Genomic DNA, 57,671 nt, shown 5'->3' with positions numbered 1-57,671 from the left:
GCCGATGCACGTCAAAAAAATCCGTAAATCACACGCCGTCGAACAGGCGATGGTGATGCTGTCCAAGGTGGGGCTGACCGGTAAGGCCAATGCCTATCCCCGTACGCTCTCCGGCGGCCAGCAGCAGCGCGTCGCCATTGCCCGCGCGCTGGCGATGAAGCCCAAATTGATGCTGTTTGACGAGCCGACCAGCGCCCTCGATCCCGAACTGGTCGGCGAAGTGCTGAGCGTCATGCGCGAACTGGCCGACGAGGGCATGACCATGATCGTCGTGACCCATGAGCTTGGTTTCGCCCGCGAAGTTTCCGACCAGGTGGTCTTCATGGACAACGGCGTGGTGGTAGAGCAAGGCAACCCGACTGAATTTTTCAGCCATACCAAAAATGAACGCGCCAAAGCCTTTCTTGGCAAAGTGCTATAACATCCCTTCTGGAGTGCATATGATTGCTTTACCTGACACTGTACGGACCCGCGCTTTTATCAACGGCGAATATGTCGACGCTGAACACCAGCGGGTCTTCGATAACTTTAATCCCGCGACCGGTAAACTGCTCAACCAGATTGCCGCCTGCTCCGCCGCCGACGTTGATAAAGCGGTTAAGGCCGCCCGCGCCGCCTTTGAGCGCGGTGAATGGAGCCGCATGGAGCCGCGCGAGCGTAAGCGCATCCTGCATACTTTTGCCAATCTTATCGAACAACATGCCGCCGAGTTAGCCCTGCTGGATTCGCTGGATGCCGGCAAGCCGTTGGCGGATTGCGAAAATTTCGACCTACCCGATGTGGTCAACAACATTCGCTGGTATGCCGAAGCCATCGATAAGGTCTTCGGCAAGATATCGCCCACCGGCGCGGGCAACCTTGGCCTGATTATTCGTGAACCGGTGGGCGTGGTCGGCATGGTATTGCCGTGGAACTTCCCTGCCGCCACCTTGTCATGGAAAATTTCGCCGGCGCTGGCGGCTGGCAACTCGCTGGTGATCAAGCCGGCGGAACTGGCCTCGCTGTCGACGATACGTATCGCCGGGCTGGCGCGGGAAGCGGGCATCCCCGCAGGCGTATTCAACGTGGTGCCCGGCTTAGGCCATATCGCCGGTAAAGCCTTAGGGCTGCATAACGATGTCGATGCGCTGACCTTCACCGGCTCAACAGAAATCGGCCGGCAGTTCCTGCGCTACGCCGCCGACAGCAACCTGAAGAAAGTGGTGCTGGAATGCGGCGGCAAAAGCCCGCAGATCGTCATGGCGGATATGGCGGAAGACCTGGACGCCATCGCCGAAAACCTGGCCAATGCGGCATTCTGGAATATGGGGCAAAACTGCACCTGCGGTTCGCGCATCCTGGTGCACTCCGCCATTAAAGAACCCTTTATGAAGGCTTTTATCCGGGCCGCGCAGGTATGGAAAACCGGCGACCCCACCGACCGCGCCACCAGGCTGGGGCCACTGATCGAGCCTGACGCGCTGGCGCGGGTATTGAGCGCCATCGCGCAGGCCCAACAGCAAGGCGCCACTGTGCTGCACGGCGGTAGCCAGGTGCGGCAGGATAGCGGCGGCTGGTTTGTCGAAGCCACGATTATTGATGGCGTCACGCCGGATATGGCCTTGGCCCGGGACGAAATCTTCGGTCCGGTGGTGGCGATCCTCACTTTCGACAGCGAGGAACAGGCGGTAAAAATCGCCAATGACTCCGCTTATGGCCTGGCGGCTACGGTATTTTCCAATGACATCAACATCGCCGTGCGCATGGCGCGTCAAATACAGGCCGGCACCGTGGCGGTTAACGGTTACGGTGAAGGCGATATCACCACGCCGTTTGGCGGCCTCAAAACCTCGGGATTCGGCGGCTATGACAAAGGATTCGAAGCCTTTGATCAATACACCCAAATGAAAACCATCTGGGTAACCCTCAGTTGACGCTGAACGCGGCACCGTCCGCCGGCGCTGATCTTATTTTCAACACGTATCAAGGTTCCGCTATGCAAATTCTGGGTGAAAACTTTATCCGCGGTGAACGCAGCCGGCAAAATAGCGTCACGCTGGCCAGTTATGATGCATTTACCGGCGAGGCGCTGCCCTACACTTTTTATCAAGCCACGGAGCAGGAAGCCGTCCAGGCCTGCCTGGCCGCCGAGCAGGCTTTTCCAGCCTATCACAGCGCGCCTGCGCGTGACCGCGCCCTTTTTCTCGATGCCATTGCCGATAGGCTGGATGCGCTGGGCGATGAGTTTATCCAGCTGGCGATGCGGGAAACAGCGCTGCCTGAAGGCCGTATCCGCGGGGAGCGCGCGCGTACCAGCGGGCAAATGCGGCTGTTTGCTTCCGTGCTGCGGCGCGGGGATTGCTTTGGCGCCCGTATCGATACCGCGCTACCGCAGCGCGCCCCGCTGCCGCGCCCCGATGTGCGTCAGATAAAACGGGGCATCGGGCCGGTGGCGGTGTTCGGCGCCAGTAACTTTCCCCTCGCCTTCTCCACCGCCGGCGGCGATACCGCCTCCGCCCTGGCGGCGGGCTGTCCGGTAGTCATGAAAGCGCATAATGGCCATATGGGCACCGCCGATTGCGTGGCTAACGCCATCGTGCTCGCCGCCCGGCAAACCGGCATGCCTGCCGGAGTGTTCAATATGATTTATGGCGGCGATATCGGACAAGTCCTGGTGCGGCATCCGGCTATTCAGGCGGTGGGGTTTACCGGTTCGCTGAAAGGCGGCCGCGCGTTATATGATCTGGCCGCCGCGCGCCCCGATCCGATCCCCGTGTTTGCCGAAATGAGCAGCATTAACCCGATGATCCTGCTGCCCGGCGCGCTGGCGGCGCGCGGCGAGGGGATCGCCCGTGAGCTGACGGCTTCCGTGGTCGCCGGCTGCGGGCAATTTTGCACCAATCCAGGGTTGATAATCGGTATATCTTCGCCTGACTTCAGCGCTTTTTTGCAGATGATGCGGCAAAATATCCGGCGCAGCCCGCCGCAAACCATGCTCAACCGCGGCGTACTCGCCAGCTATGAACACGGACTCGCGCAATTACATCAACACCAGGGCATCACCCATCTCGCCGGGGAGCCGCAGCAGGGTATGCAGGCGGTGCCCCAGCTGTTCCAGGCGCAATCCGGTTTGTTGACCACAGGCGATCCACTGTTGCAGGAAGAGGTTTTCGGGCCGGTGACCATCGCCGTCGCCGTGGCGGACCAGGCCGAGCTGACGCGGGCCCTGACGGGGCTGCGGGGGCAGTTGACCGCGACGCTGGTGGCGGAAACGGAAGATTTGCGCCATTTTGCCCATCTGGTTCCTTTACTGGAACGCAAAGCCGGCCGCCTGCTGTTAAATGCTTATCCCACCGGCGTCGAAGTCTGTGACGCCATGGTACACGGCGGCCCCTGGCCGGCGACCTCCGATGCCCGCGGTACCTCGGTGGGCACGCTGGCAATCGATCGTTTCCTGCGCCCGGTCTGCTATCAGGATTATCCGCAGGAATTACTGCCCGATGCGCTAAAAGATGACAACCCGCTGAATCTTTCGCGTTTGGTCAACGGCGTTTACACGCGCGAAAAAATCCGTGCGTAATCAGGTGGCGACGTAAGAAAAGATAACGCTTATCACGGTGCGCTGCGCCCCGAAGGCCAAATGATCTTCGGGGCGTTTTTTTTGATAACCGATACGCTTTGGCGTAACAGGCGCTGGCATGGGTGCGTTTGCCGCGTGGCAGGGCACCGCTATTCCTGTACATCCATTCCTAGGCGGTCCGGTTTGCCGGCGGCAACGCATCGCTGCCGTAGCCGACGCCGAAACCCTCGGCAAAAGGGTCTTCGGGATCAAGCAGGAAGGTCGATTGCGCAATAATATGGGCGCGGCCGCGTATTTTCGGGATAATGGCTTCGACATGGGGAGTCAGCTTCGTCGTCTCCTCGAAAGTACCCTCAAAGACTGAACCGATAATGCTTTCGTGCCGGAACCTGTCGCCTAGCCCCTGCTGGCGGCGATAAAAGCGCTGGGCCATGCGCGCCGACGTTCCCGTGCCGCCGGGAGATCGGTCAACGCCTGCTTCGCCGAAAAACACCAGGTTACGGTAGCTGCCGGCGCTGTTTTGCTCTTCGGTGAATATCACCATCGGCACGTGGCAAGCCTTGCCGGTGGCGGGATCGATGATATGCAGATCGCGATTGACGCTATCGCGAATGGCGCGACCCGCGCTCACCAGTTGCTCCGCATACGCCGGTTGCACCGCCAGCCCCAAACTTGATGCGGCGACCAGCGCATAGTAATTCCCGCCGAAGACGATATCCAGGGTAACGGGACCGCGCGCCGGCAAGTCCACCACCTGGTCTGGGGCCACCATATAAGAGGCGACGTTTTGGATGGTGACCCCTTTCACCACGCCATTAGCAACCTCGACTTCCGCGGTGACCAGGCCGGCGGGGGTATCAAAAGAGATGCGCGAAAGGGGTTCGGTCACCTCGACATACCCGTTTTCCACCATCACCGTTGCGGCGCCGATGGTTCCCGCGCCGCACATTAACGGCCACCCGCCGGTTTCGATAAAGACGATGCCAATGTCGGCCCGTGGATCGCAGGGCTGCATCAAGATGCTGCCGCACATTTCCGAACTCCCGCGCGGTTCATACATGAGTAGCTTCCTGATGGCGTCGTGATGCTCCATCAGATAGGCGCGCTTTTCGCTGATACGCGCGCCGGGAACGGGCGCGACGCCGCCGATAACCACCCGTGCGGGCGCGCCGGCGCTATGGGCATCAATCACGGAATACTGGACGCTTGACTTCATATGTGATCCTTACCGTCTGAAAAAACGGGACGCTTCGCATCCGCCGCATAGCCGACCCCAAATCCCTCCTGGAACGGATCCTCCGGATCGACAAAAAAGTTGCGCAGGCCAATAACAAACGCCCGCCCTGTGATAAGAGGTAGCACCATTTCTTTTCCAGCCACGATGTGTACGCCGGTCAGCTTGCCGGTGAAACGGGAGCCGATAATGCTTTCATGGACAAAGGTTTCATCCAATGCCAACGCACCCCGCGCATACAGCTGCGCCATGCGCGCCGATGTCCCCGTCCCGCCGGGAGAACGATCGACACCGGCTTCACCAAACAACACCAGATTTCGATGGGTGCCGGGATGCGAGCCAGGCCCGGTGAAAATCACGTTGGGGATCGGCGTCGCCCCCGTTTCCAATGGATGCCTGACGGCGAGTGTGGCGTTAGTGCTTTCCCGTACTTGCCGGCCAATCAACACCAGCCGTTCCGCACAGGCCGGGACCAACGCCAGATCGAAGCGGTCAGCGGGGACAATGACGTAAAAATTGCCGCCATAGGCAATATCGACATCGACACGACCCTGTCCGGGCACATCGATCTGGTGGTCCTTGACCGCGAGGTATGACGGCACATTAGAGAGCGAGACGCCCTGGACCGCGCCGTCTTTAAGAGCAATATGCGCCGTCACCAGACCGGCCGGCGTGTCAAATACGATCTGCGCGCGTGCGCCGGCCGCTTTAAACATGCCGGTCTCGATCAACGCGGTCGCCGCGCCGATGGTGCCTGCGCCGCACATGGTCAGCCAGCCGCCGCTTTCGATAAACACAATACCCACATCGGCGCGCGGATCGCAGGGCGCCATAATCAGGCTTCCGCTCATCTGTGAACCGCCGCGGGGTTCATACATCAGCAGCTTGCGCACATGATCATAGTGAGCAGCCAAGTACAGCCGCTTTTCATTCATGGTATTGCCCTTGGCTTGCGGGACGCCGCCGATCACAACCCGCGCTTGCGCTCCGGCGGCGTGCATATCAACAACAGAATAGTGAGATCTTGAATGCATCAGGTCTCCTGGGGAATAAAAGAAGCGATAATATCTACCTATCAGAGCGTTGGATAACCTTTACTCGATGGTATAAGCCGGCAGGGCGTCGCCTTGTTTATAGATAGTGGGATCAGTGATCATGCCGTAATCCGTGCCCCACCGCTTATGGATTTGCGCATATTTTCCCGACGCGATCAGGTGCACATAGGCGGCCTGCAGGGCTTGCAGCAACCCCGCGCTTGACTCATTGCGCGCCACGGCCGTGGCGCAGGGACCACCGCCCACACGGCCTGTAGGCACAAAAGGCTGTCCCGACGCCACCAGGGTTAACCCCACTTCGCGGCCGGTCAGCACCGCCTCGACGCGTTTGCTGGCGAGCGCAAGCACGGCATCCGCCATTTGCGGAAAGACGCTGACCTGAGGCGCCGGTTTGCCTTCATCCGCACAGCGCGCCTTGCCGGTTTCCATGGCGGGAACGCCGGAAGACCCCCCCAGGATCGCTATCTTATGCCCGCAGACATCCGCGATGCTTTCAGGCATATATTTGCTGCCTTTATTCACCACGAACGCATCGAAATTACTCCATTCGGTGACAAAGTCGGCAACTTCGACACGGTCTTTGCGCACGAAAAACTCGCCCATGCCGATATCGTATTTCTGTGCCTGCAGCCCTAACAGAATCGCGGGGAAATCCATACCCTGGATCTCCGCTTTCAGCCCCATCGTTTGGGCGACAGCGCTAACCATCTCCGGGATCATGCCGACAGTTTTCCCGTTGGCGACAAAAGAAAAAGGCTGGTATTTTGTCATGGTGGCGACGCGGAGCACCCCGCGTTTTTTTATCGCCTCGGGCACCAGCGCGACAATCTCGGGCACAGCCGCAATGCCGCCCTCCTCACCGGTGGGCATGCTGTTGGCGGGCGCCGCATATGCATATGTTGAGGCGGCACACAGCATCAGCGCGGAACCGACCCATGCCACGCCGATAGTTTTTCGAAAGCGCATTACCCTTCTCCTCAGTCAGTTGTTATCTGTAAGGTGTTATATATTACCGATAGACGATAGCATGTTACGATTTTGTGTCAATCCCTTTCCCCGTCGCCATGATCGGCGCCAGGATTATCCGCTTTGCTGCGGCCTGGCTAAGTGGCCTTTTGCCGGCACACCCCGCCTCCCCTCCCCTTATTAACCTGTGATGAAACACACAGAAATTATCCCCTGCGCTGTCTATAGTTGTTCTATTAGATGATATCTAGTTCTATCAGACAGAACACGAGGCAATATTATGGCGCGAACAGAGGGGACAAATCCCCAACCCCTGGGCGTAACCCCCAGCGGCGTCGATGTGATCGATCGGGCGATGGCGCTGCTGTTCGCCTTCAGGCAAGAAGATCGGTCGTTAACCCTGACCGAACTCGCCAGGCGCACCGGCTTGTATAAAAGCACGGTGCTCAGGCTGGCGGCGGCGCTTTGCCATCACCGGATGATGATCCGCCTGGAGGATGGCCGTTACGGCCTCGGCTCCGCCACCTTCAGCCTGGGAAACCATTACTTAGCCCACCTGAATCTCAGCGATGTGCTGCTGCCGTTAATGCGTGAGCTTAATGAACAACTTGGCGAAACCGTGTCTTTTCATATCCGGGAAGGGGATCACCGCTTGTGCCTGTTTCGGATTAATTCGCAATTTGCCGTGCGCGTAAACGTACAGCAGGGCGATGTGCAATCCCTGGAGCGCGGTGCCGGCGGCAGGATCCTGCTGGCCTTTTCCGGGGAGCCCGGCGACATCTACGAACAGGTGCGCCGGGCCCATACCTACGCGTCGCACGGCGAGCGCGACGAGGAAACCGCCGGGATTTCCGCGCCGGTATTCGGCCCCGGCCAGCGGCTTATCGGCGCGCTGGGCATCGTGGCGCCCATCAGCCGGCTGGACATGGCGTTGATGGCGCGGTATCGCCCCATCCTGCTGGAGATTGCCGCCCGCGCGACGGAACGGCTGGGCGGCGACGCGCGACCGCTGCTGCATGCAAAAGAGATAGCTGTTTAATACGTGCTCATCGTTTGGAGTTCGGCGCAAAACGAATCCCATGCTGTCGATAAGTGAAACGATATTGCCTGTAAAAGCCCTTTCAATACCGGGGAGACGGTTTATAACGCCGGTGGCGAAGGCATAAAGGGGACATGATGATGTTTCAATGGTTCACATCGCTTAACAAAATCGAAAAACGCACCTTCTGGGCCTGCTTCAGCGGCTGGGGGCTGGACGCCATGGATACGCAGATGTATGCCCTGTCCATCCCGACGCTTATCGCCCTGTGGGGCATGACCAAAGGACAGGCGGGCATCCTGGGCACCACCGTGCTGATCATGGCGGCGCTGGGCGGCTGGATTGCCGGTATTTTATCCGATCGCTATGGCCGGGTGCGGATCCTGCAGGTGACCATCGCCTGGTTTTCCCTCTTTACGTTCCTGTCGGCATTTACCGATTCCTTCTGGCAGCTGATGATCACCCGCGGCCTGCAGGGCATCGGTTTTGGCGGCGAGTGGGCGGTCGGGGCGGTGCTTATCAGCGAGACCATCAACGCCCGGGTGCGCGGGCGCGTGGTCGGCGCGCTGCAGGCGGGCTGGGCCATCGGCTACGGTATTACCGTTATTATTTCGACCATTATCTTTAATTCTTTTCCCGCCGATACCGCCTGGCGCATCCTGTTTGCCCTGGGACTGCTGCCCGCGCTGCTGGTATTGTGGATCCGGCGCAATATCCAGGAAGCGCCGCTGTATAAAAAAGAACATGCCGACGTCCAGGATCAGTCCAACAGTATTTGGGATGTTTTTTCCTCCCCTTATCGCGCCACCACCCTGAAGGCCATTCTGCTGACCTTTGGTATTTACGGCGGCAATTACGTGATGATTACCTGGCTGCCGGCTTACCTGAAATTGGTGCTGCATCTGTCGATTAACAACGTCGGCGGCTATCTGGCCATCAATATCCTCGGGTCGTTCGCCGGCGCCTTCCTTAATGGCTGGATGGCCGATGCGTTCGGCAGGCGTAAAACCTTTATGATCATCGCCTGCTGCCAGGCCGTGGCGGTAGGGGTCTATACGCTGGCGCCGATCAACCTGACCATCACCCTGCTGCTGGGATTTGTGCTCGGCACGCTGCAATCGGGCACCGCCGCAGGCACCGGCGCCTTTATCGCCGAACTGTTCCCCACCCGGGTGCGCGGTTCGGCGCAGGGCCTGTGCGGTAACGCCGGCCGCGCCCTGGGCGCGGTGATGCCGACCATGGTGGGATTACTGAGCATCAATATGGATTTGGGACCGGCCATGGGCATATGCGCCTGCGCGTCCTATGTCATCGTGGTGCTTGCCGCCATGATGCTGCCGGAAACCCGGGGGCGCGATCTGGGTCATATCGTCATGGCTGAAAACCACACCGCCGAGAGGGCAAAAATGCAATGATTATCGATATCCACGGGCACTACACTACCGCGCCGGATGCCCTTGAGGACTGGCGCAAGCGCCAGGTGGCCGCCCTGACCGACCCCGCTTCCGGCATCAGCGCCGCCGATTTGCGTATCACCGATGAGCAAATCAGGGCAAGCATCGAGCAGAACCAACTGCAAAAAATGCGCGAGCGCGGTATCGACGTAACCCTTTTTTCGCCGCGCGCCAGCTTTATGGCCCACCATATCGGCAACGCCGCCACCAGCGCGGCGTGGGCCGGGATCTGCAATGAATTATGCTATCGGGTCAGCGCGCTGTATCCGGCCTTTTTCGCCGGCGCCGCCATGCTGCCGCAGTCGCCGGGCGTCGACACCCGCTCATGCCTGGCGGAAATGGATCGCTGCGTGCGGGAGTACGGTTTCGTCGCCATCAATCTTAATCCGGACCCCTCCGGCGGCCACTGGACGTCGCCGCCCTTGTCCGATCGATATTGGTATCCGATTTACGAAAAAATGCAGGAATATGATCTGCCGGCGATGATCCACGTCAGCACCAGTTGCAACCCGGCGTTTCACACCACCGGCGCCCATTACCTGAACGCCGACACCACGGCCTTTATGCAGTGCCTGGCCTCGGATCTGTTTACCGATTTCCCCCGGCTGCGCTTTATTATTCCCCACGGCGGCGGCGCCGTGCCCTACCACTGGGGCCGCTACCGTGGACTGGCGCAGGCGATGCGCATCGACGATATCGAGGAAAAGCTGCTGAACAATATTTTCTTCGATACCTGCGTCTACCATCAGCCGGGCATCGACCTGCTTACCAGCGTGATCCCCGTCAGGAATGTGCTGTTCGCCTCGGAAATGATCGGCGCGGTCAGGGGTATCGACCCGCAAACCGGGTTCGCGTTTGACGATACCCGCCGTTATATTGAATGCGCCCGGCTTGACGACGCTGAACGCCAACTGATATTCGAGGGCAATGCACGCCGCGTCTATCCTCTTCTCGATCAACGACTTAAGGCCCAGGGCCGTTAAGGAGGCAGTATGCATACCCGAATCAATGCATTAGGTATAGTCAAACGCAACATCGAGCGGACCGATCCGGCCCTGGTCAGACGGCTGGGGGATTTTGGCGTGGCCACGCTGCATGAGGCCATGGGCCGCACCGGCCTTATGCGACCCCACATCCGCCCGGCCTTTGCCGGCGCCCGGTTATGCGGCAACGCGGTGACCGTGCTGGCCCAGCCCGGCGATAACCTGATGCTGCATGTCGCCGCAGAGCAGATCCGGCAAGGCGATATCGTGGTGGTGGCCTGTACCGTGGAAAACGGCGACGGCATGTTCGGCGAACTGCTGGCCACCTCTTACCGCGCCCGCGGCGCCGCCGGCCTGGTGAGCGAGGCGGGGGTACGCGATGTCGGCGCCCTGCGCGACATGGGGTTCCCGGTATTCTCCCGCGTCATCAGCGCCAAAGGCACCGCCCGCGCCACCCTGGGCTCAGTCAATGTGCCGGTGATTTGCGCCGGCGCGCTGGTCAATCCCGGCGATGTGATCGTCGCCGATGACGACGGCGTGGTGGTGGTGCCGCGCGACCTCGCCCGGCAAACGGCCGACGCGGCGCAGCAACGCGAAGATAACGAACAGGCGAAGCGCGAGCGTTTCGCTAAGGGCGAGCTGGGCCTGGATATGTATCATATGCGCGATATGCTGGAGCAGGCCGGGTTAAAGTATATCGATTAACGCCCATAGGGATGGCCGGAAAGCGTATGAACCCTCTCAGCGTCCCCCCGGCAGCATCAGCATGGCCGTTAAGACCATAAGCGCGGCCGTAGGCAGATGGATGCCGAAGGCGCTTTTGGCGGAGCCTTTCGCGGCGAGAATAAGCAGCATGTCGCCGACCGGAATAAGGGCGCCCACCAACAGGATAAGGCCGACGCCGCGCGGGGTATCCCACGCCATGAACGCCAGTACCATGAATCCCGTCGTCAGGTCGCGCACGCCCTTCAGGCGCAGCCACCATGGAATGTTGACGCCGCTTTCCGGCAGCGGCAGGCCGAAACTGCGGGTCGCGGCGGTGGGGTTCACCATATAGAGGCTGCCAATCGCGATAATCGCGAGTGCCAGGAACAGCGCCAGTCCGAACGTTAGCCAATGCATTTGAGTGTCCCAGGGTGATAATATAGCAATAGAATATAATCTATCATTGCTAGATTATCAAGCCATCGTATAATAACCGGCAATGACGGCTAGGGTGGTCCGGGAGATAAAAGCATGAGTATCGCCGAGCGGAAAGGCAGGCAGCGGGCGGAACGCGAATCCCGCATTATTGCGGCAGCGCGCGCGATCGCAGAGCGCGAAGGATGGAATGCGGTGACCATCCGCCGCCTGGCACAAGAGATAGAATACAGCCAGCCCGTGCTTTATTCACATTTCGAGAACCGGGATGCGATTGTTGCCGCTGTGGCGATCGAGGGTTTCCAAGAGATCACCGCGGCGCTTCGTGCCGCGGCGCGTGAATCGGACGGACAGCGGAACGCCCTGGAGAATGTCGCCATGGCTTATCTCGGCTTTGCCTTCCGCTGGCCCGCGCTCTACGAGGCCATGTTTGTCCTCCCGACCCCTCTGCGGTTCGCCGAGGCGGATACCAGGCCGGAACTGCGGGCTGCTTTCGACGCCATCGCGACGGTGGTCACGCCGTTTTGCGCCGACGCAGAGGTCATGACCGAGACGTTTTGGGCGACCCTGCATGGCCTCGCCGAACTCGAGCGTTCAGGTCGAATCAGGCCCGGCGCGCGGGTTGAACGCATCCTGCTCGCCGTGCGGGCGCTGCTCGCGTCCCGCAACGATGCTCCCGACCCCGGCGAACAGCCGGGACCCGCATAATCCCGCCGCCTGTCAGTGGGAAGCAGAGGTACTGCGCTCGGCACGAACGGCGGTGCCCAGCGCGCTTAGCATCACATCGCGGGTATGGTTCAGATGTTCAGACAAAATAGACACGGCACGGTCCGCGTTGCCGTCTAATATTGCCTGCAACAGTTCATTGTGATCGCTGTTGCGTTCCCCCTGCTCTGTTGAAACCGGTAAAAGCACCCGCTGATAAATTGAAAACGCCTCGGCAAGCTGTTTGACCATCAAAAATAGCCATTTGCTGCCGCAGTTTTCCATCATGATAAAATTGAACACCTCATGGCGCGTATGCCATTCAGGATTAAATTTGTCCGGCGACTCAGGTAAGGTCTGGGGAGTATGGACCAGGCGGTGATTAGCGGCGATAAGGCGCGCCTGCCACTCAATATCCCCGCTGGCGATCGACTTGCGCAAGGCAATCCCTTCCAACGTAATCCGCTGTTCCGTTAAATCGATAAGCTCGCCCGCATTCAGCCCACGCACGCTGAATCCTTGCTGCGGCGCAACGTCCACCAGCAATTCGCCCGCCAGGCGGCTCAGGGCCTCGCGTATGACATTCATGCTCACATCAAACCGCTGGGCAAGTTCGGAAATCTTAAGTTTATTCCCCGGCAGAAGCTGCCCGGTAAGAATCAAGCCCCGGACATGAGAATAAATCGTCTCATTTAGCGACCTTCCCTCTTTGAGAACCTTCATTTTCCTTCTCCAGTGGATTCTTATTTTTCAAATAGTTAAAAGCTTGCTCTGCTAATTAATTCCCATAATAACATAGCCAAAATTAAAAGGATATTCATACATAAAACTTATAATATGCCAAAAAATCCATTTTTTGCTTTAAAAAAGTTTTTTGCCGCGTATTATCAATTTCACCCCCACCGGTGTCAGCCAGGAGTCAGCATGAATGTTCCACTGAATAAGGCGTCCATTGAATTTGAAGGCATGCAGGCAGGCTATTATCACGCAGGGAAAGGCAAGCCGCTGATGCTGATTCATGGTTCCGGCCCTGGCGCCTCCAGTTTAGGCAACTGGAGCCGCGTGCTGGAGCCGCTGGGCCATGACTATCACATCTTCGCCATGGATCTTATCGGTTTTGGCATCAGCGATCGCAAGGCGGAACCACCCTACTTCGATTTCCCCCTGTGGATTCGCCAGGCTAAAGCGATGCTGGATTACATCGGCTCGGCCGAGATCGGCATCATCGGCCATTCGCTGTCCGCTGCCATCGCACTGTCACTGGCGTCTTCCGACAAGCGGGTGTCGGCAGTGCTGACCACCGGCGCTATCGGCGCGCCCTTCCTTGCCACGGCCGCGACTCAGCGCATCTGGCGGTGTCCGCAAAACCGGGACGAACTGATCGCCACTCTGGGTACGCTTATTCATGATCAATCGATCATTGATGACAACTATATCAAGGCAAGAGAGCCGGTCGTGTTTGCGCCCGGTTATGCCGAATATTTCAATGCCATGTTTACCGGCGAACCGCAGCGTTATGTCGAAATGACCACCCTGGGTGATGAGGTGTTGTCCGCGATTAACTGCCCGGTCGTCATGCTGCACGGGCGCGATGATATTCCTTTTCCCAAAAGTACCTCTGAATATTTATCAGCAAAGATTAAATATGCCGATTTACACATCCTGAGTGAATGCTCTCACTCTGTGGCATTTGAAAGAACCAGAGCCTTTATGGCGGCAGCGCATCAACTGTTTCAGTAATTCCATCGCTGCGCCCGAGATGACAAGAATAAAGCGATGTGCGTGGCGATAACGCATCGCCGCAATGCTTAATGACGGTCCGATAATAAGTCGGCTTTTCACTACAAAACACCCTTTCACAGGGAATGATGTTTTCTGTCCTGTCGCGGTATTACAACGAGGAAATTATAATGAATTGGCTTTCTCACTTTAAAAAACGCACGTCCCCTTTATTCTTTTCCTATATTCTGGCATCAACGGCGCTATCAGCCTTTATGACTACCCCGGTAAAAGCAGAGGAAGACAGATTAGTCGGGTTGATTCCCGCGCTTAAAGCGGAAAAGCCGTTCAAGCTGGGGGTGACCGTAGTCCATCTGAACGATGATTTTTATAAAGGCATTATTTACGGCATTACCGATGAAGCCAAACGCTCCGGCGTGGACGTGGTCCAGGTGTCGGTGGCCGGCGCATACGGCAATGTGCGTGAACAGTTTGCCCAGTTGGAGGCGTTGAAAAGCATCGGCGCCGACGTGGCGGTGTTGGCCCCGGCCGCCTTCAACGGTTTTGACCCCATCATTAAATCCCTCAAAGCGGGCGGCATGAAGGTCGCATCGGTCGGCATCCCCGTGGACAGTAAAAATATCGACTTCGGCGTTCTGCAGGATGATACCTATATCGGCAAACTTATGGCGGACGCCGTCTGTAAATCCCCGGTCACGCCGAAAAATGTCGCAATGATCCCAGGACCCGCCGGGGCCGAATGGGTACGCCTTCGTTATGAAGGTTTCAAGGCGCAGGCAGGTAAATGCGCAACGCCCGTTTCCGTGGTTGAAACGGGATTTGGCGGCGGCATCGATCTGCAGGAAGGTCTGGCCAAGGCCTCCGACCTGATGCTACGCAACCCTGAGGTCAATTTTATCTATACCCCGCAGATTACGCTGGGCATGGGGGCGGTCCAGGCTATCCGCCAGCAGCACCGGCAGGCGTCCGTCGTGAGCTCGGCCATGGTTAAAAGGGCCGTGCCGATGATAGAAGACGGGAAAATGCTGGCCGTGGTATCCGAGCCGGGCATCATCATGGGTCGCCTGATTGTTCAGTACGCCATCCGCGCCATGGCGGGAAAACCGCTGCCTAACCTGGCGCCGGCAGGTACCGATGGACTGAATTACGCCCATTACAATGTGCCGAATAAGGTGCTGGACAAGAGCAACGTGGCGACACATCCCTTTGAAACCTATGAAATCGCGCCGGCTGAATGGAAAGTGCCTGCAATGCAGTAAGCCTGGTACGAGGTAACAACGATGTCGACAGAACAGGTAACGGGTAAGGCGCTAAGTCAGGGAAGCTCGCCGCTGCTGCGGATCAGCGGCTTGTCCAAGCGGTTTGGCGCCACGCAGGCGCTGAACCAGGTTTCCATCCAATTCCAGGCCGGGGAGATCCACTGCGTGCTGGGCGAGAACGGGGCCGGCAAGTCAACTATCGGCAAGATCATCAGCGGATTATATCCAGCAGACGAAGGCGCGATCTGGTATGGCGAACGGCAAGTCTCGTTCAGCAGTTCCCGTGAAGCGCGCCATGCCGGCATAGTGATGGTGTATCAGGAACTGTCCCTGGCGCCGAGCCTGTCGGTCCGCGCCAACCTGTGGCTGGGCGCGGAGAAAGGCAAAACGGTGTTTTCGTTTATCCGCAAAGCCCGGGAAGTCGCCCGGGTGCAGGAAGTCCTGGCCCAGCTTGGGCTGGCCGACATTGATATGGAACGGTCGGTAAGCGCTTTCCCGGTAGCCATACAGCAGCTTATCGAAATCGGGAAATCGTTACTGTCCCAGCCGCGGGTGATTATCTTCGACGAGCCGACGGCCATGCTGGGCGCCGTCGAGAAGGAACGCTTTTTCCGGGTGCTGGAAAAACTGCGGGCAGCGGGTCTGGCCTCGGTTTTAGTGACTCATCATATTGATGATGTGATCGCGGTCAGTGACAGGGTCACTATTATGCGCAATGGACAAGTCGTGGACTCATTCCCCGTCGGCGGCGATGTGGATGCTGATGTCATTGTTTCGCGCCTTACGGGCAAGGCGCCCGGCAGCCACGAAATGAATGACAAAGGCAACCTGCGCTTCCCGCCCCTGCTCGACGTGGAAAACCTGCCGGTCAGCAGCGGCGGAACCCGGGTTTTTTCTGTCGGTCGCGGCGAAGTGGTTGGCATCTATGGGGTGGTCGGCTGCGGAGGCGAGGCCTTGCTGCATAACCTGGTCGGCTTCCTGCCCATGCCAGGCGACGCCCCCCTCAGCTTCAAATTAGAGGGTTATGCGTGGCGGCCCGCAAACGTGTCCGAGGCGCTGAAAAAAGGGGTTTCCTGGCTGCCTGCCGGCAGGGCGGCCAATGGCGTGTATCCGTCCCTGTCCATCGCGGAAAACTTGATGATGACCCAGTTAAAACGGTTCGCTCGCAGCGGATTTATCCGTATTGGCCGGGCAGAATCCATGGCGGACCAACTGCTGCAAGCCTGCGGCGTGAAATACGCTGATAAGCATGACCCGCTTACCAGCCTCAGCGGCGGCAACCAGCAGAAGGTTCTGCTCGCCCGGGCCATGGCCAGCGCCGGAAAAGTGCTGGTACTGGAAGAACCCACCGCCGGCGTCGATATCGCGGCCAAACATGAAATCCATCAGCGCATTCGCGCGCTGGCCTCGACCGGGGTATCGGTGCTGATGTTATCAAGCGATCTGGCCGAAACGATGGCGCTGTGCGACACGGTGTGGACAATGTTCCACGGCAGTATCGTCACGGCATACCGCAACCCTGACGAACATGACAAAGCGTCGATTATCGCAGACGTTGTCGGCCAGGCCGGTCACGACCAGCCAGATCATTAACCTTTACGTAATGATGAAGCAGGAGTTTGCATCATGAGTACAAGCAGAGAAGCGGGGCTCCTGGCGTCGGGAAAAAGCGTGAAAACCAGACGGTTTTCGCTTTCGGACTGGATGCTTCCCCTGTTGATTGTGTTAACCGCCGTCATCGCGGGCTTTATCCAGCCGAGATTTATGTCCGTCAGTAACGGGATAAATCTGGCCTGCCAACTGGCCCCTCTGCTTATTATCTCACTTGGCCAGGCCGTGGCCGTAATAAGGGGAGGACTGGATCTGTCGCTTTCTTCTGCCATGTCCCTCGCAGGCGTCGCGGGCGTGATGATCATGAATCAGTTCGGCGTCCCCGCGGGCCTGGTCGCCATGCTGCTGGTCGGCACGTTAACCGGCGCCGCGTCAGGCATCCTTATCGCGGTTTTTAATACCTCCCCCCTGGTGATTACCCTGGGGATGCTGTCCGTCGCTCAGGCATTCGCTTTAATATTGTCGGGCGGCGTGCCCATTTACGACGTTCCCGCCTCATATATCGAAGCCGTGGGCTATGGCACATTATTAGGGCTTCCCGTCATGGTATGGATTGCCATCGCCTTGACCATCATGATTGGCGTATTGCTCAAATACACGCTGTTCGGCCGCTATGTCTATGCCATGGGCTCCAATGTGTCCGCGGCGTCCAAATCGGGAATCAACGTAAAATGGAATACGGTCCTGGTCTATATGGTCAGCGGTTTCTGCGCCGGAACGGGAGCCATCATCTTAACCGCCTGGACCAGCTCCGCCCAGCCCATCGCGGCGGCGAACCTGACGCTGCAGTCCCTGGCGGCGGTCGTTCTCGGGGGCGTGGCGCTGACCGGCGGCGCAGGCAATCTTCGGCAGGTGATTACCGGTGTGGTGGTATTAACGCTGCTATCAAACGTGATGAACATGGTAGGCGTATCCGCCTATTACCAGACGCTCGCCGTGGGTGTCGTCATTATTTTCGCCGTTATTCTCGATCGTTTCCGCCGCCATGATTCGCATTAACATTATATTGGCTTCATTCCTATTATCATCGAGGAGTATTACCGTGTCCGATAAGGTGCAATACATCAATCCGGAAAACGCCAGCCCCGCGCAAGGACTCTATTCTAACCTGACCAAAGTGAGCGCGGGAGACCTTTATTATATCTCCGGCCAACTTTCAGTAGGTTCCGATGGCGGCGTGGTAGGCAAAAACGATTTTGACGCGCAGTTTGCGCAGGTGTTTAACAATTTGGGCGCGGTGCTGGCAGCGGTAGGCTGCGATTACAATGATGTGGTGAAATTTAATACCTATCTGGTGGCATCCCAGCATATTGACGCTTTTATGAAAAACCGGAAAGAACTGTTTCCAACACTTTTCGCCACGCCAAATTATGCGCCGAATACGCTGCTGGTAGTGGACCGGCTGGTTAAAGAAGAATTCCTCATTGAAGTGGAAGCCGTGGCCCGCGCGCGCGATTAATTAATATAGCGTTTTTATTGTAAGGTAAAATATGAAACTGGTTACGTATCTGCTTTCCGGCGAGAAAAAAATCGGCGTAATTAACACTGCCGGAAAAGTAGTCGATGTCACTGATATTGTTGCTACCAATGATATGAATGTGCTGATTGACTGCTATGCGACATTTGCCGACAGGCTGCAACGCTACAGTGAAAGTCCCGATGAGGATGGCCTGGCGCAGGAAGACGTGCGTTTACTGGCGCCGATTCCCTGTACCCGGCGCAATATTTTTTGCGTCGGCAAAAATTACTCGGCCCATGCGCAAGAGTTTGCAAACAGCGGGTTTGATTCGAGCGCCGCGGCGGGAAATGTTCCCGCGCATCCTATTATCTTCAGCAAACCCTCCACCTCGGTCAGTGGCCCCGGCGACGAGGTAGACAGTACGCTCGATCCCTTCCATACCCTCGATTACGAAGCCGAGTTAGCCGTGGTGCTGGGCAAAAAAGGACGCGTGACGCAGAGCGACGATCCCATGTCTTATGTCTTCGGCTACACGCTGGTCAACGACCTCACCTCGCGTCATCTGCAAAAACAGCATAGCCAGTGGCTGCTCGGCAAGGGCATTGACGGATTCTGCCCGATGGGCCCGGTCCTGGTGACTGCCGATGAGTTTGGCGAACCCGGTTCCCAGACAATAGCCTGTACCGTCAACGGCGAAAAACGCCAGGAGGCCGCCATTGCGGATCTTATCTTTGACGTTGCGACCCTAATCAAGACCATTGGACAAAACATTACGCTGCTGCCGGGCGATATTATCGCCACCGGTACGCCTGCTGGTGTTGGAATAGGTTTTACGCCGCCTAGATATTTAAAAAAGGGAGATAAAGTGACGGTGGCAATGAAGGAGATCGGCGAATTAACCAATACGATTATTTGATTTGCAGATAATACATTTTCTCAGGCGTTCACGTTGAAATATCACCTATTCAGATAACGAGGTTATGATATGGCTAAGATTGTCAGTGCCATCAGTATGTCCCATGTTCCCGGTGCGCTTGGCTGGGCAGACGCGCCCTCCCCCGAGCAGCGAAAACGCCTGGCCGCCATACATGCGCGGTTGAAACACTGTATCGACGATACCAAACCAAATCTGATTATTGCGTTTTTAGACGATCATTTTGAAAACAATTTCCGCAACTTAATGCCGACCCTGGGCGTTCCAGTCAGTGACGCGAATATCGGGCCGGCGGAATATATGATGGAAGCGCTGAAATTCACTACTCAGCACAGCATTGCCAGTAATGCCGGCATTGCGCAAACGTTGCTTGAAAAATTGATTCATGGCGGGTTTGACGCAACACGCATGGGCGCGATTGAATATGGCAATAATCTGATGATGCCCCTGGTCTTCATCAACCCGGAATTCAATATTCCAGTGGTGCCAGTCTATATCAACGTCTTCTCTCCGCCGCTTATGCCGTATTCACGGGCTTACGATCTGGGGTTAAAAGTCCGCGAAATCATTGACACATTGCCTGATGACTATCGTATTCATTTTCTGGCGACAGGCGGGCTTTCGCACTGGCCGCCGGTATGGACTGAAGGCGCGCCGGAAGATGATAAGCTGCTGCAGCGCATGAAGGTGTATCAGACCATCGGTAAGGAAGCGCTGATTGACGACCCGACGCTGTATACCGATTTCGCCCAATATGAAATAGATATGATGAGCAAAATGGAATGGCCGCTCGGTAATAGCCATCCGCTGGTCAATGAAGAATGGGATAGGGAAATGCTGGAGCGCTTTGCCGCGGGTGATGTGGAATATATGCGCGCGCTGACCTATGAGGAAGTGGAGGAGCGCGGCGGACACGGCGGCCATGAGGCGCTCAACTGGGTGGCGCTGATGGGGGCGATGAAAGGCGCGCGCCCTGACTACGTTGCATATGAATCCGTACCGGAATGGATAACGGGAATGAGTTATTTAACTTACCCCGGTCAACAATAAACTTATTTCATACACATTTATCATCGGGAAAAGGAATTTCCTGCGTAAGCTACATTTAAATTAATTAATCTGGTCATAAGGCCATGGGAATATTTTATTCAGCCTGCGGCCAAGCCTTATTTTAAATACTGCCGATTATTGTTTTATTTAAAGATAAATGCGTACTTCATCTGAAAGTTGTAAGACGATGTTTACCAACATGAGTGGAGAAGAACTGCCATGGCACGAATTGCAGTAGTTGGCGCTGGCATGGGCGGGCTGGCCTTTGCCTGCGCCATGAAAAACAGCAAACATGAGGTTATTGTGTATGAGCAGGCCAGAGAACTGGTTGAGCTTGGTGCGGGCATCTCGCTGTGGGCGAACGGCACGCGCCTGTTTGCCGAGCTGGGCATTGCGACGCGCATGGCGGAATGTTCCTGTGAAACGGAAGCCGCGTTTTTTCGCAATGAAGACGGCAGCGTGGCGGCCTCGCAGTTGCTCGCCCGCGATAACTGGTACAGGAATGAATACGGGCACCCCTACTACGGCGCCTTCCGTACCGACCTGCAGGCGGCCTTGCTTGACGTTATCGGCAAAGAACATATCCGGCTGGGCAAACAGCTTACCCGTCTGGAGGATGCAGGCAGCGAAGCGAAACTTTACTGGGCTGATGGTTCGGTGGCGACGGCGGACCTGGTGGTGGGCGCCGACGGCATTAAATCCGTCGTCCGCAATGCGATCAGTGCCTCCGCCACGCCGGTATTCACCGGCAACAGCGCGTTTCGCGGACTGGCCAAAACCGCCGATCTCGACCTCCTTCCCGAACCGCATTCCTTTACCGACTGGATGGGCGATGGCAAACACGTACTGAATTTTCCCATCGGGAAAAACTTTGCATATCAGACGATCGTGGTTTTTATGGATGGTCCGGAAATATGGCGGCAGGAAGCCTGGCGGGTCCCCGCCGACGCCGGCGCCATCGCCGGGATGTTTAACGGCTGGCATCCCGCCGTCGGGCAGCTTCTTGAACACGTTAACCTGTCCGAGCGCTGGGGGATGTTCCAGGTCAGCCCGATGGCGGCCTGGCATCGCGGGCGCGCCGTGCTCATCGGCGATGCCGCGCACGGCATGATGCCCCATCACGGCCAGGGCGCGATTTCATCGTTCGAAGATGCCGTCGCCCTCGCGCACATCATGAATAATGATGCCCTGGTTTCCATCGAATCAAAGCTCGAGAGCTACCAACGCGAACGTAAAGCCCGTGGTGAAAGAATTCAGGCATCGTCGCGCCGGGTGAATGACTGTCTGCATCTTGCGCAGGGACCTGCCCGGGCGGAGCGTGATGCCGTGCTCAACAGTCTTGGCCGGCATTTTTCATGGCTACACGGCTACACGCTGGCCGTGTAACTTTCAGCGCAACGCGCGGCCGCGACGCCGAAGCAGGATACACCGGCGGTTCGCGGCCCTGGCTGGAAGTACCCTGCTTACGCCGTCAGACGGCGAATGGCCGAACAACGCAGCCGCATGGCCTGTTGGGCGATGGCTGAATGCGGGGCCAGCAACTCAAAACCGTGATTGACGCCGGGGTAGAGATGAAATTCCACCGGCACGCCGGCGGCGGCCAGATTTCCCGCCCAGGCCAGGTTCTCCGCGCAAAAGAGATCCAGCTCGCCCACGTCAATATACGTGGGGGCAAGTCCTGTAAAATCGTCCAGCCTGGCCGGGATAATGCGGTTCAGTTGTCCGTCATCCGCTCCGTCCGGGATCCTGGCGCGCCATGCGGTCTGTATTTCGCTGGCGGTGATGGTAAGAAAGGGCGATATTTCCGCTGTCGCATCCGTCGTCCGGTCATCCAGCATGGGGTAAACGAGGATCTGCCCGGCTAAGGCAATGTGTCGATCCCGGGCGAGAATGGCCGCGGACGCCGCGATACCCCCGCCGCCGCTGTCACCCATCAGCACAATACGATCCGGTTCGATGGACAACTGCGCGCTGTTTTGCTGTAGCCAAGCCAGACCGCTAATGATTTGTTCCGCCTGGCTATCTCCCGCTATCTCCGGGGCAAGGTGATAATCCAGCGCCAGAAAACTGACGCCGCTTTGTGCCACATAGTTCGCCACTATTTTATGATAGGCGGCGATATCGGCGGAGACGCCGCCACCGCCATGCACAAAGAGCACCGCGCCGCGCGAGGGCTCGCCCGCGTTCTGATACCAGCGCGCCAGGCGTTTTTCATTACCCATGGGAATGAAAAATTCCCGGGTCTCTATGCCGGTCGCCTCGGGAAAATGGTCGTTAAGCAACGCATAGAAGGCGTTGCTCTTGTCCCGCCAGCTCAGAACATCGCCGGGTTGAAAGGCGGGAAAACGCGCAAGCTCGGGCTGCAATTGTGCTAAACGTGCCGCAAGTTCACTGTCCATGACATAAGGCATCACATTTCTCCTGAAACCGTTGATTGACGCCGGTCAGTATTCCACACCATACTTTTGTCTGAAATGACATAAAAAGGGCTTTTTAGGACATGACGCGTCGCATTGGTTTTCTGATTTTTCCCGGTTTCAATCTGCTTGACCTCAGCGGGCCGCTCAGCGTGTTCGAGACCGCTAATCTCCACCTGCCGCCAAAGGAACAATTCCAGCTGGATGTGTGCGCCGTGCGGGCCGGGATGTTCGCCAGTTCCAATGGCCTGGCGGTACACGCCAGCGCTGGCGGAGGCAAACGATTCGATACCCTGGTGGTGGTGGGGGGCAGCGGCGTCGGCCGGGCAAGCTGCGATCCCGCGCTATTGGCGTTGCTGCGGGAGGATATTGCCCACCGCTATGTCTCCGTCTGCACCGGCGCTTTTGTGCTGGCGGCGGCGGGCAGGTTGGCAGGAAGAAAGGTGACCACCCACTGGCGCCGGGTGGCGGAACTGCAGCGTCTGGTCCCTGACGCCCGGCTGCTGGCCGACAGTATCGTGGTGCAGGATGATGATATCTGGACGTCGGCCGGAGCCACTGCCGGAATGGATATGGCGCTCGCGCTGGTCGCGGCGGAACACGGCGAGCCGCTGGCGCATCTTATTGCCCGGGAGTTGCTGATCCCCCGCCGTCGTACCCATGGCCAGTTGCAGTTTATGCGCATGCGGGATATTACCCCGCCTTCGCCACGGATCCAGCGGGTGCTGGCGTTTATCAACCGCAATCTGCGGGGTGACCTCTCCGTTACCATGATGGCGGAAGAGGCGCATCTCTCACCGCGCCAGTTTTCCCGGGAATTTGTCGCCAATACCGGTCTTTCCCCCGCGCGGGCCGTGGAGCGCTTGCGGGTGGAGTTTGCCCGCAGCCGGGTGGAAAACAGCAACCAGACGCTGGCGGCCATCGCGCTGGAGGCGGGTTTTAGTGATACTGCATTAATGCGAAAGGCCTTTTTACGCTGCCTTGGATCCACGCCGCAAAGAATGCGCAAGGTGCCATGGTGAATACCGCTTCAGTCAGGTGAAATACAGCGCCGGATGAGCACAAAAGCCCGGCCATACTCTCCCTGGCAGGAAGCATACGTATAAGGGGATTCGGAAATACGCCGCGGCAAAAATAAACGCCGCCAGGATACGATTATAGCCGGTGGTCTACCCTTTATAAGCCGGTAAAGTCCGTATGAGCAGGATGACGCCTTCGAAAGCCACCCTGCTGGAGGATATGAATAGAAGATTAACGTTTAAAATGAAGTCCATTCTTCATTAAGCGCTTTATTCATTGTGCCAGGCTTGGACGGGCTTTTTCTTTTCGCCATCCCCAAGGATTCACCAGCGGCGCTTTCCTGCGCGCGACCCACTCTGACCTTAAAGATAGCGACCATATCATTGAGATTTCTTGCCTGCTGTTCCAGGGAAATGGCGGCGGCCGAGGATTCCTGAACCAGCGCCGCGTTTTGCTGCGTGGTGGAATCCATCTCCACCATGGCTTTACTGATCTGATCAATGCCGTGGCTTTGTTCGGTTGACGACGTGGCGATTTCATCGATGATTTGGCTGACATGCGTCACCGACTGCACGATATCCCCCATGCTGGATCCCGCATGATTGACCAATTCCGTACCTGAGCTAATGCGCAGCACCGACTCGTTAATCAGGGATTCAATTTCTTTGGCGGCGGTAGCGCTTCGTTGCGCCAGCGTTCTTACCTCGCCGGCCACGACGGCGAATCCCCGTCCCTGCTCGCCTGCCCGCGCCGCTTCGACCGCGGCATTCAAGGCCAGGATGTTGGTTTGGAAAGCGATACTGTTGATGACACCGATAATGTCGGTGATTTTCTTTGAACTGTCGGCAATGCCGTTCATGGTCAGCACCACATTGTCGACGATTTCACCGCCTTTGCGCGCGTCGAGGGTGGCGCTGGCGGCCAGTTTATTTGCCTGCAGGGCATTATCCGCATTCAGCCTGACGGTCGAGGTCAGCTCTTCCATACTGGACGCTGTTTCCACGACGGCCGCCGACTGCTGTTCAGTCCTCGAGGCCAGATCCGTATTACCGGCCGCGATTTGCGAAGACGCGCTGGCGAGGTGGCCGACGCTTTCCCGTATGCCCGTAATGATTTCGCTCAGTTTGGTGTTCATTGCGCCCATGGCGCGCGTAAGCTGGCCAAGTTCATCATTGGAGTGGGATGCGATCTCCGAGGTCAGATCCCCGCGGGCGATGCATTCCGCCATCGCCAGGTTTGCGATGATGGGCCGTGTGATATGGCGGGTAATGAACCAGGCCGCCAATAATCCGACGAAGACCGCGGCTACCGCGAGCGCGGAGATGAGGACGATGGCGTCCGTAATGACTCTTTCATTATCATAATCCTGTGCTTCAATAAGATCGCTTGTCGCACTGTTAAGTTCGTCTGCAACGTTGCTCATGCTGTCAGAGGATTTTTGGCTTTCCACGGCTGCTGGGAAGTAAGCGTAGGTACTGGCCTTAATTTTTTGGAAATACGCCAACACGGGAATGACTACCGCTTTTTCTGAGTCGGGAAGCTTAGTAATGCTGGCGGAATAAAGGGTTTCGGCATCATTGTACGACGTCTTAAAAACCGCAAATGCGTCATCAGTATGTTGGGTTATCAGTGTATTCGCGGCATCACGCAGGTTGTCGAGCGACAGCGAAATGTCAAGGAGCGTTGCCCGTATACCAGGTTCAACGGAGGGATCCTGCATTTTTCTCTGCAGGTCATTCAAAACACGCTCTCCATTATCCTGCGTTATTTCTTTGGCAAGTGCGTTACTGTGAACAATATTAGCGAAAAATACATCACGCAGCTGCTTATAATGCTTTATTTTTTCAGTTAATATTTCGTATTTATTTTTTGCATTGCCCTGCCAATGAGAGACGTCTTCTTTTTCGATTAAGACTTGCATACTGCTTAACGCTTCGCCATTGGCTTTGATCATCTGCTCATCCCCCGTTTGCATATACAACAGGCGATTCCTTCGGGCCAACTCAAGCAAATCGCCAATCTTGTTGGTGTGGTTTGTCCTGACCGCATTACGTTGAATCACATCTAAAGAGTAAATACTGTAACATGACATACCAATGATAATGACAATCAACATTATGAACCCAGTAAAAAGCTTCTTGCCTATGGAGAAACTACGAAACATTAATTTGCCGGTAAACATATAAAATCCCTTGTTAACATATGGATATGCTTTTTAGAATAATATTCAAGTATTCCAAAATGATAATATTTTCATGCTAAAAAGCTTATCGGCAAAAAACTTAATTTTCTTAAGACTAAATTAAGAAAAAGGATATAAAAAGTAAGCTTATGACTTATATGAATTAAATTTATTTACATTTCCCTTAAAACCAGAAAAATGGTGCAATTGTGCGTTTAATGATGAATTGCAATATGAAAAAAATAACATAAAATGCCGTAACTGCAATTTTATAGTGAGATATCTTCCTGAAGCTTCACTTAACCTAAATACATCAAAAAATCCCAGCTAAAATAAAAAATTCAAGAAATTTACGGTCTTTTGGCGTGATGCACATCAAGCTCTAATGACAAAAAAGTAAAAATTTAAAAATAAACATCCGCCAAAAAAATCACGAATTTATATAGCTTATTTATCAAAGATAAACACGGCCAAATTTAACGTGAGAGCGCTTATTTCAGGCATGCATCATTACATTTTCATCATGGATTTTTTCAGCCAGAGGTAGCGGGATTCCAGGCCCTGGCATCCCGTTGAACGCCAGGGCGTTTTTTATGGCCGCATAACGGGATAGTGTCAAAATCCCTATTGCACGACATTATATGCCCGCATACCACTCATAGCCGCGATCTTCCCAGTAGCCGCCTTTTCCGCTGCCCAGAGCATCAAACGCGGTAACGACTTCGATGCGCATCAGATACTTCGCATGCTTATAGCCGAGCTGTCTTTCAACCCGCAGACGCAGCGGCGCGCCATGGGCCACGGGCAGATCCCCGCCGTTCATGCCATAGGCCAGGAGAGTCTGGGGGTGGTAGGCATCGAGCAAATCGATACTTTCATAATAGCGGCCGCTACCATCCAGCGTCCTCTCCAGCTCGTCCGCGCAATGGAACACCACGTAGCGGGCGCCCGGTTTCACTCCCGCCGCATCCAGCACCCGCCCCAGCGGAACGCCTTGCCATTTGCCGATGGCGCTCCATCCCTCGACGCAATCGTGCCGGGTGATCTGGGTACGGGCCGGAAACAGTTTCAGGTCGGACAGCGACAGGCTCAGCGGTTGCCGCACCAGCCCGTCCACCTGCAGACGCCAGTCGGCAAAGCCGCGCTCCAGCAAGCGGGCATAGTCCTCCGAGTCCGGCATCTGCGTTCCATTGGCGCGAAAGACCGGCGACAGGTCGGCCTCAGTGTATTCCCGTGCCAGCGATTGACGCCCGAGCAGCATGCGTTGGCTGCCCATGGTCAGCTTTTCCACCTTATCCAGCCACGCGGTCACTTGCGCGTTCTGCGTCAGGCCATCGCACCCGGTGAGCAATGTCCCCCCCGCCCCGGCGAGCAGGCCGGCCAGGAGACGCCGGCGTGAAAACTGAGGTTTCATGGCTTGTCTCCTGTTTCGTCAATGGCGTATCGGCCGCTAATCATCGAGCGCAGATTGTTCCAAAGGCCCGAGGCGACCACCATCGCCACATGCACGATGACGAACAGCACCAGGAAAGACGCGGTGAGGAAGTGCAGCGTGCGCGCCGAAGGACGTCCGCCGAACAGATCCGGCAGGAATGGAAACACGGCGTTGAGTCCCGGCGACATCGCCAGTCCGGTCAACACCATAAGCGGGATCGCGCCGCCGACGACCGTCAGATAGGCCAGCTTTTGCAATGCGTTGTAGCGCCGCGCCGCTTCCCCCCTGGCGAAGCGCAGGCGCGCGTGGTCGATCACTTCCCGCCACAAATGGCGTAATGACAGCTGAGCCCTGGTAGGCAACAGGTCCCGCCGTAGGTGGCCGCGCCATAGCCCATGCGCCAGGTAGACCAGGCCATTAATGACCAGCAGCCAGGCGAAGAAAAAATGCCAATGCCGTCCGGCGCCCAGATCGTGATAGGACGGTAGGGTAAGCCAGGTCGGGAATGCGCGTGCGGCCGCGGCGCCGTCTTCGCTGGAAACGCCGAGAAAGCCGGTGGTTTCGATGCCCAGCGGGCCGATTTGGATATAGCCGCGCGATGTATCGCCCAGTTGCCTGGCGCCAATGGCGATAAACGCCCGATCCGCGTCGGCGCCGTATTGCCCCCAGTAGAGCCGGGGATGGGCATTAAAAATCTGCAATCCGCTCAGTAACAGAATCGACAGGCAGAGGACGTTCACCCAATGCGTAATGCGTACAGGCAATGAGTGCCGCTTAACGAGCCGGCGGCGCCCAGGCGGGGCTGATGGGGTCGGCGCGCTTGATGTATCAGGTTTGTTCATGACAGGCTCCTTGACCGGCTGGCCGACACCGCCAGCCGGCGGGGGTGATTGATTACATCGGGGGAACAACGCCGTTTTTGCCGACGATAAGATTACCGGCGGAAAGCTCGCCGTCCGCGCCCTTCTCTGCGCTGACGAAAACCACCGAGCCGGGCTTCACATCCTCAGGTGTGGCCGGCGCCAGCGTGACGACCGGCGTGCCTTGCGCAATGGAAATCTTTTTTTCCCGGCCGTGATAGCTGACCGTAACGTCGCTGCTGCCCACCGACTTGACCGCATCGGCCACGGTGGCATTGGTCATCGTGCTGTTGGGTTTCAGGTCCCAGCCGAAACTGCCTTCCGCCGCGCCTTTCAGCTGGGGCGGGAAGATCAGCACTTCCAGCGCCCCGTCGCCTCCCGCCGATGTGGGGAGCGACGCGATGCCGACGTAGTCGCCCGGCTTAATGTCGGCGATACCGGCCTTGGCTACCGCCGAGACCCTCCAGCCGGGTTTCAGGGTGACCATGACGGCTTGGCCCTCGCGCGACGTCACCTGGAGCCGGTCACCCGTCAGGGCGGCGACGGTACCCCGTACCCTGACGCTGTTATCGGCGGCGGCAGCCGGCGTCAGAGCGCTGGACATAAGGAGCGCGCCGGTCAGGCCGAGGGCCAGGAAGCGGGTTATTCTTGGAACAGTCATGTTGAATCTCCTGAGCGATGCGGGCACCGCGATAGATTGATATGGCGCATTAAAAGGAAAAACCGTCGCAGGCGGCGCCTGGAAAGCCTGCGACGTGATAACAAACCCCGGTTGGCGGGTATGCACCCGCGACAGCGTAATCAACCTACTAGTTGGTAGGCTTACTGCAGCGCAAAAAAACCCCGGCACCCCATTCCGCTGGAGCGGATCAGGCTGACGCGGTCAAATGATGGATCGTAGGCTGGATAATGGACTGAAAAGTTTGCGGATTGCCATAGGCCCGGGCGGCCAGCATCGCGCCGTGGACCGTGGCCATGAAAGCGCCGGCCTCGACGGCCGCACTGGCGCGCAGGTGGAATTGCCCCTGGGCCGCGCCGTTCTGGAGCAGCGACGCGAGCCAGTCAGACTGATCCTGAAAATGCCCGCAGACTTCATCCGCCACCCGGACCGGGATCGTCAGCAGTTCGGCGGCCAGCATCGCGCAAATGCAAAAAGAAGACGTACCATCGCGAATGCAGGTGATCCAGTAATCGGCATAGGCGTTAAGCTCCGCCAGCGGGTCGGCGAGCTGGCTATCAAGGGCCGCCATGCCTGCCCGCGCCTCTTCCCGATACAGGGCGACCACGGTTCTGACCAGTTCTTCCTTGCTGGGGAAATGATGATGGATGCTGGCCTTGCTGATGTGTACCCGGGCGGAAATATCAGCATAGCTGAAGCTGTTATAGCCGCCGGCGGCCAGCAGTAACCGCGCATGGGCGGCGATTTCCGCGGCCTTGGGAGAAAGCTCTGCGTTCATGATAAAAGTCCATCGACCAAACAAAGGGGGTGCGGCGAATGCTGCTTTACCGGCATTGCGGCCCCCGCAATAATGCGGGCGGGGCCCGACACAGGAAAGCCAGAACGCCATCGCGTGCAATCACCCTACTAGTTGGTAGCCTGGCTGTCAAGAGATCGATCACGCAGGGGCGGCCGGCTATATCCATGACGGCTGCCCGGCCGGAGCCTTTTAGCCCGGTTGCCCTTCCTTATGAAAATGCTGCACCAGCATATCGATGAACAGGCGTACCTTCGCCGCCAGATGTCTCCTGTCGGGATAAATGGCATGGATGGGTATCTCGCTGCCCTGGTATTGCGGGAATAATTTTACCAGCCGGTTTTTCCTCGCGTCATCCTCAGCCAGAAAGGACGGCAGGTAGGCAATGCCCATGCCTTCGACCGCGGCGTCCTTGATGGCCTCGCCGCTGTCAAAACGCAGGCGGCGGCGGCCGTCGATAAGGACCGGCGTCCCATCGGGCCCGGCCAGAGGCCAGGCGCCCGATGCGGAATGCAGGCCGTAGATAAGCCGCTGATGGCCGCTGAGGTCCGCTATGTTTTCTGGCGTGCCATAGCCTTGCAGATAGGCCGGCGCGGCATAAAGACAGGGACGGTATTTCGCAATCAGCCGGGCGACCATCAGCGAGTCGACGGGCATATCGCCCATGCGGATACCGAGATCGAACCCCTCTTCCACCAGGTCGACGACCCTGTCCGTAAAGCTGACCTCGACTTCCAGCTCCGGCCATGTTTTCAGGAATTGATTCAGCAACGGCAGGATAACTATCCTTCCGAAGGCCGCGGTCACGGTGAGGCGCAGCGTACCCCTGGGTTGCAGGCGGCCCTGCCTGACGCTGTGCTCGGCCTCGTCCAGATCGGACAGTATCTGCACGCAGCGCTCGTAAAAATTTTGCCCATCGGTTGTCAGCGACACCCTGCGGGTGGTGCGGTGCAGCAAGCGCGTACCCAGGTAGGCTTCCAGCCGTGCCAGCGACTTTCCGGCCGCGGAGCGGGTCAATCCCATGATTTTGCCGCCGGCGACAAAGCTGCCTGACTCGGCGATGGCCACAAAGGCACGCATGGTGTTGAGTTCAATTCCCCCGCCGCCATGCTGGCCGGCCGCGACGTGACGGACACTCACTGTAGAATCCTTTTCCCGAATGGTTGCGATAGAGTGATTGTGTAGAAACTTATTCACCCAGAAGGATATGCAATGTTACCTGTAAATGCCAGAAAAACGCTGGATGGCTGGATACAAGCGGCACTGCCTGTGGTCCAGAAAATGAATGGCCAGAGCGAGGCCGGATGGCCCGAGGCGCGCGCGGCCTATACGGCTGGACTGGAAAGGTTATTCCCGGCGCCTGGCGGGGTGTCGTTTACCCCCGTTGATTTGGGCGGCGTCGCCGCGCTGCGGGTCACGCCGGAAAATGTGCTGGAGGACCGCGTGCTGTTCTATATACACGGGGGCGGCTATGTCCATGGCGGGATAAACGCCTACCGCGGCCTGGCCGGAAAATATGCCGCGCTGCTGCGCGCCAGCGTCTATGTGCCCGATTACCGGCAAGCCCCGGAGCACCCGTTCCCGGTGCCGATTGAAGATACTTTTACCGCCTATCGCGCGCTGCTTGATAACGGCGTCGACCCGCGTTCCCTGGCGATATCCGGTGATTCGGCCGGCGGAGCGATGGTGGTGACCATTATGAGAAAAGCCAGGGACGCCGGCGTGCCCCTACCCGCCGCCGCCGTCGCCCTTTCACCCTGGGCGGATCTCACGCACAGCGGAAATTCGGCAACCGTCAGGGACGGTATCGATCCGCTGTGCAGCACGGCGTTTCTTAACCAACTGGCCCGTATATTCCTGGCCGGAGAATTGCCGACTCACCCTGATGCCTCGCCGATCTTCGCCGATGTCCGGGGGATTGCGCCCACCCTGATCCAAATTGGCGAAAATGAGGTCATGCTGAGCGGGGCCCTCCGCCTTGCGGCCCATCTCGGGGAAAGCCGGGTACGGACATCACTTGAGGTCTGGCCCGGCATGTTCCATGTCTGGCATTTGTTCTCCGGGGTTCTCCCCGAAGCCGACCAGGCGCTGCGTAACGCGGTGAGGTTTTTGGACGATGCCCTCCCCGCCGCGCCAGGCAATCCGTAAGCCCGCAACGCCGCATCGGCGGCGCGGCGTTTTCCCTTACGCGACGCAACACAGCGGCTATCAGGCCGCCGGGCGGCCCCCGTCACGCTCAGTGGGCAGGTTGCCGGCCGCTGGACGGCTGGCGTCCGCTTATTTTTTCCACAGTTTTTTACTGGCGAGGTCGGCGCCCGCGCGCAGGGCGCGGAATTTTTCCCGCACCACCGTGGGATGCACTTCCGTGCGATAGGTGGCCTGCGAAGAGAAACCGCAGTCGGCGCCGGCAATAACATTGTCGCGACCTACCCGTTCGGCAAAGCGGACCAGGCGTTCGGCAATCAGTTCCGGATGTTCCACGGTGTTGCTGGCATGGCATATCACGCCCGGGATCAACCGCTTGCCCGCCGGCAGCGTAATCTCTTCCCAGAGGTGGTATTCATGTTCGTGGCGTACATTGCCCGCCTCGAAGGAATAATCCGATGCGTTGATATTGAGCATATAGCGCACAAACTCCACGAAGGGCACATCGTGAATGCGCGGACCTTCGTTAATGCTGTAGCAGGTATGATAGCGAATTCTTTCCTGCGGCAGGCCCCGCAGCGCATGATTCAGGATCTCGACGTACTCGCCCGCCTTGCGGTGAATCGCCGCATTGTCCAGGGCGCGATCGGCAAACAGATCGGGCAGGAACGGATCGTCGATTTGCAGGCTGAATCCCGCGTCAATCACCGCTTTATACTCGACGCGCAGCGCCTCGGCCACCGCCGAGAGATACTCGCCTTCGCTGGCATAAAACGCATTGCTGCCCACGCCGGTCGGCGCCACCGACGGGACAAACGCCGAATGGGCGCTCACTTTACCCAATGCGGCCGCCAGGTTGGCCAGGTCGCGCTGCAATTGCGCCGTGCCGTGATAGGCGATAGGTCCGGTGCAGGCCACCGGGACGAATGGCACCAGGTTGCCGCCGAGCATCGCTTCGCCGAAATAGTGCTGATAATAATCGGGAAACGCCTCGATCTCCGCGTCAAAAGCCGTATAGCGTTGCCCGGGGCGCGCAGAGAAGCCGCTCATGCGATCGCGGACATAGGCAAAGAAACCGACTTTGGATTGTTCACCGTCGGTAACGATATCAATGCCGTCATCGACCTGTTGCTGAACCGACTCGATCACCGCGTCTTTAATGCAGCGGTCCAGCTCCGCCTGATTATCCGCGCCGTCAATATTCGCCTTCATCAGATCCAGCAATTTCACGGGCCGTGGGAGACTGCCGACATGGGTGGTTAAAATACGATCAGAGCCTTGCAGTGTGGACATTATTACCCTTCATCTGATGTCAAAATAGGTGAGAAAATAACTTACTACGGCCACAGGCGGATGGGAAGTCCCCCGGCTACGGCGCCTGGACCGGCGCCTCCAGCTGATAGCCGCCATTCTCCAGCAGCTTAAGCTGCGGCAGGCAGGAAAGCAGCCGCCGGGTATAGTCGTGCTGCGGCCGATCCAGCACATCGTCGCTCCAGCCGTTTTCCACCAGCCGGCCTTTTTCCATGACCATGATGCGATCGGCGACCTGCTCCACCGCGCCCAGGTCGTGGGTGATAAACAGGCAGGCGAAACCGTAGCTGTCCTGCAGGCGGCGCAGCAGCGTCAAAATCTGCTTTTGCACGGTCATATCCAGCGCCGAGGTCGGCTCGTCGGCGACGATAAAGGCCGGTTTGCGGATCACGGCGCGGGCGATGGCCACGCGCTGGCGCTGGCCGCCGGAAAGCTGGTGCGGATAGCGGTCGATGAAAAATTCCGCCAGGCCGACTTCGTTCAATACCTCTTTGACGCGCGCCAGGCGGTGCGCACGCCCGGTATCATTGAAGACCCGCAGCGGTTCTTCCAGGATCTGGCCGATTTTCATGCGCGGATTGAGGGAGGAATAGGGATCCTGCTGGATGATCTGGCAGGCCAGGCGCCACCGGCGTTTTAACGCCGGGTCCCGGTCGTTGACATCCCGGCCCTCGAACAACAGCGAGCCGGCGTTCACCGGCAACATACCGGCAATCGCCTTGCCGATGGTGGTTTTTCCCGAGCCGCTGGCGCCGACCAGCGCCACCGTTTCGCCCCGGCGCACGTTAAAACTGACGCTGTTCACCGCCCGGGTGACGCGCGCCGGTTGCAACCATGTTTTCTGCCCCGGATAATCGATACTCACGTCGCTCAGCGTCAGTACCGCCGATGCCGACAGTAGCGAGCGGCGATCGGCGGGCGCTTTTCTGACGGGCATCGCGTCCAGCAGCCGGCGGGTATAGGGATGCCGGGGTTCGGCCAGCAGCAGCCGGCTTTCGCCCTGCTCCACCAGCGCGCCCTGCTCCATCACCATGATGCGCGAGGCGTAGTTGGCCACCATCGACAGATCGTGGCTTATCAGGATCACCGCGCTGCCCTGCTCGGCGGTCAGGGACAGCATCAGGCTCATCACTTCATGCTGCACCAGCACATCCAGCGCCGTGGTGGGTTCATCGGCGATAATCAGTTTCGGTTCCAGCAGCATCACCGCGGCAATCATCACCCGCTGGCGCATCCCGCCGGAAAATTGGTGCGGAAAGCTGGCCAGCAGCGTTTCGCCGCCGTCCAGCCCGACGCGGCGCAGCATGGCGACGATTTTCTGTTTGCGCTCCTGCGGCGTCAGCGTGGTGTGCAGCGCCAGCCCTTCATCCAGCTGGCGGCCGATGGTCATGGCCGGATTTAGCGAGGTCATGGGTTCCTGGAACACCATGCCGATACCGGCGCCGCGCACCTGGCGCAGCTGCTCGTTATCCAGCGCCAGCAAATCCTGGCCGGCGAACCGCAGCCGATCGGCCCGGCGCGCGACATTGGACGGCAGCAGCCCCATCAGCGCTCGCATCGCCAGGGTTTTGCCGCTGCCCGATTCGCCGACCACCGCCAGCACTTCGCGCGGCTGCAGACAAAAGGAAATGCCGTTCACCACCGTGCGATCCTGCACGCTAATGGTCAGGTTACCGACGTCCAGCAGAGGCTGCGCGGTGTTATTCATTATTGCATCCTCGGGTCAAGATAATCGCGCAGCGCGTCCCCCAGCAGGTTGACGCCCAGCAGCGCAAGGGAAATACAGCACCCCGGCAGCAGGGCCAGGTAGGGCGCCTGGGAAAGATAGGTACGGCTTGCCGCCAGCATATTGCCCCAGGTGGGTTCCGGCGGCGGTACCCCGAGCCCGAGGAATGACAGGGCGCTTTCCGAAATCAGCACCCAGCCCAGCATGGACGTGGCCAGCACCGTCAGCGGCGCGATGCAGTTGGGCAGGATATGATGCAGCAGGATAAATCCTTCGCGATGTCCCATCACCCGGGAGGCGTGGACAAAATCCGTCTCGCGCAGCCCCAGCACCGTTCCGCGCACCACCCGCACCACCGAGGGGGTATAGGCCAGGCCCAGGGCGAGAATAATGCCGTAGCGGTTACTGCCCAGGATGCTCAGCAGGCCGAGTGCCAGCAGGATGCCCGGAAACGCCAGCAGCGTATCGGTCACCATCATGATGACCCGGTCGGTCACGCCGCGCAGATAGCCGCTCAGCAAGCCCAGCACAATCCCCGTCAGCAGCGCGAAGGCCACCGTCAGCACCGAAATGCTGATGCTGGCGCTGGCGCCGAGCATAATGCGGCTCAATACGTCGCGTCCGTATTCGTCGGTGCCGAACCAGTGCGCGGCGCCGGGACTTTGCAGCCGGGCCAGAATATTGATCCGGCTGGGGTCGAACGGCGTCCAGAAGAACCCCACCAGGCTGGCGCAGACGATAATCCCGATCATTAGCCCGCCCAGCAGGGCGTTGGGCGCCAAAAATATTGAGCGTTTCATGATGCGGCCACCCTGGGATCAAACAGCGGATAAAGGGCATCTATCACCAGATTGGTCAGGACATAGATACCGGCGATAAACAGCATGCACCCCTGGATAACCGGATAATCACGGGCATAGATGCCGTCCACCAGCAGCCTGCCGAGGCCCGGCAGGCTAAACACCGTTTCGGTTACCGCCACGCCGCTCAGCAGGTTGCCGAGCGTAAGGCCTATCAGCGTCCAGGTCGGCCCGAAGGCATTGGGAAACACATGGCGCGACAGTACGGTACGCTCGCGCAGCCCCTTGGCGCGGGCGTGGGTGACATAATCCAGGCGCAGCACCTCCAGGGTGCTGGCGCGCATCATGCGCACCAGCGCGCCCACTTCCACCAGCACCAGCGTCAGCACCGGCATCAGCAGATAGAGCACGCCCTGCCAGGCGTTGTCCCGAATCGAGACATACCCCACCACCGGCAGCCAGCCGAGCTTCAGGCCGAAAAACATCAGGATCAGCAGCCCCATCCAAAAACTCGGTATCGACAGCAGAAACGTCGAGAACATCACCAGGCCGACATCAAGACGGGTGTTCTGTTTCCATGCCGCCAGCATGCCGAAAGGCACGGCGACCAGCGCGGCCACGACCACCGCCGCCAGCACCACGCTCATGGTGACGGAAAACCGTTCGAGGATCAGCGGCAGTATCGCCTGTCCGCTCTGGATGGAGTGACCGAAGTCGCCGTGCAGCACCTGGCCGAACCAGATAAAAAACTGCGTCAACAGCGACTGATCCAGGCCCATGTTATGGCGCAAATCCGCCAGGCTGCTCTCGGTCGCCAGATCGCCAAGCATCAGCAGCGCCGGATCGCCGGGCACCAGCCTGGTCAGCAGGAAGACGATCACCGTCACCAGCAGCAGCGTCGGGATCGCCGACGCCACCCGCCTGAAGATAAAACTCAGCATGACGACTCCTTGCCACTATGACTTAACGGATACGTTCCACAGGCGGGCGGCGGCGGCCAGCCAGGGTTTATAGCCTACGATAACCTTGCGGTGCGCGATAATATCCAGCCCCGGATAGAAAATAATCAGCGGCACCTGTTCGATCATCATGCGGTGCAGCTGGTCGACGATATCCTGCCGCTGTTTGCTGTCGCTGACATAGGCCAGGCTGTCCACCAGTTTGTTGGCCTGGGGATCGTCCCAAACCTTGCGCGGCTGCTTGGCTTTATCGCCGTTGATTTGCTCAAACGCCAGCGCCGGTTCAAAGCGCGCCGAGAAGGTAAAGGTCATCATCTGGTAGCGGCCGGCCTGGTAGCGTTCAAGCTGGGTGGCCCATTCCATGGTGGTGATTTTGGCGTTGATGCCGGCGGCCTGCAGCATCGCCTGCACGATAACCGCCATATCGAAGCTGGGCACGGTGGAGCGTTTATTGGCGATGATTTCAATCGTCTCGCCTTTATATCCGGCTTCCTCTAGCAGCTGTTTGGTACGGGCGGGATCATATTTATAGCCCTGCTTTTCCACTTCTTTATAGTAACCGGAGGCCACGGAAATATTGGAATTGCTCGGCGTGGCCAGCCCCTCGCTGGTGCCCATGGCGATTTGTTCGGTATCCAGCGCCGCGGCGATCGCCTGGCGCAGCTTGAGGTTTTTCAGCAGCGGATCCGCCGTTTGGATAAGCAGCGCATGGCGCTGGGCGTTGGGCGCCACCGCGATGGCCACATTGGGGTCGGTTTTCAGGTCCGACGCGTCGATGGGGCTGACCTGGGCAACATCCACCGCACCGGAGCGCAGCCCCGCTTTCACCGTGGCGGCGTCCGGCACGGCCATAAACCGCACTTCGTCCACCAGCGCTTTCTTGCCGCCGACAAAACCATCCGGCGCGCCGGCGCGGGAGCTGTAGCCGTCAAAACGTTTCAGCGAAACGTATTCACCGTGCTTCCAGTTATCGAAGGTAAAAGGACCGGTGGCGATAGGCTTGATCCAGTTGCCCTGCCCGTCCACGGATTTGGGACTGACGACCGCCGCGGCGCCGCAGTCGGTGCGGGCCAGCGTATCGAGAAACAGCGCCACCGGCTGCGCCAGCGTCATCACCACCGTACTGTCGTCCGGCGCGCTTACCGACGTGACGTTGATCTGGCTGCTGCCGTCGAATTCCCGCAGGCAGCGCCACTGGGTTTTCGGATCGGTCCAGTGCTTCCAGCTCCACAGCACATCCTGCGCGCCCAGGGTATCGCCGTTGTGGAATTTGATATTTTTGCGCAGATGGAACACATATTTTTTGCCGCCGTCCTGCACCTCCCAGGTGTCGGCCAGCATCGGCCCGACGGTGCCGTCCTCCCGATAGCCCACCAGCCCTTCCACCACGTGCATCAGCACGTCGTCGGTATTGCCGTCGCGGTTCACGCCCGGCTGGCTGCTGCGGATGTCCTGGTTTAAGGCAAAACGGATGATGCTGTTGTCGGCCGCGCCGGCCCGGGCCGCCATCATTCCCGGCAGGAGCATAACGATACACGCGATTATCTGCTTCATAGTATCCTCAATGGGTCGTTGTTTCGTTCGGACGGCGGCTGTCAGGACAGGGCCAGGGAATATCGGGTAAATTCGCGGTTAATCGCCGGCAGCGGCGCCACCTCCATCGTGCCCGCGGTGGAGTCCATAACGATCATCGCCACGGTGGCCGACAAATCGCTTTGAAAACCGGGACGCGGCGGCCGGCATACCGAATACGGCGCGCCGAAGTCGTCAAAAAAGGCATTTTTCAAATCGTCTGCGCTGAGCTTGGGCTTAGCGCGCAGCAATTGATTCACCCGCCAGGCGCGGTACAGGGTATCGGGCGACGTGCCAATGCCCATTTCGCGGATTTTGCTTTTTGCCGCGTCGCTTTCCCAATGGTTGGCGTGCACCAGGATGCCGTCGGTGGGGTACAGGGTAAAAGACTCATCCGGCGCGCATTCAAAATCAATGGCGAACCCCTCGCGGGTGCTGAGCATCATATTGTTGGAGCAGGACTTCGGCGTGACCGCCACCACCCGCATCGCCAGCGCCATATGCTGCTGCTCCAGCACCTTGCGGCGGATCAGGGAAATCGGCACGCCTATCTGGCGGTAGTCGCGCTCGCAGCGCAGATAGTTGGCGGTGATGGCCAGGCCGGCCTGGTTTACGCCGCTGCGCGCCAGGCCGCCGGCCTCCACAAAGGTCAGGTAATCTGGGCCGTCGTCGCGGTGCACTTTCAGTACGATGGAACTGTCGGCGCATTCGGCGCGCCAGTCCCAATTCTGCCCGTGGATCAGCCGTCCGCTGGCGCTGCGCTGCGGCAAAATCACCGCGCCGCTGCAGCCGTCCTTGATAGTATCGTCATGGGCGTCGCGCTGCTCTTTCAGCAGCCGGGCCTTGGCGATCACCTCGGTGCGGGCGTTGATCATCACGATGCCTTCCAGCGGTACGCCCGCCCCGGTCGCGATGCCGGTCATTTCCGTCAGGTAGTCGGCATCGAAATCGCGGATGATGGCGCTGAAGGCGGTAATGAGTTCCTCGCGCTGAGCTTGGCTTAATCCCAGCTCGCGCAGCTGATCGCCGTAAAGGCCGACGCTCAGGCGGATGCGATCGCGGGCGATTTCGCCGTATTGCAACCCGCGTTCATGGGCGCTGCCGGATACGGTAACCAGCGGAAAGGGGGTAATCTGCGACATCGTGTCTCCTTAACGGGGGGGTGGCGCGCAACGGTGGCTGCGCAGCACGCGCAGGAAAAAATCCTTTACGGTATCCAGCACTTTCATGCCGTCATGGCCGACATTGGGCACGATGTCCTGGCGCGCATCGACGCCGTGCCCGAGCAGGCTCTGGTAAAGCGCGGTATTGCGCTCGATGCGGGTCGCGCCGGCGTCGTTACAGCCCGGCATATAATATTTGCCTCCCGGCCGGTGGGTAATTTCCCAGGTTTCCACATCGACCTTGCCCACCACCAGTTGCACCGGCACCTGCCGCAGGGCGGCATAATTCAGCGGTTTGCCGAACATCTGTTCAAAATTGCGCACGCCCACCCACCAGTCCTGGTGTTCATCCAGCAGGGTAACGGAGCCCGGCGCGCCGATGGAGACGCCCAGCAGGCGTTCGGGATGGATATACAGGAAGCGGTGCACAAAATGGCCGCCGCCGGAATACCCGAACAGTAAAAACCGGTCGAACGGCGTGCCGAGGGATGCGGCGACTTCATCCACCATCGACAGCAGTACCCGATCATAGCGGATGCCCTGCTCGATAATGTACTTAAAACCATGGGAGTTGCCGTCTTGCAACGGTCCCACCGGGAACAGCGGCGCCAGGATCACGCAGCGGTTATAGCGGCCGAATTCGGCGAAAGCGTCGCGGTAGGCGGTCATGCTGCGCCCGGTGCCGTGCATGACCACCGCCAGGCAATGTCCGGCGGGATCGGCGTCAAAATCGGGCGGAACATACATGCAATAGGCAAAACGGGGGTCCTGCCTGCTGGCGAAAATGGTGGTATGGCCGCGCTGATAAAGCGCGCGTCCGCGGGTTTCCGCCAGTTGGGTTTCGTCGAGGGCCATTTTTTTCCTGTTGAAATGACAGGGTGATGAGTGATTTTCATTCAAACATAAAACCAAAATTGGCGCCAATTTAATTGGATAAATATGCGCAAAAACTATCGCCCCCATCACATTTCCCGGTAATATAAAAGTATCCTCTGCGGCAATAACCCAGTAACACGATGATTTACGATAAGAAGCCGCGCGCCGTCCCGCCCATTTCTCCATAGGGTTTTATTATGGCGGCGGTATTTCAGGCGGCGCAAAACGCCTTATAATGCTTTGAATCGACGACCGCCAGGTTAATGAAGGACGCTAAACATGAAGCAAAAAAAGCCCGGCGCATCCGCCAATGTCGCCAACGATATCGCCAAGGATATTAATACCGGCGAATTCACCGCCGGCATGTGGCTGAAACAGGCCGAGCTGGAAGAACGCTATGGCTGCACCCGCGCCGATGTGCGCCGCGCCCTTGACCAACTGGTGATTGAACGGCTGGTGCAGCACGTGCCCAACAAGGGGTACCACGTCTACGCGCCCAATTTGCAGCAGCGCCGGAATATTTCGGCTATCCGCTGTATCCTGGAGTGCGCCGCCGCGCCGGATATTGTCGAGAATATCGGCGAACAGGGCATCGCGCGCCTGACGGACTGCGCGCAGGCGTTCGCCGACGCCACCTGGCACGGCACGTTGCTTGAGCAGTATGAGGCCAATATGGCTTTTCACCGGGCGCTGCTGGCGCCCTGCCTGAACCAGGATATGGTGGAGCTGATTTTCGATCTGCGCAGCCGGGTGCCCTCCGCCCCGCTGGGGCAATGGAGCTCCCATGCCCGGATAGAAAAATCGTCCGGCGAACATTTCGCCATGGTGGCGGCGATCCGCGATCGGGATGCGCCAAAGCTGGCGCGCCTGATTGCGCAACATATCCAGCAGTTGGAATCCAGCGGGGAATAAAGGAAAGCGGCGTCCTCATGTCAGGATTCGGATGATGGCGAGGAAAAAAGACCATCATCCGCTTGAGACGGCGCGGCGCGACAGGGTGCGGCGTCCCTCAGGCCAGCTGCATGGCCAGTTTTATCGCTATCGCCATGCTGTCGGCCTTGGCCTTGCCGGTCCAGGCAATATCAAACGCCGTGCCGTGATCGGCTGAGGTGCGGATGAACGGCAGGCCGGCGGTAATGTTGACACCGTCATAAAACCCTAGTAATTTCAACGGGATATGCCCCTGATCGTGGTACATCGCCACCACCATATCATAATGGCCTTCATAGGTTTGCAGAAAAACGGTATCGGGCGGGCACGCGCCGGTGACGTCCAGCCCTTTGTCGCGCATGGCGGCCACCGCGGGATTAACGACGGTAATTTCCTCGTCGCCGAACAGGCCGTGCTCACCCGCGTGCGGGTTGACGCCGGCTACCGCGATGCGCGGGTGGGGGAAACCGACCCGCCTGAGAAAGGTATCCGCCATTTGAATGACCGTTTCCACCCGCTCGCGGCTCAGCGTGTCGAGAAATTTACGCAGCGCGATATGCGTGGTGACATGAATCACCTTCAGCCGGTCGGTGTATAGCACCATGGCGTAATCCCGGCTCTGCGTCAGCTTGGCCAGCAATTCGGTATGGCCGGGGTAAATATGGCCGGCGGCATGCAGCGCCTCCTTGTTCAGCGGCGCGGTGGCGATGGCGTGGACCTCGCCGGCCAGCGCCAGTCCGGTGGCGTGTTTTACGCAGCGATAGGCCAGGTCGCCCGCCTGCGGCTGCACCTGGCCGGGAACCAATGCCGCGGGCTGTTGCAGCGGCTCATCGATGACATTGATAACCCCGGGCGCAAACCGCGCGTCGGCGGGACGGGCAATGATTTTCAATTCGGCGGGCGGTGTGATCCGCAGCGACAGGATACGGCGCAGGGTGGAAACACAGCCCACCACCACCACCGGCGCACCGGAAAATTCACCTTCAGCCAACGCTTTAATGATAATTTCCGGACCAATGCCCGCCGGATCTCCCATGGTTACCGCAATTGTCTTAGTCACGCGACATCTCCTCAATAAAGCGAATAACTTCTGATAGCGTGGTTTCACCGCCGAAACCGCCCGCTTTGGTCATTACCGGTATGTTTTGCGCCACGCCGCCCAGCAAGCGGCCGTAAGGGACGCAGGCGGCAATCTGTCCCCGGATGTGGAAGCCGGTCGCATCCAGCGCGGAGGCGACCGCGACGGCAACGTCGCCGCCGGTCAGATACAGCCCGCCGATGGGTTGGGCGTCGACCACCCGGCGCGTCAGGCGGCCGAGCGCCAGGCAGATATCCTCGCCCAACCGCTGGCGGCTGATGCCGTGTTGTCGACAGACCGCTTCGATATGCCGTCGCTGATCTTCATCCTGGCAGGTACGAACCACGCAGTGCCTGCCCGCGCGCAATGCCGCGCTCACGTCACCGACCCATTGATCGATCAAGCTCGCCGGGTTTGCGCTGAACAGACGCAGCACATCAATATCCACCAGCCTGACCGCCGCGTTATCCCGCGCGTGGTCGATTTGCCGCCGGGCCGCGGCGCTCATGGAGCCGATAACCGCCAGCAGGGGCGGCGCCGGCGCGAATGGCAGGCTGCGCGCCAACGGGTCAATCAAGCCCGCCGATCCCACCAGCAGCGGCTTGAACGGCAACTGCCGCAGCGCCGCGACGATACGTTGTAAATCGTCGTCCAGCAGGCTGTCGAGCACCACCAGCCGGCAACCCTGTTCCGCCAGGGCGGTAATCCGCATTGCCAGGGAAGCGTCGCGCACCGCCGCTACATCCAGCTCCGCCAGCGGCAGCGCGCTTTGCTCGTTGATCCGTCCGGCTATGGAGGAGGTGTCGACCGGCGTATTGGGATCGCTGGCAAATTCGGTATCGGTTAACCTGCGGCCGTTGACTTCGCAGTGGCCGTTGCGGATGCACCGGCCCATGGCGGGCGCGGCCGCGGCGATAATCGCCAGCGGCGCCTGCGCGCCGTTGAGGGCCGCCTCGATTTCGGCGCCCAGGTTGCCGCGCAGCGTGGAATCGATCTTTTTATACAGCCAGCCGTCCGGCGCGACGGCACGTAATTGCCCTACCGCCCTGCCCACCCTCCGCGCCGCCTCCCCGGCCGGCAGGGCACGGCTGTCGGTACTGATAACCCAGGCGTCGGCGCGACCGCCGTCGGTGATCGCGTCCGCGCCGCCGAACAGCACATTGACCCGGGCGCCGTGGCGGGTCAGCCCCACGCCCGCATCATTGGCCCCGGTAAAATCGTCGGCGATCACCCCTATCTGCGCGTTGTTTTGCCCGGCCGGCATAGACATTCCTTAGGTTATTATCGGTGGTCACGAGTTATAATGATTATATTTAATCATATTTGATTAACCGTGAGCAAGATCAAATTATCCAAACGGAGACTTAACGCTGATACATGCCACATGGCAGTAGTTTATGACATATTATGATTGAAATCGCGCATTGAGACTAACCGCGGTCAAACAACGCCGGATATCGTTGGCCAACAGCCGCCAACGCGTCGGCCGTGGCAGGTTGCATGCCTTATACGTCTGCCTGACCCGGCGTGGGCGGTACCGGGCCGCAGCTGGCGCGGTTTTCAAACCAGGTTGGCAAGAGAATATTTTCTTTTTCATGAGGATGCCGCAGCTGTCCCAGTAACAGCTCCGCGGCACGTTTGCCCAATAAGCCGTTATCGCGCATCACGGTGGCAATTGGCGGCGAAAACAGGCGGCCGATGGCGACATCGTCACAACACACCAGCGACAGATCGCGGCCGAGGACCAGGTTGCGCTGCCCCACCGCTTTCAGCGCACCCTCCAGTAATTGGTTACCGCCCAAAATCACCGCGGTCGGCGGGTGTGACAATGCCAGTAAGCGCGCCATAGCCCGCTCGCCGTGGGCGACCGACAGGATACCTGCCTCTATCATAAAATCAGGCGCCGCCTGGCATGCCTGATAGGCCTCCCGCACGGCACGGATACGCTCCCGGGTCGGGCGCACATCTCGTCCGACGATCAGGCCGATACGCCGGTGGCCCAACTGCAATAGCGCCCTGGCGGCGGCGCCTACGCCGGTAAAATGATCGGATAATACCGTATTGGCGTTGACATCATCCGGCAACGTACGGTCAATCACCACCATGGGAATGGTGCTTTTACGCAGCACGCTCAAGGTCGCTTCATCATTTTCCAGCGACGGCAGCAAAATCAGCCCGTCCACCTGGCGTTGTTGCAATACGTCAATATGTTCCGCATCCATTGCCGGCACCCCGCCAGAATTGGTCAGCAGCAGGGAAAACCCCGAGGCCGTCAGGACACTTTCCGCGCCGCTGACGATTGAGGCCAGCAACGGATTGGTGATATCCGAACAGACAAAACCGATAGATTTAGTTGAACGGCGACGCAGGCTTTGCGCCAGGACATTGGGGGTATAACGTAACTTCTCCGCCGCAGCCAGTACCCGTTCCGTCATTTCTTTACTGACGCCCGGTTGCCCTGACAGCACGCGGGAAACGGAGGCGATCCCCACGCCGGCCAGTTCAGCAACTTGACGGATTCCGGCCCGTTCATTGACCGGTGTCTCATTTTTTGAACTCATATACATCCTCGCGCCAAAGAAACTTGACAGTCTGTGGCAACCGCTTTTTAATCACTGGAAACGTTTCCGGAAACGTTTCCAAGCATCATATAACAACATATCGCCGATTATTTTAGGGTTATTACCACCGCCTCGCACGCTGGATGCGAAGGTAAGCATAACTCGTATGTGGTTTTTTATTCCAACGTTGGCCAAACCTGCACACCTACCTATAAGGGGCTCGTCGTGGAACAAGCAATCGCGCAAACGCCGGCAACCCGGCAAGTCATCCGTAATACCATTCTCAGCGCCATCATCGGCACGACGGTTGAATGGTATGATTATTATCTGTATGCCACCGCTGCGGCAACGTTATTCAATACCTTATTTTTCCCGTCTTTCGACCACTTGACCGGTACTATTCTGGCTTTTGCCAGCTTTAGCATCGGCTTTTTCGTCCGCCCGTTCGGCAGCGTGCTGTTTGGCTATCTCGGCGATCGCATCGGCCGTAAAAAAGTGCTGGTGATCACCTTACTCTTAATGGGAAGTTCAACCACCCTGATGGGGCTGTTGCCGACCTATGCCCAGGCGGGTATAGCGGCGCCTATCCTGCTGACCCTGCTTCGCGCCCTCCAGGGGCTTGGCTCAGGCGCTGAATATGCCGGCGCGGTATTGATCGTTGTTGAAAATGCGCCGGCTGAACGGCGCGGTCTTTATGGCGCGATGCCTTATATGGGAGTGGCCCTGGGCCTGTTGTTATCGCTGGCCACCTTCAACTTCTCTTCGCATTTATCTAAAGAAGCATTTGAGGTATGGGGATGGCGCATACCGTTTTTATTAAGCACCGTGGTCATTGCGTTTGGCGTTATTATACGCATGAAGTTAAAAGAGTCGCCCATCTTTGAAGAATTAAAACGCAAGAACGCCGTTATCAAAAACCCGGTGCGTGAAGTATTCAAAACGTCGAAACGCCAGCTGTTTTGCGCCTGGGGCGCTCGGTTAGGCGATAATTCCCTGGCGTATATCTACGAATCATTTGTCATTGTGTATGTCACCCAGCAATTACATATCGCCAGGGACGAAATTGTCACCGCGCTAATGTTCAGCACCGCCTTGCAATTCATTACCGTGCCCTTATTTGGCTGGGTCTCCGATAAAGTGGGGCGTAAGCCCGTTTACATGGGGGGCGCGATTCTTTCCGGCCTGGCGATTATTCCTTTTTTCCATCTGCTGCAAACCCGGGAGCTGGTATGGATTTACGCCGGCCTGTTTCTGGTCTCTTCCATTGCCAAGACCATGATGACCTCGGCGCAAAGTCCATGGCTGGCGGAGATGTTCCCTTCACGGGTGCGCTATACCGGTTTTTCGCTGGCGAGGGAAGTCACCTCGCCCATTTCCGGGGGGATAGCCCCCATCATCGCCCTCAGTTTATTAGCCGTGGGCGACGGGGATCCCAAACTGGTTTGCGCCTACGTCATCGTGCTGTCGGTCCTGACGGCCGTATCGGTATTTCTCGGGCCGGAAACCCGTGGTCGTGATTTACGTGATGTCGAGGCCGAAGGCGGCAAGCAGGCGCACGAGCACGGCGCCTATTCGTCACATCCAAACCGGTAAAAAAATTTCGCGATATAAACAGTCAGTGAGGAGCCTATGAAAATAACCCGAGTTGAGCCATTGCATATTGGTCAGTTCATGTTTGCCCGCGTGGAAACCGACAGCGGATTGGTTGGCTATGGCGAAGCCGGTGCCTGGGGCCATATTGAGGCCTCGGGCGCCGCTATCCAGCGTTTCGCTGAATATCTGGAGGGAAGATCAGCGTTTGATATCGAACACCACTGGAATGTGATGCATCGGTTCAGCTATTTCCAGGGACTGGCCATCAATGCGGCCATTTCGGCGATAGATATCGCGCTTTGGGATATTAAAGGCCAGGCCCTGAATGTGCCGATTTATCAATTATTGGGAGGACCGGTGCGCAAAAAAGCGCGGATATATGGCCATATTTATGAACAGACCATTGAGAAAATACTGGAAGAATGCCAGGCTAAAATGGATGCGGGATTTACGGCATTCGGTCATCTCAATCCTTTCCTGGATGAAGGTAATGACAAGGTTTATTTTAAAACCCATATCCGCAAAATGCGTGATGCCATCAATAACGTCAGGCGTATGCGGGAAGTGGTCGGCGATCGGGTCGATTTGTTGATTGAGTTGCACCGGCGCCTGACGCCGCCGGAAGCGGTGACCTTTACCCGCGGCATAGAAGAATATCATCCTATGTTTGTGGAAGACCCCATCCGGCCGGAAAATGCCGATGCCATGGCGCGGGTGGCGGATAAAATCCATGTTCCCATCGCCACCGGGGAGCGCTTTTCCACCCTCTATGAATTCCAGGCCCTGCTGAGCCGCAACGCGATGGAGTTCGCCCGCGTGGATTTGTGCCTGTGCGGTGGAATTACCGGCGGCAAAAAAGTCGCGGCGATGGCCGAAGCGCATCATGTCCAGGTGGTTCCCCATAATCCGCTCTCACCCATCGGCCTGGCCGCCTGTCTGCAATTGGCGGCCGCTATTCCTAATTTCGCCATTCAGGAATATGCCACCGGCTTTGAAGCGGGCATTTTCGCATCCCGCCCCGAGCATTTGGGGAGCAATATCGTGGATAAAGTTCCCCTGCCGCTGGACGGTTTTGTGGATATTCCCGACGGGCCAGGCCTGGGAATGAAATTACTGCCCGACGCGCAGCGTATCCGTCCGCCGTTAAGCAAACCCATTTCCATGCGCCCGCACCTGGATGGTTTTATTGTCGATCAATAACGGCCTGAAGGCGGAAGCGGCACCGCGTGCGTGGCTCGGCGCGTGGCGCACTACGCCGGCGGCCCTTAGCGGATATCCCGATATTCGGAGGTGGCGGGCTTATTGCGGATGGCCTCGGACATAAAGTTCAGGACGTAGCGTAGCGCCGTGGTGGCGAAGCCTTCCTCTTTCAGGCGGCGCGCCGACGTTTCCATCACCATATCCAGGTCAAACTGTACCCGCCCCTCGCCCGCCAGCCGACGGGCGATATTGGTGTCTTCGCCATAAAACGCGATAGACGTATCAAAGCCGCCGATACGCAGCAAGGCCCGTTTACTGGCGGCGAAATTACCGCCCACCGCCATATAGCCGGTGCACCAGTAAGTAGGTTTCGCCAGCGCCAGCCAGTAGAATTTCACCAGGACGCTTTTTATTCCCGGCAGGTCGAAATAACGGTATGGGCCGCTGATACAGACCAGATCGCCGCGCTGCGCATAGGCATGCAGCACTTTATCCAGCCAGCCGGACGGCATACGCGTGTCGGCGTCGATAAAGGCCAGAATATCGCCGCAGGCCGATTCCAGCCCTTTCTGGCGGGCGCGGGTGAGGCCTTTTATCGGTTCGTAGACGACGCGAACCCCACTGAAGCCGGCGGCGATGTCCGACGTCCGGTCGGTACTGGCGTTATTAACGACAATAATTTCGTACTCACCGGGATGTGCGTGCGCCGTCAGCTCCCGCAGGGCGTATTGCAGGCAGGTCGCAAGATACAACTCTTCGTTATACGCTGGGATTATTAAACTGAGTTTCATCATTACGCTCCTGAGATACGCGACATGCCCTCGGGTACTGCCAGACCGATCCGGGCATAAATCTCTTCCCAGCGGCTTGTCACGGTAGTGATGGAAAAATGCCTGGTTTGCCGCGCGGCATGCTCGCCCATTTTCTGGCGCAGCGCTTTCGCGCGCAGCAAGTGGGTCAGCCTGCGGGCAAAATCCTCAGGGTCCCCCGGCTGCGCCAGGAACCCCGATTGCGGGTCGATATATTCCGGCAGCGCGCGCCAGCGCGCCCCGACCACGGGCAGGCCCGCGCTCATTGCCTGGATCAATACCATGCTTTGTGTTTCAGACGTGCTGGCGATGGCAAAGATGTCCGCCGCGTGAAACACATCCGCCAGCGTGGCTTTATCCAGCGTGCCGGTAAACCTGACGCGATCGCCGACCCCCAGCGCCCGCGCCAGATGCTCCAGGCGATGGCGGGCGGAGCCGTGCCCCGCCAACACCAGCATCGCTTCGGGCACCTCCGCGGCGATAAGCGCCAGGGCGCGAATCAGCACATCGATTTTTTTTTCGTCCGCCAGACGGCCGGCATAGACAATGGTTGCGTCGCTGAAACCGTGCGCCCGTTTAAGCATGGCGCGGCGTTCGTCCGGGACCGGATGGAACTGGGCGGGATCCACCGGATTGGACAGCACGCAGTGGGGGCTGCGCAGGCCAAACGCGCGCATTTCGTCAATCACGGAATGGGAAGGACCGGTCACTAATGCGCAGTGGTTGTAATAGCGGTTGACCGCCCGCAGGCTGACGTTGCGGAAAAATTGCGCCGAAAACGGCGTATAGCCGGCAAACTCCCCGATGGCCCAGTGATTGGTGCCTACCAGCGGAATATCCAGTTGGCGCGCGGCGCTCAGCGCTTCCAGACCGGCGCCGAGAAAAGTATGGGTATGGATAATATCCGGCGCGAAAGACAACAACTGGCGCCAGCGCCGCCCGGTGGGCACCACCAGGCGGGATTGCCCGGTCGAACTGGGCACCGGCAGCGAAAACAGCCGGCGGACGGAAACATTTTTCCCCGCGTCGACTTCCCGTGCGGGTACGCCGGCCACGGCAAAGTCATGTCCGGTGGCGCGGGGCGCGAGAATCACCACCTGATGACCGCGTTTGCCCAATTCCCGGCATCCGGACAATACCGAATCCTGGATACCGCCCAGCTCCGGATAAAAACTGTCGGTAAATACAGCAATACGCATGGAATTACCCCCCTGGCAGCTCCACTCCGTTATTCCGGCGCCGGTAGACGACCACCGCGATGGCGAGCGACACCAGCAACGCACAGGAAAACAGCCACAGCCATACATTGATACGCGCCCATGCGGCGCCGGCAAACCAACCCAGCAAGAGCAATAAGCCGGACTTGGGCAGCGTCGCCAGGAGATTGAAACCAAGAAACAGCCCGAGCGGAATTTTTGCCGCGCCGGCGCTTAACAACACCACGAACCCCGCCGCATGCGTCAGCTTCGCCGTGACCAGCACGCGCCCGGGATGGCGGCGAAACCGCGCCATCAGCGGCTCCAGCTGCCGGCCGCCCTGGAGGTCGAAACGGCGCCGCAGCAACAACGTGGTGATGCGCCCACTCCGGCCCAGCCCATAGAGAATCACGTCCCCGGTCAGGTCGCCCGCCACGCTGACGGCATAAACGCCGCTGATATGCAGCAGTCCCTGGGATGCCAGGATCGCGCCAAAGACTGTCGCCATCGGGCCTTCCACCAGAACGGCGATAAACAGGGCGGCGTATCCGTAGTTGGCAATGGCGGTCGATATCCATTGCGGCATAGTCCCTCCCGGCATCATTGTTGTTCGCCATTTACCAATACGCTATTTCGCGCCGATATTCTGCGGTAGAAACCATACTATAGAGTTGTTACTGGCATATTACCAAGCTTTGACGAATAAAAATCGGCGGTGCTTTTTTTCTGGCGATGTATGATGATTAAAGATTAAGACCGGTATTTTAATAGCCGGCTTAATCTTTTAATTAAGTAATGTATTAATGCACCGCGATGATTTCTAAAACGCCATTTATTATAAACTGCACCCCTACGCATACCAGCAGAAAACCCATTAATCGGGATATGGCATCGATACCGCTTTTGCCAATCAGGCGCATAATAACGCCGGAGCCGTTCAGGCAAATCCAAAGGATAAAAGAGATGGTGGCAAAGGTCAGCGCTGGACTGACCAGCAATACCCAGCTTTCAAACCCCAGAGAATTATCTTTTAACGTGGAAACCGAACTGATGATCATGGCGATGGTGCCGGGCCCGGCGCTGCCCGGCATGGCCAATGGCACAAAGGCAATGCTTTCCGAACCCTCGTTCAGCATCTCTTGATGTTTGGCATCCACTATAGAAGATTTTTCATGGCGGGGATGGGGAAAAAGCATGCGAAAACCGATAAACGCGACAATCAGCCCGCCGGCAATCCTGAGTCCCGGGATGGAAATGCCAAAGGTGTTCATCACCAGCTGGCCGGCATAAAAAGCGACGATCATGATGAAAAAGACGTACACCGAGGCCAGAAACGCCTGATGTTTGACTTCTTTATAGCTCATGTTGCCGGAAAGGCTTAATAACAGCGCAACCGATGTTAACGGATTCACCAGCGGCAACAGCAATACCAAACCCAAGGTTACCGCTTGCAACAATTGGGAAAGTCCTAACATGGGGCGTACCTCAAACAATCACAGGAACAGACGGCGCATAGCTTAGCATGAAAAAATTACCCTGGCATGGCGCGGCAGGGACAATATTGGCTGACTGCTGTTATAAGCATCTCCTGTAAATAGGTTATATCTTAACGAATGTTAACGGCGGCGAAATAGTGATTCCCGTCCGGAACAGGGTAATGATAAATTTAATTTAAGCGCCGGCGTGGCGCGAATAAGTAAAAATACCGGCGGGCAATGATCCATGCCGCCATGACCGCCGCGCCGCTAATGCGGCGCGCAGGCGCCGGTACGGTCAGCGCCAGCCCAGGCCGGGCGCGACATGGTGCAATATCGCCTCGATCACGTGCGCGTTATAGTCGACGCCTAACTGGTTCGGTACGGTTAGCAGCAGCGTGTCGGCCTCGGCAATCGCTTCATCCTGCGCCAGTTCCTTTATCAGCACATCCGGTTCGGCGGCGTAGCTGCGGCCGAAGATGGCGCGGGTCTTTTCGTCGAGGAAACCGATCTGATCGCCGTCGCGGCTGCTGTTGCCGAAATAGGCGCGATCGCGCTCGTCCATCAGGGCGAAGATGCTGCGGCTCACCGATACCCGGGGCGCGCGCGTATGCCCGGCTTCCTGCCAGGCCGAGCGGTAGGCGCGGATCTGCGCGGCCTGCTGCACATGGAACGGTTCGCCGGTCTCGTCATCCTTTAGCGTGGAGCTTTGCAGGTTCATCCCAAGCTTTGCCGCCCAGACCGCGGTGGCATTTGAGCCGGCCCCCCACCAGATACGCTCGCGCAGGCCGGCGGAGTAAGGTTCGAGACGCAGCAGTCCCGGCGGGTTGGGAAACATCGGCTGCGGATTGGGCTGGGCGAATCCTTCTCCGCGCAGCACCTCAAGCAGGGTTTCGGTATGGCGCCGGGCCATATCGGCATCCGTCTCGCCTTCGGCGGGCCGGTAGCCGAAGTGGCGCCAGCCCTCGATGACCTGCTCGGGCGAACCCCGGCTGATGCCGAGCTGCAGGCGCCCGCCGGCGATAAGGTCGGCCGCGCCGGCGTCCTCGGCCATATAATGAGGGTTTTCATAACGCATATCGATAACGCCGGTGCCGATCTCGATACGGCGGGTCCTGGCGCCGACCGCGGCCAGCAGCGGGAACGGAGAGCTGAGCTGGCGGGCGAAGTGGTGCACGCGGAAATAGGCGCCGTCCGCGCCCAGTTCCTCGGCGGCGACGGCCAGCTCAATGGATTGCAGCAGCGCATCGGCGGCGGAGCGGGTCCCCGACTGAGGGGAAGGCGTCCAGTGGCCAAACGACAAAAATCCAATCTTCTTCATGGCGTATTGTCCTTCTCTTCAGAGTGGCTGGCCGGCATGGTCACCATAAACCTTAGCAATGAGGTTAAATAAATACACAATACTGCTAAGAATTACAACGCCGGCCGTTCAGGCCATCCTGAGAAAAGCGCGCCCCGCGACTCCTGGCGGCGCGCGGAGGTTTCCACCGGTTATACCGGCAGGCGCCGGCGCAGCGCAAAGCCATACATGACGGCCGAAACGAGCGCCATGGCGCCGGCCACCACCAGCGCGGGGACAAAACCGCCGAACTTGTCGACCACCACGCCGGTGACGATGGGCGAACAGGCGCCGCCGAGGAAGCCGCCGAAATTCTGGATGCTGCCCACAGAGGCGACCAGGCGTCTGGAGGTGACGGCTTCGGCGGCCAATGTCCAGTAGTTGCCGGAGGAAAGGCTGTAGGTAAACATGCCGAGCGTCAGCAGCGCCACCGCCAGCGCCGGCCCGTTGGACGCGGCGGTGACAAACATCGCCAGCGCGGTCATTACCGCGGCCCCGGCGATGGTGCAGCGGCGGGCCTTGAACGGATCCACGCCGCGGCTCACCAGCCGATCGGAGAATCGGCCGCCGATCAGCACCGCCACGCCGCCGGCAATATAAGGCAGCGCCGAGAGCAGGCCCGCGCGGTTAAGGGTAAAGCCCTGCGCCTGCTGGAGGTAGGTCGGCAGCCAGGTGATGTAGAACCAGAAGACGTATTGCAGGCAAAAGCCGCCGATTACCATGTACCAGGTGGTGGCGTAGGTGAACAGGCCGCTCCATTCGCGCAGCGAAACCCGGCCCCGGCCGGCAAGCGCGGCGTCGCGGCGCTGCTGCTGGCCGGCGCTGATATAGCGCAGCTCGTCCCGGTGCAGCCGGGGATGCCGCTCCGGTTCGCGGTAGATAACCAGCCAGCCGATGAGGGCGATAAATCCCAGCATCCCCATGATGATAAACATTACCGGCCAGCCGAATTGCGCCATCAGCAGTGTCGAAATGGGCGGCGCCAGCGCCAGCCCCACTTGGGTGGCCGCGATATAGGCGCTGGTGGCCGCCGCTTTTTCCCGTTCGGGAAACCAGGTGTCGGCCGCTTTCAGCGCGGCGGGAAATAACGGCGCCTCGCTGATGCCCAGCGCGACGCGCAGGCCGATAAACGCGCCGACGCCGCGGGCAAAGCCGGTAAGGATGGCGACAATCGACCACAGCCCCGCCGCCAGCGCGAGCAACAGCCTGACGCCAAAACGGTCCACCGCCCAGCCGGCGGGCAAATTCATGATGGCGTAAGGCCAGACAAAGGCCGAGAGGATCACCCCCATCATGGCGTTGCTGATATGCAAATCCCGCATAATCTGCGGCGCCGCCACGGAGAGATTGCCGCGATCCAGATAATTGGTAATAGTGAGTAGTGCAATGATGCCAATAATGAGCCATCGCAGATTATGGTGTTTAGGCCTGGTCAGGTTCAGGTATGCCGGCGCGGTATTTTCATGCGCATCGGCCGCGAATGCAGAGTGATAAGATTTCATCGCCGTTCGCCTCCATCGCGCCGGGTACGGGGGCGCTGGGCTATGATTATGGGCCTGCGTCCCAGCGTGGACGCAGGCCGGAGTGGCTTTACCCCATCAGGTGATCAAAAGCCTGTTTGATCTGGTGTTTCAGCGCTTCGCTGACCGGCTGCATCGGAGGACGCGGCTGGAACAGCGGCACCCCTTGCAGCGACTGGATATATTTTACGCAGGCGGGCAAATTATCGTGGGGCAGCGTATTCCACAGCCCGGCCAGGCCGAAATGCAGGGCGCGCGCGGTGGCGTGATCGTTGTTTTCCACGGCGGTAAACAGGTCATGCACCACTGAGGGCACCGCGCTGGTCAGCGCCGAAATCGCGCCCTGGCAGCCCAGGGCAAAAGCGGGATACAGCAGCGCATCCACGCCGCTGAGGATAATTTTATCCGGGCAGCTGAGCAGCAGATCGGACACGGCTTTCAGGTCGCCGGAGCTTTGCTTCATGCCCACCACGCCGGGCACTTCATCCATAATGCGGCCCATCAGCTCCAGGCTGAGATAGTTCCAGGGGATAACGTTATAGATAAGGATAGGAACGCCGGTGGCATCGTAGATTTCACGAAAATGCCGCACCGTGGCCTCGGCATCCGGCTTGAACAGATAGTGCACCGGCGTGACCTGCAGCGCATCGAGTTTCATGCCGGCCAGCATTTTGACGCGGGCAATCGCCTGGCGGGTGCTGTTAACGATAAGTCCCGCGACGAAGGGCACGCGGCCATTATTAGCTTCATATGCCTCGGTCATCGCCTGTTTAAATTCACTGTCGGAGAGCGTATGGCCTTCGCCGGTGCTGCCGCCGACCACAATCGCGCCGGCGCCGCTGTTGATAATAAAATCAATCTGCGGTTTCAGCCCGCCGGTCACCAGTTCACCCCGGGCATCGAACGGCATGGCGATAGGCGGCAGCACCCCGCGCAGTTTAGCCTTTAGCTCAGCATGGTTATTCTGACTCATTTTACACTCCTGTTATGGGGATGTTGCGAATACGATATACATCTATTAATGTGAGATAATTTTTCTTTGATCAATACTAAATCCATCAATATGGGATTTAAATCACATTTAATAGCAATAAAATCCAAATAAAATAACCACTATTATAAAATAATTACATTCAACTTTATGATTAATAGCTATTTAATCAAATAACGAAATGAAAACCCAAGCGTAGCCGCAGTAAAATCACAGTGGGTTCTATTTACATTACGGTATATAACCGTAAAATTAATTATTCATATCCCACATTATGGGATTTACGCGATGATTATGGCGCCGGGTCAGAGGACACGCGCCGCGTTTTCATGAGGAGGCAGGCGATGGAGCTTACAGGCAACCTGATTATTGGCAGCGAAATGCAACAAGGGGGCGGCACGCGGTTCTACGCCGCCGATCCCGCCGGCGACAGGCCGCTGGCACCTGATTTTTATGATGCCGCGCCCGCGCAGATCGATCGCGCCTGCCAACTGGCGGAACAGGCCTTTGATGTTTACCGCGCGCTGCCGCTGACGCTGCGCGCCGATTTCCTGACGCGCATCGGCGACAATATTCAGGCGTTGGGCGATGCGCTGATTGCGCGCGCCGTACAGGAAACCGGGCTGCCGCGCGGGCGTATCGAGGGCGAGCGGGCCCGTACCCTTGGACAGCTGGCGCTGTTTGCCGAGGTGGTGCGGCGCGGGGAATTTTTGCAGGTCATCATTGAACAAGCGCTGCCCGCGCGCAAGCCGCTGCCGCGCCCGGACTTACGCCAGCGTCATATCGCGCTCGGGCCGGTGGCCGTATTCGGCGCCAGTAATTTTCCGCTGGCGTTTTCGGTTGCCGGCGGCGATAGCGCCTCGGCGCTGGCGGCCGGTTGCCCGATTGTGGTCAAGGCGCATCCGGCGCATCCCGGTACCAGCGAGCTGGTGGGACGGGCCATCCAGCAGGCGGCGGAGCAACTGCGGCTGCCGCCCGGCGTGTTTTCGCTGCTGCATGGCGCCGAACACAGCGTGGGCGAACGGCTGGTGGCGCATCCGCTGATCCAGGCGGTAGGCTTTACCGGCTCGCGGGCGGGCGGCCTGGCGCTGGTGGCCCAGGCGCGGCAACGCGCCGTGCCGATACCGGTGTATGCCGAAATGAGCAGCGTTAATCCCCAGATCCTGTTGCCGGCCGCGTTGGCTCACCGGGGCGCAGCCATCGCCGGCGGCTATGTGGAGTCGCTGACCTTGGGCGCCGGCCAGTTCTGCACCTGCCCCGGACTGGTGTTGGCTATCGACGGCGAACCGCTGCGGCATTTCTGCCAGCAGGTAACACTGGCGCTGCGAGAGAAGCCCGCCGCCACCATGCTGACCGGCGCCATCTGGCGGGCATGGCGGGAAAACACCGCGGCGCTCGGCGCTGCCGGCGGCGTCGGCCGGCTTGCCGCGGGACAACCGGCGCGGGCGCCCAACCAGGCGCAGGCGGCGGTGCTGGTGACGGATGCCGGCGATTTCCTCGCCCAGCCGTCGCTGAGCCAGGAAGTGTTCGGACCCACTTCACTGGTGGTGCGCTGCCGGGATAACCGGCAATTGCTGGCGGTGGTACAGGCGCTGGAAGGCCAGCTGACCGTCAGCCTGCATCTGGACGATGCCGATCACGACGATGCGCGGGCGCTGCTGCCCACCCTGGAGCGCCGCGCCGGACGGCTGCTGGTCAACGGCTTCCCCACAGGAGTGGACGTGGGTTACGCCATGGTGCACGGCGGTCCCTTCCCCGCCACCAGCGATGCGCGCACCACGTCGGTGGGCGCCGGCGCCATTAGCCGCTTCCTGCGTCCGGTCTGTTACCAGGATTTCCCCGCCGCGCTGCTGCCCCCGGAACTGCGGCCGCATGGCGCCGCGCCGGTATAAGGCGGCGCGCCGGGCGTGATTGACTCAGCGCGTGAACATCCCGCAATTCGGGATATAATGGCGATGAAGGTTTTTTTTAAGCAAAAACGGCGCATGCGCGCTGGCAAAGGGCGGCCACGCCCGGACCTGGCCCGGGCATGGTAAGCTAAGCGACGGTAGGTAAGCCATCGCGGTGGTCCGTTATCTGATGCAGGGAGTAGGTATGAAAACACGCGCCGACGCTGAGGTCGCCCAGCAGGCATCGATCAAAAGCCTGATCAAGGTTATGCAAATCCTGGAATGCTTCTCCCAACGCGACGCCGATCTGACGCCGGCGGATATTGCCGCGCGCACGGGATTGCCGCGCGCCACCACCCATCGCCTGGTGTCGTCGCTGCGGGATATCGGTTTGCTGGAACAAAACGGCAAACGGGATACCTACAAGCTGGGCATGAAATTATTTCAGCTGGGGAGCCTGGTATTGCAAAACCTCGATCTGGACAGCCATGCCCGTCCTTATGCTACCCGGCTGCAGCTGATCACCGGCGAAAATACGCATCTGTGCATTTTTGACGGCGCGCAGATGGCCTTTGTGGAACGGCAGGCCATGAACAGCAGCGGCAATACCATGATAACCCGCATCGAGGCGGCGCCGGTGCACTGTACCAGCGTCGGCAAGGCGTTTCTCGCCTGGCAATCCGCCGGCCTTATACATAAAATCATTAGCGATTCCCTGCCGGAACGCACGCCGCACACCATTACCGACGGCGATCTGCTGCTGGCGGAACTGCGGCTGATTCATGAACGAGGCTGCGCTTACGATTTGCAGGAAAATGAACTTGGCGTGCACTGCGTCGGCGCGCCCATACGCGGCGCCAATGGCCAGGTTTTCGCCGCGCTCAGTGTGTCCGGGCCGGCGGAACGGTTGCCCCTCCCCCGCCTGGAGGGACTGGCCGGGCTGGTGATGGAGACCGCCCAC

52 protein-coding genes (2 of these 52 only partly in view) are annotated in these 57,671 nt (G+C 58.6%); 23 read left to right on the top strand and 29 right to left on the bottom strand.

The window, feature by feature from the left end:
• From ACL2XG_RS02300 to ACL2XG_RS02290, 3 genes are all read left to right on the top strand, one after another.
• A protein-coding gene (locus ACL2XG_RS02300) for an amino acid ABC transporter ATP-binding protein (RefSeq protein ID WP_413722979.1) crosses the window boundary here: on the top strand, positions 1-421 show its 3' portion. It extends 371 nt beyond the left edge of the window; only the last 421 of its 792 coding nucleotides appear in the window; its start codon lies off the left edge, out of view; the stop codon is at positions 419-421.
• A gap of 19 nt (positions 422-440) precedes the next feature.
• Positions 441-1,913 carry an aldehyde dehydrogenase gene (locus ACL2XG_RS02295; RefSeq protein WP_410014794.1) on the top strand — a complete coding sequence of 491 codons (1,473 nt, stop codon included), beginning with the start codon at positions 441-443 and terminating at the stop codon, positions 1,911-1,913.
• 62 nt (positions 1,914-1,975) lie between these two features.
• Positions 1,976-3,559: an aldehyde dehydrogenase (NADP(+)) gene (locus ACL2XG_RS02290; RefSeq protein ID WP_413722980.1), complete on the top strand. Its 1,584-nt coding sequence runs from the start codon at positions 1,976-1,978 to the stop codon at positions 3,557-3,559.
• A gap of 169 nt (positions 3,560-3,728) precedes the next feature.
• Here ACL2XG_RS02290 and ACL2XG_RS02285 read toward each other — a convergent pair whose 3' ends face one another.
• From ACL2XG_RS02285 to ACL2XG_RS02275, 3 genes are read right to left on the bottom strand one after another with little or no spacing between them, the layout of a single operon-like run.
• Entirely contained in the window at positions 3,729-4,775 is a 1,047-nt protein-coding gene (locus ACL2XG_RS02285; protein WP_410014792.1) for a proline racemase family protein, read from the bottom strand.
• Entirely contained in the window at positions 4,772-5,827 is a 1,056-nt protein-coding gene (locus ACL2XG_RS02280; RefSeq protein WP_410014791.1) for a proline racemase family protein, read from the bottom strand. The genes ACL2XG_RS02285 and ACL2XG_RS02280 overlap by 4 nt, the downstream gene beginning before the upstream one ends.
• A gap of 60 nt (positions 5,828-5,887) precedes the next feature.
• Entirely contained in the window at positions 5,888-6,814 is a 927-nt protein-coding gene (locus tag ACL2XG_RS02275; protein ID WP_410014790.1) for a transporter substrate-binding domain-containing protein, read from the bottom strand.
• Positions 6,815-7,094: 280 nt separating this feature from the next.
• Between ACL2XG_RS02275 and ACL2XG_RS02270 the strand changes: the two genes are divergently transcribed.
• From ACL2XG_RS02270 to ACL2XG_RS02255, 4 genes are all read left to right on the top strand, one after another.
• On the top strand, positions 7,095-7,853 hold the full coding sequence (locus ACL2XG_RS02270) for an IclR family transcriptional regulator (RefSeq protein WP_410014789.1): 759 nt from the start codon (positions 7,095-7,097) through the stop codon (positions 7,851-7,853).
• Between the two features lie 134 nt (positions 7,854-7,987).
• Positions 7,988-9,268 (top strand): MFS transporter, encoded by a 1,281-nt coding sequence (locus ACL2XG_RS02265; RefSeq protein WP_410014788.1) that lies wholly within the window; start codon positions 7,988-7,990, stop codon positions 9,266-9,268.
• On the top strand, positions 9,265-10,290 hold the full coding sequence (locus ACL2XG_RS02260) for an amidohydrolase family protein (RefSeq protein ID WP_413722981.1): 1,026 nt from the start codon (positions 9,265-9,267) through the stop codon (positions 10,288-10,290). The genes ACL2XG_RS02265 and ACL2XG_RS02260 overlap by 4 nt, the downstream gene beginning before the upstream one ends.
• 9 nt (positions 10,291-10,299) lie before the next feature.
• Positions 10,300-10,995 carry a 4-carboxy-4-hydroxy-2-oxoadipate aldolase/oxaloacetate decarboxylase gene (locus ACL2XG_RS02255; protein WP_410014786.1) on the top strand — a complete coding sequence of 232 codons (696 nt, stop codon included), beginning with the start codon at positions 10,300-10,302 and terminating at the stop codon, positions 10,993-10,995.
• Between the two features lie 36 nt (positions 10,996-11,031).
• On the opposite strand, the gene ACL2XG_RS02250 is transcribed toward ACL2XG_RS02255, so the two are convergent.
• Positions 11,032-11,412 (bottom strand): DUF4267 domain-containing protein, encoded by a 381-nt coding sequence (locus tag ACL2XG_RS02250; RefSeq protein ID WP_410014785.1) that lies wholly within the window; start codon positions 11,410-11,412, stop codon positions 11,032-11,034.
• Positions 11,413-11,526: 114 nt separating this feature from the next.
• Here ACL2XG_RS02250 and ACL2XG_RS02245 point away from each other — a divergent pair, with 114 nt between their 5' ends.
• Positions 11,527-12,138, top strand: coding sequence for a WHG domain-containing protein (locus ACL2XG_RS02245; RefSeq protein WP_413722982.1), 612 nt, complete (start codon positions 11,527-11,529; stop codon positions 12,136-12,138).
• Between the two features lie 12 nt (positions 12,139-12,150).
• Here ACL2XG_RS02245 and ACL2XG_RS02240 read toward each other — a convergent pair whose 3' ends face one another.
• Positions 12,151-12,858 (bottom strand): GntR family transcriptional regulator, encoded by a 708-nt coding sequence (locus tag ACL2XG_RS02240; RefSeq protein WP_413722983.1) that lies wholly within the window; start codon positions 12,856-12,858, stop codon positions 12,151-12,153.
• A gap of 114 nt (positions 12,859-12,972) precedes the next feature.
• Between ACL2XG_RS02240 and ACL2XG_RS02235 the strand changes: the two genes are divergently transcribed.
• From ACL2XG_RS02235 to ACL2XG_RS02200, 8 genes are all read left to right on the top strand, one after another.
• Positions 12,973-13,875, top strand: coding sequence for an alpha/beta fold hydrolase (locus ACL2XG_RS02235; RefSeq protein WP_413723578.1), 903 nt, complete (start codon positions 12,973-12,975; stop codon positions 13,873-13,875).
• Positions 13,876-14,045: 170 nt separating this feature from the next.
• Complete coding sequence (locus tag ACL2XG_RS02230; protein ID WP_410014781.1) at positions 14,046-15,134, top strand: substrate-binding domain-containing protein; 1,089 nt, start codon at positions 14,046-14,048, stop codon at positions 15,132-15,134.
• Between the two features lie 21 nt (positions 15,135-15,155).
• On the top strand, positions 15,156-16,727 hold the full coding sequence (locus ACL2XG_RS02225; protein ID WP_413722985.1) for a sugar ABC transporter ATP-binding protein: 1,572 nt from the start codon (positions 15,156-15,158) through the stop codon (positions 16,725-16,727).
• Between the two features lie 33 nt (positions 16,728-16,760).
• Positions 16,761-17,744, top strand: a complete 984-nt coding sequence (locus ACL2XG_RS02220) for an ABC transporter permease (protein WP_413722986.1) — start codon at positions 16,761-16,763, stop codon at positions 17,742-17,744.
• Positions 17,745-17,787: 43 nt separating this feature from the next.
• Positions 17,788-18,204 carry a RidA family protein gene (locus tag ACL2XG_RS02215; protein WP_413722987.1) on the top strand — a complete coding sequence of 139 codons (417 nt, stop codon included), beginning with the start codon at positions 17,788-17,790 and terminating at the stop codon, positions 18,202-18,204.
• 31 nt (positions 18,205-18,235) lie between these two features.
• A complete protein-coding gene (locus ACL2XG_RS02210; protein ID WP_413722988.1) occupies positions 18,236-19,120 on the top strand; it encodes a fumarylacetoacetate hydrolase family protein in 885 nt (294 codons plus the stop codon).
• A 69-nt stretch (positions 19,121-19,189) separates the two neighbouring features.
• Positions 19,190-20,188, top strand: coding sequence for an extradiol dioxygenase (locus tag ACL2XG_RS02205; protein WP_410014776.1), 999 nt, complete (start codon positions 19,190-19,192; stop codon positions 20,186-20,188).
• A gap of 219 nt (positions 20,189-20,407) precedes the next feature.
• Positions 20,408-21,574 (top strand): FAD-dependent oxidoreductase, encoded by a 1,167-nt coding sequence (locus ACL2XG_RS02200; protein ID WP_413722989.1) that lies wholly within the window; start codon positions 20,408-20,410, stop codon positions 21,572-21,574.
• 77 nt (positions 21,575-21,651) lie between these two features.
• Here the strand turns inward: ACL2XG_RS02200 and ACL2XG_RS02195 are convergent, their stop codons facing one another.
• On the bottom strand, positions 21,652-22,599 hold the full coding sequence (locus ACL2XG_RS02195) for an alpha/beta hydrolase fold domain-containing protein (RefSeq protein WP_413722990.1): 948 nt from the start codon (positions 22,597-22,599) through the stop codon (positions 21,652-21,654).
• Between the two features lie 89 nt (positions 22,600-22,688).
• On the opposite strand from ACL2XG_RS02195, the gene ACL2XG_RS02190 reads away from it, so the two are divergent.
• Positions 22,689-23,627, top strand: coding sequence for a GlxA family transcriptional regulator (locus ACL2XG_RS02190; RefSeq protein WP_410014773.1), 939 nt, complete (start codon positions 22,689-22,691; stop codon positions 23,625-23,627).
• A gap of 236 nt (positions 23,628-23,863) precedes the next feature.
• Here ACL2XG_RS02190 and ACL2XG_RS02185 read toward each other — a convergent pair whose 3' ends face one another.
• The 6 genes from ACL2XG_RS02185 to ACL2XG_RS02160 form a co-directional block, all read right to left on the bottom strand.
• Positions 23,864-25,807, bottom strand: a complete 1,944-nt coding sequence (locus ACL2XG_RS02185; protein WP_413722991.1) for a methyl-accepting chemotaxis protein — start codon at positions 25,805-25,807, stop codon at positions 23,864-23,866.
• A 637-nt stretch (positions 25,808-26,444) separates the two neighbouring features.
• The gene (locus ACL2XG_RS02180; RefSeq protein ID WP_413722992.1) at positions 26,445-27,221 is read right to left on the bottom strand and encodes a molybdopterin-dependent oxidoreductase; all 777 of its coding nucleotides are present in this window, start codon (positions 27,219-27,221) and stop codon (positions 26,445-26,447) included.
• Entirely contained in the window at positions 27,218-28,084 is an 867-nt protein-coding gene (locus tag ACL2XG_RS02175; protein WP_410014769.1) for a cytochrome b/b6 domain-containing protein, read from the bottom strand. Before ACL2XG_RS02175 ends, ACL2XG_RS02180 begins: the two co-directional genes overlap by 4 nt.
• A 52-nt stretch (positions 28,085-28,136) precedes the next feature.
• Entirely contained in the window at positions 28,137-28,763 is a 627-nt protein-coding gene (locus tag ACL2XG_RS02170) for a hypothetical protein (protein WP_410014768.1), read from the bottom strand.
• A 208-nt stretch (positions 28,764-28,971) separates the two neighbouring features.
• Entirely contained in the window at positions 28,972-29,559 is a 588-nt protein-coding gene (locus ACL2XG_RS02165; RefSeq protein WP_413722993.1) for a TetR/AcrR family transcriptional regulator, read from the bottom strand.
• A gap of 210 nt (positions 29,560-29,769) precedes the next feature.
• A complete protein-coding gene (locus ACL2XG_RS02160) occupies positions 29,770-30,717 on the bottom strand; it encodes a LysR family transcriptional regulator (RefSeq protein WP_410014766.1) in 948 nt (315 codons plus the stop codon).
• Positions 30,718-30,789: 72 nt separating this feature from the next.
• On the opposite strand from ACL2XG_RS02160, the gene ACL2XG_RS02155 reads away from it, so the two are divergent.
• Positions 30,790-31,725, top strand: a complete 936-nt coding sequence (locus ACL2XG_RS02155) for an alpha/beta hydrolase (protein ID WP_413722994.1) — start codon at positions 30,790-30,792, stop codon at positions 31,723-31,725.
• Between the two features lie 129 nt (positions 31,726-31,854).
• On the opposite strand, the gene ACL2XG_RS02150 is transcribed toward ACL2XG_RS02155, so the two are convergent.
• The 7 genes from ACL2XG_RS02150 to ACL2XG_RS02120 form a co-directional block, all read right to left on the bottom strand.
• Positions 31,855-33,015, bottom strand: coding sequence for a cobalamin-independent methionine synthase II family protein (locus ACL2XG_RS02150; RefSeq protein WP_413722995.1), 1,161 nt, complete (start codon positions 33,013-33,015; stop codon positions 31,855-31,857).
• Between the two features lie 76 nt (positions 33,016-33,091).
• A complete protein-coding gene (locus tag ACL2XG_RS02145) occupies positions 33,092-34,741 on the bottom strand; it encodes a dipeptide ABC transporter ATP-binding protein (protein ID WP_413722996.1) in 1,650 nt (549 codons plus the stop codon).
• Positions 34,741-35,559: an ABC transporter permease gene (locus tag ACL2XG_RS02140; protein WP_410014762.1), complete on the bottom strand. Its 819-nt coding sequence runs from the start codon at positions 35,557-35,559 to the stop codon at positions 34,741-34,743. The genes ACL2XG_RS02145 and ACL2XG_RS02140 overlap by 1 nt, the downstream gene beginning before the upstream one ends.
• Positions 35,556-36,500 (bottom strand): ABC transporter permease, encoded by a 945-nt coding sequence (locus ACL2XG_RS02135; protein ID WP_410014761.1) that lies wholly within the window; start codon positions 36,498-36,500, stop codon positions 35,556-35,558. The genes ACL2XG_RS02140 and ACL2XG_RS02135 overlap by 4 nt, the downstream gene beginning before the upstream one ends.
• 15 nt (positions 36,501-36,515) lie before the next feature.
• On the bottom strand, positions 36,516-38,072 hold the full coding sequence (locus tag ACL2XG_RS02130; protein ID WP_413722997.1) for an ABC transporter substrate-binding protein: 1,557 nt from the start codon (positions 38,070-38,072) through the stop codon (positions 36,516-36,518).
• 41 nt (positions 38,073-38,113) lie between these two features.
• A complete protein-coding gene (locus ACL2XG_RS02125) occupies positions 38,114-39,232 on the bottom strand; it encodes a C45 family autoproteolytic acyltransferase/hydolase (protein WP_410014759.1) in 1,119 nt (372 codons plus the stop codon).
• Positions 39,233-39,241: 9 nt separating this feature from the next.
• Entirely contained in the window at positions 39,242-40,108 is an 867-nt protein-coding gene (locus ACL2XG_RS02120; protein ID WP_410014758.1) for an alpha/beta hydrolase, read from the bottom strand.
• 300 nt (positions 40,109-40,408) lie between these two features.
• Here ACL2XG_RS02120 and ACL2XG_RS02115 point away from each other — a divergent pair, with 300 nt between their 5' ends.
• On the top strand, positions 40,409-41,041 hold the full coding sequence (locus ACL2XG_RS02115; protein WP_410014757.1) for a GntR family transcriptional regulator: 633 nt from the start codon (positions 40,409-40,411) through the stop codon (positions 41,039-41,041).
• A 97-nt stretch (positions 41,042-41,138) separates the two neighbouring features.
• On the opposite strand, the gene ACL2XG_RS02110 is transcribed toward ACL2XG_RS02115, so the two are convergent.
• The 3 genes from ACL2XG_RS02110 to ACL2XG_RS02100 form a co-directional block, all read right to left on the bottom strand.
• Positions 41,139-42,119 (bottom strand): D-threonate 4-phosphate dehydrogenase, encoded by a 981-nt coding sequence (locus ACL2XG_RS02110; RefSeq protein ID WP_413722998.1) that lies wholly within the window; start codon positions 42,117-42,119, stop codon positions 41,139-41,141.
• Positions 42,112-43,401, bottom strand: a complete 1,290-nt coding sequence (gene dtnK / locus ACL2XG_RS02105; protein WP_413722999.1) for a D-threonate kinase — start codon at positions 43,399-43,401, stop codon at positions 42,112-42,114. Before dtnK ends, ACL2XG_RS02110 begins: the two co-directional genes overlap by 8 nt.
• Before the next feature lie 241 nt (positions 43,402-43,642).
• Positions 43,643-44,698 carry a LacI family DNA-binding transcriptional regulator gene (locus ACL2XG_RS02100; protein WP_413723000.1) on the bottom strand — a complete coding sequence of 352 codons (1,056 nt, stop codon included), beginning with the start codon at positions 44,696-44,698 and terminating at the stop codon, positions 43,643-43,645.
• Between the two features lie 225 nt (positions 44,699-44,923).
• On the opposite strand from ACL2XG_RS02100, the gene ACL2XG_RS02095 reads away from it, so the two are divergent.
• Together ACL2XG_RS02095 and ACL2XG_RS02090 are read left to right on the top strand one after the other, a co-directional pair.
• A complete protein-coding gene (locus ACL2XG_RS02095; RefSeq protein ID WP_410014753.1) occupies positions 44,924-46,291 on the top strand; it encodes an MFS transporter in 1,368 nt (455 codons plus the stop codon).
• 36 nt (positions 46,292-46,327) lie between these two features.
• On the top strand, positions 46,328-47,491 hold the full coding sequence (locus ACL2XG_RS02090; RefSeq protein WP_410014752.1) for a mandelate racemase/muconate lactonizing enzyme family protein: 1,164 nt from the start codon (positions 46,328-46,330) through the stop codon (positions 47,489-47,491).
• Positions 47,492-47,556: 65 nt separating this feature from the next.
• Here the strand turns inward: ACL2XG_RS02090 and ACL2XG_RS02085 are convergent, their stop codons facing one another.
• The 7 genes from ACL2XG_RS02085 to ACL2XG_RS02055 all read right to left on the bottom strand — a co-directional run bounded on the left by ACL2XG_RS02085 (position 47,557) and on the right by ACL2XG_RS02055 (position 54,803).
• Complete coding sequence (locus tag ACL2XG_RS02085) at positions 47,557-48,285, bottom strand: glycosyltransferase family 2 protein (protein ID WP_410014751.1); 729 nt, start codon at positions 48,283-48,285, stop codon at positions 47,557-47,559.
• Positions 48,285-49,499 (bottom strand): glycosyltransferase, encoded by a 1,215-nt coding sequence (locus ACL2XG_RS02080; protein ID WP_413723001.1) that lies wholly within the window; start codon positions 49,497-49,499, stop codon positions 48,285-48,287. The genes ACL2XG_RS02085 and ACL2XG_RS02080 overlap by 1 nt, the downstream gene beginning before the upstream one ends.
• A gap of 4 nt (positions 49,500-49,503) precedes the next feature.
• Positions 49,504-50,082, bottom strand: coding sequence for a DedA family protein (locus tag ACL2XG_RS02075; RefSeq protein WP_410014749.1), 579 nt, complete (start codon positions 50,080-50,082; stop codon positions 49,504-49,506).
• 214 nt (positions 50,083-50,296) lie between these two features.
• Complete coding sequence (locus tag ACL2XG_RS02070; protein WP_410014748.1) at positions 50,297-50,971, bottom strand: MarC family NAAT transporter; 675 nt, start codon at positions 50,969-50,971, stop codon at positions 50,297-50,299.
• Between the two features lie 298 nt (positions 50,972-51,269).
• Positions 51,270-52,292, bottom strand: coding sequence for an LLM class flavin-dependent oxidoreductase (locus tag ACL2XG_RS02065; protein WP_413723002.1), 1,023 nt, complete (start codon positions 52,290-52,292; stop codon positions 51,270-51,272).
• Positions 52,293-52,462: 170 nt separating this feature from the next.
• Complete coding sequence (locus tag ACL2XG_RS02060) at positions 52,463-53,812, bottom strand: MFS transporter (protein ID WP_413723003.1); 1,350 nt, start codon at positions 53,810-53,812, stop codon at positions 52,463-52,465.
• Between the two features lie 88 nt (positions 53,813-53,900).
• Entirely contained in the window at positions 53,901-54,803 is a 903-nt protein-coding gene (locus ACL2XG_RS02055; protein WP_413723004.1) for a dihydrodipicolinate synthase family protein, read from the bottom strand.
• Between the two features lie 362 nt (positions 54,804-55,165).
• Here ACL2XG_RS02055 and ACL2XG_RS02050 point away from each other — a divergent pair, with 362 nt between their 5' ends.
• Positions 55,166-56,713: an aldehyde dehydrogenase (NADP(+)) gene (locus ACL2XG_RS02050; protein WP_413723005.1), complete on the top strand. Its 1,548-nt coding sequence runs from the start codon at positions 55,166-55,168 to the stop codon at positions 56,711-56,713.
• A 202-nt stretch (positions 56,714-56,915) separates the two neighbouring features.
• Positions 56,916-57,671: the 5' portion of an IclR family transcriptional regulator gene (locus tag ACL2XG_RS02045; protein WP_410014743.1), read on the top strand. 96 nt of this gene lie beyond the right edge of the window; only the first 756 of its 852 coding nucleotides appear in the window; the start codon lies at positions 56,916-56,918; its stop codon lies beyond the right edge, outside the window.

The organism is Sodalis sp. RH24, from assembly GCF_047324145.1.
Classification (GTDB): Bacteria; Pseudomonadota; Gammaproteobacteria; order Enterobacterales; family Enterobacteriaceae; genus Acerihabitans.
This window is presented reverse-complemented; position numbering and strand designations above follow the sequence as displayed.

Coding starts and splice junctions, on each gene's coding strand:
- ACL2XG_RS02295 (WP_410014794.1), top strand. CDS start 441: ATGATTGCTTTACCTGACACTGTACGGACCCGCGCTTTTATCAACGGC.
- ACL2XG_RS02290 (WP_413722980.1), top strand. CDS start 1,976: ATGCAAATTCTGGGTGAAAACTTTATCCGCGGTGAACGCAGCCGGCAA.
- ACL2XG_RS02285 (WP_410014792.1), bottom strand. CDS start 4,775: ATGAAGTCAAGCGTCCAGTATTCCGTGATTGATGCCCATAGCGCCGGC.
- ACL2XG_RS02280 (WP_410014791.1), bottom strand. CDS start 5,827: ATGCATTCAAGATCTCACTATTCTGTTGTTGATATGCACGCCGCCGGA.
- ACL2XG_RS02275 (WP_410014790.1), bottom strand. CDS start 6,814: ATGCGCTTTCGAAAAACTATCGGCGTGGCATGGGTCGGTTCCGCGCTG.
- ACL2XG_RS02270 (WP_410014789.1), top strand. CDS start 7,095: ATGGCGCGAACAGAGGGGACAAATCCCCAACCCCTGGGCGTAACCCCC.
- ACL2XG_RS02265 (WP_410014788.1), top strand. CDS start 7,988: ATGATGATGTTTCAATGGTTCACATCGCTTAACAAAATCGAAAAACGC.
- ACL2XG_RS02260 (WP_413722981.1), top strand. CDS start 9,265: ATGATTATCGATATCCACGGGCACTACACTACCGCGCCGGATGCCCTT.
- ACL2XG_RS02255 (WP_410014786.1), top strand. CDS start 10,300: ATGCATACCCGAATCAATGCATTAGGTATAGTCAAACGCAACATCGAG.
- ACL2XG_RS02250 (WP_410014785.1), bottom strand. CDS start 11,412: ATGCATTGGCTAACGTTCGGACTGGCGCTGTTCCTGGCACTCGCGATT.
- ACL2XG_RS02245 (WP_413722982.1), top strand. CDS start 11,527: ATGAGTATCGCCGAGCGGAAAGGCAGGCAGCGGGCGGAACGCGAATCC.
- ACL2XG_RS02240 (WP_413722983.1), bottom strand. CDS start 12,858: ATGAAGGTTCTCAAAGAGGGAAGGTCGCTAAATGAGACGATTTATTCT.
- ACL2XG_RS02235 (WP_413723578.1), top strand. CDS start 12,973: ATGCCAAAAAATCCATTTTTTGCTTTAAAAAAGTTTTTTGCCGCGTAT.
- ACL2XG_RS02230 (WP_410014781.1), top strand. CDS start 14,046: ATGAATTGGCTTTCTCACTTTAAAAAACGCACGTCCCCTTTATTCTTT.
- ACL2XG_RS02225 (WP_413722985.1), top strand. CDS start 15,156: ATGTCGACAGAACAGGTAACGGGTAAGGCGCTAAGTCAGGGAAGCTCG.
- ACL2XG_RS02220 (WP_413722986.1), top strand. CDS start 16,761: ATGAGTACAAGCAGAGAAGCGGGGCTCCTGGCGTCGGGAAAAAGCGTG.
- ACL2XG_RS02210 (WP_413722988.1), top strand. CDS start 18,236: ATGAAACTGGTTACGTATCTGCTTTCCGGCGAGAAAAAAATCGGCGTA.
- ACL2XG_RS02205 (WP_410014776.1), top strand. CDS start 19,190: ATGGCTAAGATTGTCAGTGCCATCAGTATGTCCCATGTTCCCGGTGCG.
- ACL2XG_RS02200 (WP_413722989.1), top strand. CDS start 20,408: ATGGCACGAATTGCAGTAGTTGGCGCTGGCATGGGCGGGCTGGCCTTT.
- ACL2XG_RS02195 (WP_413722990.1), bottom strand. CDS start 22,599: ATGCCTTATGTCATGGACAGTGAACTTGCGGCACGTTTAGCACAATTG.
- ACL2XG_RS02190 (WP_410014773.1), top strand. CDS start 22,689: ATGACGCGTCGCATTGGTTTTCTGATTTTTCCCGGTTTCAATCTGCTT.
- ACL2XG_RS02185 (WP_413722991.1), bottom strand. CDS start 25,807: ATGTTTACCGGCAAATTAATGTTTCGTAGTTTCTCCATAGGCAAGAAG.
- ACL2XG_RS02180 (WP_413722992.1), bottom strand. CDS start 27,221: ATGAAACCTCAGTTTTCACGCCGGCGTCTCCTGGCCGGCCTGCTCGCC.
- ACL2XG_RS02175 (WP_410014769.1), bottom strand. CDS start 28,084: ATGAACAAACCTGATACATCAAGCGCGCCGACCCCATCAGCCCCGCCT.
- ACL2XG_RS02170 (WP_410014768.1), bottom strand. CDS start 28,763: ATGACTGTTCCAAGAATAACCCGCTTCCTGGCCCTCGGCCTGACCGGC.
- ACL2XG_RS02165 (WP_413722993.1), bottom strand. CDS start 29,559: ATGAACGCAGAGCTTTCTCCCAAGGCCGCGGAAATCGCCGCCCATGCG.
- ACL2XG_RS02155 (WP_413722994.1), top strand. CDS start 30,790: ATGTTACCTGTAAATGCCAGAAAAACGCTGGATGGCTGGATACAAGCG.
- ACL2XG_RS02150 (WP_413722995.1), bottom strand. CDS start 33,015: ATGTCCACACTGCAAGGCTCTGATCGTATTTTAACCACCCATGTCGGC.
- ACL2XG_RS02145 (WP_413722996.1), bottom strand. CDS start 34,741: ATGAATAACACCGCGCAGCCTCTGCTGGACGTCGGTAACCTGACCATT.
- ACL2XG_RS02140 (WP_410014762.1), bottom strand. CDS start 35,559: ATGAAACGCTCAATATTTTTGGCGCCCAACGCCCTGCTGGGCGGGCTA.
- ACL2XG_RS02135 (WP_410014761.1), bottom strand. CDS start 36,500: ATGCTGAGTTTTATCTTCAGGCGGGTGGCGTCGGCGATCCCGACGCTG.
- ACL2XG_RS02130 (WP_413722997.1), bottom strand. CDS start 38,072: ATGAAGCAGATAATCGCGTGTATCGTTATGCTCCTGCCGGGAATGATG.
- ACL2XG_RS02125 (WP_410014759.1), bottom strand. CDS start 39,232: ATGTCGCAGATTACCCCCTTTCCGCTGGTTACCGTATCCGGCAGCGCC.
- ACL2XG_RS02120 (WP_410014758.1), bottom strand. CDS start 40,108: ATGGCCCTCGACGAAACCCAACTGGCGGAAACCCGCGGACGCGCGCTT.
- ACL2XG_RS02115 (WP_410014757.1), top strand. CDS start 40,409: ATGAAGCAAAAAAAGCCCGGCGCATCCGCCAATGTCGCCAACGATATC.
- dtnK (WP_413722999.1), bottom strand. CDS start 43,401: ATGCCGGCCGGGCAAAACAACGCGCAGATAGGGGTGATCGCCGACGAT.
- ACL2XG_RS02100 (WP_413723000.1), bottom strand. CDS start 44,698: ATGAGTTCAAAAAATGAGACACCGGTCAATGAACGGGCCGGAATCCGT.
- ACL2XG_RS02090 (WP_410014752.1), top strand. CDS start 46,328: ATGAAAATAACCCGAGTTGAGCCATTGCATATTGGTCAGTTCATGTTT.
- ACL2XG_RS02085 (WP_410014751.1), bottom strand. CDS start 48,285: ATGATGAAACTCAGTTTAATAATCCCAGCGTATAACGAAGAGTTGTAT.
- ACL2XG_RS02080 (WP_413723001.1), bottom strand. CDS start 49,499: ATGCGTATTGCTGTATTTACCGACAGTTTTTATCCGGAGCTGGGCGGT.
- ACL2XG_RS02075 (WP_410014749.1), bottom strand. CDS start 50,082: ATGCCGCAATGGATATCGACCGCCATTGCCAACTACGGATACGCCGCC.
- ACL2XG_RS02070 (WP_410014748.1), bottom strand. CDS start 50,971: ATGTTAGGACTTTCCCAATTGTTGCAAGCGGTAACCTTGGGTTTGGTA.
- ACL2XG_RS02065 (WP_413723002.1), bottom strand. CDS start 52,292: ATGAAGAAGATTGGATTTTTGTCGTTTGGCCACTGGACGCCTTCCCCT.
- ACL2XG_RS02060 (WP_413723003.1), bottom strand. CDS start 53,812: ATGAAATCTTATCACTCTGCATTCGCGGCCGATGCGCATGAAAATACC.
- ACL2XG_RS02055 (WP_413723004.1), bottom strand. CDS start 54,803: ATGAGTCAGAATAACCATGCTGAGCTAAAGGCTAAACTGCGCGGGGTG.
- ACL2XG_RS02050 (WP_413723005.1), top strand. CDS start 55,166: ATGGAGCTTACAGGCAACCTGATTATTGGCAGCGAAATGCAACAAGGG.